The organism is Exiguobacterium artemiae, assembly GCF_033342815.1.
Taxonomy (GTDB): Bacteria; Bacillota; Bacilli; order Exiguobacteriales; family Exiguobacteriaceae; genus Exiguobacterium_A; species Exiguobacterium_A artemiae_A.
On sequence record NZ_JAWPEN010000011.1, the window covers coordinates 1 to 57,671 of the forward strand.

General features: G+C 46.7%; 59 protein-coding genes and 1 pseudogene (1 of these 60 running past the window's edge). 23 read left to right on the forward strand and 37 right to left on the reverse strand.

Annotation, left to right across the window (positions count from 1 at the left end):
* Positions 1-109: 109 nt before the first annotated feature.
* Positions 110-454, reverse strand: a complete 345-nt coding sequence (locus R7V76_RS10990; RefSeq protein ID WP_318092523.1) for a cysteine hydrolase family protein — start codon at positions 452-454, stop codon at positions 110-112.
* 95 nt (positions 455-549) lie between these two features.
* On the opposite strand from R7V76_RS10990, the gene R7V76_RS10995 reads away from it, so the two are divergent.
* Positions 550-1,041 (forward strand): GNAT family N-acetyltransferase, encoded by a 492-nt coding sequence (locus R7V76_RS10995; RefSeq protein WP_318092524.1) that lies wholly within the window; start codon positions 550-552, stop codon positions 1,039-1,041.
* Positions 1,042-1,062: 21 nt separating this feature from the next.
* Here R7V76_RS10995 and R7V76_RS11000 read toward each other — a convergent pair whose 3' ends face one another.
* Positions 1,063-2,253, reverse strand: a complete 1,191-nt coding sequence (locus R7V76_RS11000; protein ID WP_318092525.1) for an RtcB family protein — start codon at positions 2,251-2,253, stop codon at positions 1,063-1,065.
* Positions 2,254-2,316: 63 nt separating this feature from the next.
* Complete coding sequence (locus R7V76_RS11005; RefSeq protein ID WP_318092527.1) at positions 2,317-3,153, reverse strand: LysR family transcriptional regulator; 837 nt, start codon at positions 3,151-3,153, stop codon at positions 2,317-2,319.
* Between the two features lie 88 nt (positions 3,154-3,241).
* On the opposite strand from R7V76_RS11005, the gene R7V76_RS11010 reads away from it, so the two are divergent.
* Complete coding sequence (locus R7V76_RS11010) at positions 3,242-4,480, forward strand: purine/pyrimidine permease (RefSeq protein WP_290830530.1); 1,239 nt, start codon at positions 3,242-3,244, stop codon at positions 4,478-4,480.
* Between the two features lie 139 nt (positions 4,481-4,619).
* On the opposite strand, the gene R7V76_RS11015 is transcribed toward R7V76_RS11010, so the two are convergent.
* The 3 genes from R7V76_RS11015 to R7V76_RS11025 all read right to left on the reverse strand — a co-directional run bounded on the left by R7V76_RS11015 (position 4,620) and on the right by R7V76_RS11025 (position 8,017).
* Positions 4,620-5,705 carry an MBL fold metallo-hydrolase gene (locus R7V76_RS11015; protein WP_290830528.1) on the reverse strand — a complete coding sequence of 362 codons (1,086 nt, stop codon included), beginning with the start codon at positions 5,703-5,705 and terminating at the stop codon, positions 4,620-4,622.
* A 121-nt stretch (positions 5,706-5,826) separates the two neighbouring features.
* Positions 5,827-6,309 carry a general stress protein gene (locus tag R7V76_RS11020; RefSeq protein WP_290830526.1) on the reverse strand — a complete coding sequence of 161 codons (483 nt, stop codon included), beginning with the start codon at positions 6,307-6,309 and terminating at the stop codon, positions 5,827-5,829.
* Positions 6,310-6,430: 121 nt separating this feature from the next.
* Entirely contained in the window at positions 6,431-8,017 is a 1,587-nt protein-coding gene (locus tag R7V76_RS11025) for a peptide chain release factor 3 (RefSeq protein ID WP_012370017.1), read from the reverse strand.
* Between the two features lie 398 nt (positions 8,018-8,415).
* Between R7V76_RS11025 and R7V76_RS11030 the strand changes: the two genes are divergently transcribed.
* A complete protein-coding gene (locus R7V76_RS11030) occupies positions 8,416-9,663 on the forward strand; it encodes an MDR family MFS transporter (RefSeq protein WP_318092529.1) in 1,248 nt (415 codons plus the stop codon).
* Between the two features lie 332 nt (positions 9,664-9,995).
* The gene (locus tag R7V76_RS11035; RefSeq protein WP_147269817.1) at positions 9,996-10,289 is read left to right on the forward strand and encodes a hypothetical protein; all 294 of its coding nucleotides are present in this window, start codon (positions 9,996-9,998) and stop codon (positions 10,287-10,289) included.
* Positions 10,290-10,424: 135 nt separating this feature from the next.
* On the opposite strand, the gene R7V76_RS11040 is transcribed toward R7V76_RS11035, so the two are convergent.
* The gene (locus R7V76_RS11040) at positions 10,425-11,225 is read right to left on the reverse strand and encodes a hypothetical protein (RefSeq protein ID WP_318092530.1); all 801 of its coding nucleotides are present in this window, start codon (positions 11,223-11,225) and stop codon (positions 10,425-10,427) included.
* A gap of 141 nt (positions 11,226-11,366) precedes the next feature.
* On the opposite strand from R7V76_RS11040, the gene R7V76_RS11045 reads away from it, so the two are divergent.
* From R7V76_RS11045 to R7V76_RS11055, 3 genes are all read left to right on the forward strand, one after another.
* On the forward strand, positions 11,367-11,807 hold the full coding sequence (locus R7V76_RS11045; protein ID WP_012370012.1) for an RrF2 family transcriptional regulator: 441 nt from the start codon (positions 11,367-11,369) through the stop codon (positions 11,805-11,807).
* A 91-nt stretch (positions 11,808-11,898) separates the two neighbouring features.
* A complete protein-coding gene (locus tag R7V76_RS11050; protein ID WP_318092532.1) occupies positions 11,899-12,912 on the forward strand; it encodes a hypothetical protein in 1,014 nt (337 codons plus the stop codon).
* A gap of 23 nt (positions 12,913-12,935) precedes the next feature.
* On the forward strand, positions 12,936-14,237 hold the full coding sequence (locus R7V76_RS11055) for an LD-carboxypeptidase (RefSeq protein WP_290830516.1): 1,302 nt from the start codon (positions 12,936-12,938) through the stop codon (positions 14,235-14,237).
* A gap of 37 nt (positions 14,238-14,274) precedes the next feature.
* On the opposite strand, the gene R7V76_RS11060 is transcribed toward R7V76_RS11055, so the two are convergent.
* Complete coding sequence (locus R7V76_RS11060) at positions 14,275-14,598, reverse strand: hypothetical protein (protein WP_290830514.1); 324 nt, start codon at positions 14,596-14,598, stop codon at positions 14,275-14,277.
* A gap of 92 nt (positions 14,599-14,690) precedes the next feature.
* Here R7V76_RS11060 and R7V76_RS11065 point away from each other — a divergent pair, with 92 nt between their 5' ends.
* On the forward strand, positions 14,691-15,116 hold the full coding sequence (locus R7V76_RS11065) for a DUF2621 family protein (RefSeq protein WP_012370008.1): 426 nt from the start codon (positions 14,691-14,693) through the stop codon (positions 15,114-15,116).
* A 32-nt stretch (positions 15,117-15,148) separates the two neighbouring features.
* Here the strand turns inward: R7V76_RS11065 and R7V76_RS11070 are convergent, their stop codons facing one another.
* Both R7V76_RS11070 and R7V76_RS11075 read right to left on the reverse strand, forming a co-directional pair.
* Positions 15,149-15,631, reverse strand: a complete 483-nt coding sequence (locus R7V76_RS11070; RefSeq protein ID WP_012370007.1) for a CcdC family protein — start codon at positions 15,629-15,631, stop codon at positions 15,149-15,151.
* Between the two features lie 15 nt (positions 15,632-15,646).
* Entirely contained in the window at positions 15,647-16,345 is a 699-nt protein-coding gene (locus R7V76_RS11075; protein WP_026828727.1) for a cytochrome c biogenesis CcdA family protein, read from the reverse strand.
* Between the two features lie 213 nt (positions 16,346-16,558).
* On the opposite strand from R7V76_RS11075, the gene R7V76_RS11080 reads away from it, so the two are divergent.
* Positions 16,559-16,756 carry an aspartyl-phosphate phosphatase Spo0E family protein gene (locus R7V76_RS11080; RefSeq protein ID WP_290830510.1) on the forward strand — a complete coding sequence of 66 codons (198 nt, stop codon included), beginning with the start codon at positions 16,559-16,561 and terminating at the stop codon, positions 16,754-16,756.
* A 409-nt stretch (positions 16,757-17,165) separates the two neighbouring features.
* Positions 17,166-18,071, forward strand: a complete 906-nt coding sequence (locus R7V76_RS11085) for an SH3 domain-containing protein (protein ID WP_290830509.1) — start codon at positions 17,166-17,168, stop codon at positions 18,069-18,071.
* A gap of 54 nt (positions 18,072-18,125) precedes the next feature.
* Here R7V76_RS11085 and R7V76_RS11090 read toward each other — a convergent pair whose 3' ends face one another.
* The 7 genes from R7V76_RS11090 to yneA form a co-directional block, all read right to left on the reverse strand.
* On the reverse strand, positions 18,126-19,892 hold the full coding sequence (locus R7V76_RS11090; RefSeq protein ID WP_290830507.1) for an ABC transporter ATP-binding protein: 1,767 nt from the start codon (positions 19,890-19,892) through the stop codon (positions 18,126-18,128).
* Positions 19,882-21,639 (reverse strand): ABC transporter transmembrane domain-containing protein, encoded by a 1,758-nt coding sequence (locus R7V76_RS11095; protein ID WP_290830505.1) that lies wholly within the window; start codon positions 21,637-21,639, stop codon positions 19,882-19,884. Before R7V76_RS11095 ends, R7V76_RS11090 begins: the two co-directional genes overlap by 11 nt.
* Before the next feature lie 118 nt (positions 21,640-21,757).
* Positions 21,758-21,988: a YneF family protein gene (locus R7V76_RS11100; protein ID WP_012370001.1), complete on the reverse strand. Its 231-nt coding sequence runs from the start codon at positions 21,986-21,988 to the stop codon at positions 21,758-21,760.
* Between the two features lie 108 nt (positions 21,989-22,096).
* Positions 22,097-24,067 (reverse strand): transketolase, encoded by a 1,971-nt coding sequence (gene tkt / locus R7V76_RS11105; protein WP_290830503.1) that lies wholly within the window; start codon positions 24,065-24,067, stop codon positions 22,097-22,099.
* 213 nt (positions 24,068-24,280) lie between these two features.
* The gene (locus R7V76_RS11110; RefSeq protein WP_012369999.1) at positions 24,281-24,517 is read right to left on the reverse strand and encodes a DUF896 domain-containing protein; all 237 of its coding nucleotides are present in this window, start codon (positions 24,515-24,517) and stop codon (positions 24,281-24,283) included.
* A gap of 113 nt (positions 24,518-24,630) precedes the next feature.
* Complete coding sequence (locus R7V76_RS11115; protein ID WP_114596182.1) at positions 24,631-25,284, reverse strand: YneB family resolvase-like protein; 654 nt, start codon at positions 25,282-25,284, stop codon at positions 24,631-24,633.
* Between the two features lie 45 nt (positions 25,285-25,329).
* Positions 25,330-25,617 carry a cell division suppressor protein YneA gene (gene yneA, locus R7V76_RS11120; protein ID WP_026833384.1) on the reverse strand — a complete coding sequence of 96 codons (288 nt, stop codon included), beginning with the start codon at positions 25,615-25,617 and terminating at the stop codon, positions 25,330-25,332.
* Between the two features lie 209 nt (positions 25,618-25,826).
* On the opposite strand from yneA, the gene lexA reads away from it, so the two are divergent.
* The 4 genes from lexA (at position 25,827) to glpK (ending at position 29,388) form a co-directional block, all read left to right on the forward strand.
* Positions 25,827-26,441, forward strand: coding sequence for a transcriptional repressor LexA (lexA, locus tag R7V76_RS11125; RefSeq protein WP_114596183.1), 615 nt, complete (start codon positions 25,827-25,829; stop codon positions 26,439-26,441).
* A 30-nt stretch (positions 26,442-26,471) separates the two neighbouring features.
* Positions 26,472-26,942 (forward strand): metal-binding protein, encoded by a 471-nt coding sequence (locus R7V76_RS11130; protein ID WP_114596184.1) that lies wholly within the window; start codon positions 26,472-26,474, stop codon positions 26,940-26,942.
* A gap of 186 nt (positions 26,943-27,128) precedes the next feature.
* A complete protein-coding gene (locus R7V76_RS11135) occupies positions 27,129-27,833 on the forward strand; it encodes an MIP/aquaporin family protein (protein WP_012369994.1) in 705 nt (234 codons plus the stop codon).
* Positions 27,834-27,870: 37 nt separating this feature from the next.
* A complete protein-coding gene (gene glpK, locus R7V76_RS11140; protein WP_114596185.1) occupies positions 27,871-29,388 on the forward strand; it encodes a glycerol kinase GlpK in 1,518 nt (505 codons plus the stop codon).
* Between the two features lie 106 nt (positions 29,389-29,494).
* Here the strand turns inward: glpK and dhaM are convergent, their stop codons facing one another.
* The 3 genes from dhaM to dhaK are packed head-to-tail and all read right to left on the reverse strand — an operon-like array spanning position 29,495 to position 31,445.
* Positions 29,495-29,860 carry a dihydroxyacetone kinase phosphoryl donor subunit DhaM gene (gene dhaM / locus R7V76_RS11145; protein ID WP_318092538.1) on the reverse strand — a complete coding sequence of 122 codons (366 nt, stop codon included), beginning with the start codon at positions 29,858-29,860 and terminating at the stop codon, positions 29,495-29,497.
* A complete protein-coding gene (gene dhaL, locus R7V76_RS11150; protein WP_318092539.1) occupies positions 29,857-30,456 on the reverse strand; it encodes a dihydroxyacetone kinase subunit DhaL in 600 nt (199 codons plus the stop codon). Before dhaL ends, dhaM begins: the two co-directional genes overlap by 4 nt.
* A gap of 20 nt (positions 30,457-30,476) precedes the next feature.
* Entirely contained in the window at positions 30,477-31,445 is a 969-nt protein-coding gene (dhaK, locus tag R7V76_RS11155) for a dihydroxyacetone kinase subunit DhaK (protein ID WP_318092540.1), read from the reverse strand.
* Positions 31,446-31,611: 166 nt separating this feature from the next.
* On the opposite strand from dhaK, the gene R7V76_RS11160 reads away from it, so the two are divergent.
* From R7V76_RS11160 to R7V76_RS11170, 3 genes are all read left to right on the forward strand, one after another.
* Positions 31,612-32,307, forward strand: a complete 696-nt coding sequence (locus R7V76_RS11160; RefSeq protein ID WP_318092541.1) for an AzlC family ABC transporter permease — start codon at positions 31,612-31,614, stop codon at positions 32,305-32,307.
* Complete coding sequence (locus R7V76_RS11165) at positions 32,292-32,618, forward strand: AzlD domain-containing protein (RefSeq protein ID WP_318092542.1); 327 nt, start codon at positions 32,292-32,294, stop codon at positions 32,616-32,618. The genes R7V76_RS11160 and R7V76_RS11165 overlap by 16 nt, the downstream gene beginning before the upstream one ends.
* Before the next feature lie 86 nt (positions 32,619-32,704).
* Positions 32,705-32,881: a hypothetical protein gene (locus tag R7V76_RS11170; protein WP_318092544.1), complete on the forward strand. Its 177-nt coding sequence runs from the start codon at positions 32,705-32,707 to the stop codon at positions 32,879-32,881.
* Positions 32,882-32,932: 51 nt separating this feature from the next.
* On the opposite strand, the gene R7V76_RS11175 is transcribed toward R7V76_RS11170, so the two are convergent.
* The 8 genes and pseudogenes from R7V76_RS11175 to hflX all read right to left on the reverse strand — a co-directional run bounded on the left by R7V76_RS11175 (position 32,933) and on the right by hflX (position 41,800).
* Positions 32,933-33,208: a GNAT family N-acetyltransferase gene (locus R7V76_RS11175; RefSeq protein ID WP_318092545.1), complete on the reverse strand. Its 276-nt coding sequence runs from the start codon at positions 33,206-33,208 to the stop codon at positions 32,933-32,935.
* Positions 33,208-33,303 (reverse strand): annotated as a pseudogene (locus R7V76_RS16670) ((4Fe-4S)-binding protein); the annotation flags it as partial. The gene R7V76_RS11175 and the pseudogene R7V76_RS16670, both read right to left, overlap by 1 nt.
* 222 nt (positions 33,304-33,525) lie before the next feature.
* The gene (locus R7V76_RS11180) at positions 33,526-35,208 is read right to left on the reverse strand and encodes a nuclease domain-containing protein (protein WP_318092546.1); all 1,683 of its coding nucleotides are present in this window, start codon (positions 35,206-35,208) and stop codon (positions 33,526-33,528) included.
* Between the two features lie 100 nt (positions 35,209-35,308).
* Positions 35,309-37,219, reverse strand: a complete 1,911-nt coding sequence (locus tag R7V76_RS11185; RefSeq protein WP_318092547.1) for an McrB family protein — start codon at positions 37,217-37,219, stop codon at positions 35,309-35,311.
* Between the two features lie 128 nt (positions 37,220-37,347).
* Positions 37,348-38,694, reverse strand: coding sequence for a type I glutamate--ammonia ligase (glnA, locus tag R7V76_RS11190; protein WP_318092548.1), 1,347 nt, complete (start codon positions 38,692-38,694; stop codon positions 37,348-37,350).
* A 45-nt stretch (positions 38,695-38,739) separates the two neighbouring features.
* Entirely contained in the window at positions 38,740-39,138 is a 399-nt protein-coding gene (locus R7V76_RS11195; protein WP_012369985.1) for a MerR family transcriptional regulator, read from the reverse strand.
* A gap of 140 nt (positions 39,139-39,278) precedes the next feature.
* The gene (locus R7V76_RS11200) at positions 39,279-40,556 is read right to left on the reverse strand and encodes a methionine gamma-lyase family protein (protein WP_318092549.1); all 1,278 of its coding nucleotides are present in this window, start codon (positions 40,554-40,556) and stop codon (positions 39,279-39,281) included.
* A gap of 2 nt (positions 40,557-40,558) precedes the next feature.
* Positions 40,559-41,800 carry a GTPase HflX gene (hflX, locus tag R7V76_RS11205; protein ID WP_012369983.1) on the reverse strand — a complete coding sequence of 414 codons (1,242 nt, stop codon included), beginning with the start codon at positions 41,798-41,800 and terminating at the stop codon, positions 40,559-40,561.
* A gap of 136 nt (positions 41,801-41,936) precedes the next feature.
* Between hflX and R7V76_RS11210 the strand changes: the two genes are divergently transcribed.
* A complete protein-coding gene (locus R7V76_RS11210; RefSeq protein WP_012369982.1) occupies positions 41,937-42,911 on the forward strand; it encodes a tyrosine-type recombinase/integrase in 975 nt (324 codons plus the stop codon).
* A 62-nt stretch (positions 42,912-42,973) separates the two neighbouring features.
* Here the strand turns inward: R7V76_RS11210 and hfq are convergent, their stop codons facing one another.
* The 4 genes from hfq to R7V76_RS11230 all read right to left on the reverse strand — a co-directional run bounded on the left by hfq (position 42,974) and on the right by R7V76_RS11230 (position 46,571).
* On the reverse strand, positions 42,974-43,225 hold the full coding sequence (gene hfq, locus R7V76_RS11215) for an RNA chaperone Hfq (RefSeq protein ID WP_012369981.1): 252 nt from the start codon (positions 43,223-43,225) through the stop codon (positions 42,974-42,976).
* A gap of 43 nt (positions 43,226-43,268) precedes the next feature.
* Entirely contained in the window at positions 43,269-44,207 is a 939-nt protein-coding gene (miaA, locus tag R7V76_RS11220) for a tRNA (adenosine(37)-N6)-dimethylallyltransferase MiaA (protein WP_290831023.1), read from the reverse strand.
* Positions 44,208-44,659: 452 nt separating this feature from the next.
* Positions 44,660-45,658, reverse strand: coding sequence for an ABC transporter permease (locus tag R7V76_RS11225; RefSeq protein WP_290830475.1), 999 nt, complete (start codon positions 45,656-45,658; stop codon positions 44,660-44,662).
* Positions 45,651-46,571: an ABC transporter ATP-binding protein gene (locus tag R7V76_RS11230; protein WP_214848361.1), complete on the reverse strand. Its 921-nt coding sequence runs from the start codon at positions 46,569-46,571 to the stop codon at positions 45,651-45,653. Before R7V76_RS11230 ends, R7V76_RS11225 begins: the two co-directional genes overlap by 8 nt.
* A gap of 126 nt (positions 46,572-46,697) precedes the next feature.
* Between R7V76_RS11230 and R7V76_RS11235 the strand changes: the two genes are divergently transcribed.
* Entirely contained in the window at positions 46,698-47,462 is a 765-nt protein-coding gene (locus tag R7V76_RS11235) for an SGNH/GDSL hydrolase family protein (protein WP_290830471.1), read from the forward strand.
* An 85-nt stretch (positions 47,463-47,547) separates the two neighbouring features.
* On the opposite strand, the gene R7V76_RS11240 is transcribed toward R7V76_RS11235, so the two are convergent.
* Positions 47,548-47,904: a DoxX family protein gene (locus R7V76_RS11240; protein ID WP_318092550.1), complete on the reverse strand. Its 357-nt coding sequence runs from the start codon at positions 47,902-47,904 to the stop codon at positions 47,548-47,550.
* Positions 47,905-48,096: 192 nt separating this feature from the next.
* Here R7V76_RS11240 and R7V76_RS11245 point away from each other — a divergent pair, with 192 nt between their 5' ends.
* Together R7V76_RS11245 and R7V76_RS11250 are read left to right on the forward strand one after the other, a co-directional pair.
* A complete protein-coding gene (locus R7V76_RS11245; protein WP_261966400.1) occupies positions 48,097-49,245 on the forward strand; it encodes a S1C family serine protease in 1,149 nt (382 codons plus the stop codon).
* Positions 49,246-49,323: 78 nt separating this feature from the next.
* Complete coding sequence (locus R7V76_RS11250) at positions 49,324-50,571, forward strand: lysine N(6)-hydroxylase/L-ornithine N(5)-oxygenase family protein (RefSeq protein WP_318092551.1); 1,248 nt, start codon at positions 49,324-49,326, stop codon at positions 50,569-50,571.
* Positions 50,572-50,631: 60 nt separating this feature from the next.
* On the opposite strand, the gene R7V76_RS11255 is transcribed toward R7V76_RS11250, so the two are convergent.
* Both R7V76_RS11255 and R7V76_RS11260 read right to left on the reverse strand, forming a co-directional pair.
* Entirely contained in the window at positions 50,632-51,492 is an 861-nt protein-coding gene (locus R7V76_RS11255) for a DUF4003 family protein (RefSeq protein WP_318092553.1), read from the reverse strand.
* A 119-nt stretch (positions 51,493-51,611) separates the two neighbouring features.
* A complete protein-coding gene (locus R7V76_RS11260; protein ID WP_318092554.1) occupies positions 51,612-53,324 on the reverse strand; it encodes an ABC transporter ATP-binding protein in 1,713 nt (570 codons plus the stop codon).
* A gap of 216 nt (positions 53,325-53,540) precedes the next feature.
* On the opposite strand from R7V76_RS11260, the gene R7V76_RS11265 reads away from it, so the two are divergent.
* Positions 53,541-54,983: a C40 family peptidase gene (locus R7V76_RS11265; RefSeq protein ID WP_290830462.1), complete on the forward strand. Its 1,443-nt coding sequence runs from the start codon at positions 53,541-53,543 to the stop codon at positions 54,981-54,983.
* Positions 54,984-55,028: 45 nt separating this feature from the next.
* Here the strand turns inward: R7V76_RS11265 and R7V76_RS11270 are convergent, their stop codons facing one another.
* Complete coding sequence (locus tag R7V76_RS11270; protein ID WP_318092555.1) at positions 55,029-56,216, reverse strand: helix-turn-helix domain-containing protein; 1,188 nt, start codon at positions 56,214-56,216, stop codon at positions 55,029-55,031.
* A gap of 123 nt (positions 56,217-56,339) precedes the next feature.
* On the opposite strand from R7V76_RS11270, the gene R7V76_RS11275 reads away from it, so the two are divergent.
* Positions 56,340-57,611: an MFS transporter gene (locus tag R7V76_RS11275; protein ID WP_318092556.1), complete on the forward strand. Its 1,272-nt coding sequence runs from the start codon at positions 56,340-56,342 to the stop codon at positions 57,609-57,611.
* A 19-nt stretch (positions 57,612-57,630) separates the two neighbouring features.
* Here the strand turns inward: R7V76_RS11275 and R7V76_RS11280 are convergent, their stop codons facing one another.
* Positions 57,631-57,671, reverse strand: the final stretch of a protein-coding gene (locus R7V76_RS11280; protein ID WP_318092557.1) for an LLM class flavin-dependent oxidoreductase. 970 nt of this gene lie beyond the right edge of the window; only the last 41 of its 1,011 coding nucleotides appear in the window; its start codon lies beyond the right edge, outside the window; it ends in the stop codon at positions 57,631-57,633.

Below are 57,671 nucleotides of genomic sequence, written 5' to 3' on the forward strand. Positions count from 1 at the left end.
TTTCCACTCCTAGTTCATCTCCCTACATCTGTTCTAAATACAGTGTAGCGAAGAAGTATTTGATTCGAGAAGTGTTGGATTCAAATCGTCGCGGATTGTTGTCTTCATCTTAGCAGTCACAGCAAGCCGTCGCATCTCCGCCGGTCAGATAAAAGCCGGTGATGTCATGTTGCGCAATGAATGCTGCGAAAGCTTCGCTTGTTAAGGCATTCCCCTTATATTTCGTGAAAATGTGATCCGACACGATCTTTAAATCAGGTGCCAACTCGGCACCACGTGTTCCGGTCTTAAACGTTCTTGTTCCAGCCGATAAATTCTCATGCCGGATATAGACCACATGCATGTTTTGTTCGATTGCCCAGTCAATCGACTGATTGATCGTCCCAATGACTTCTTTGTAGTTTTTTGTCATGTCATTTTGAATATCGATGACGACTAAAGCTTTTTTTGGCATGTGAGTTCCTCCTGATCAATGAACGGATTTTTAGTTTCGATTCGTATCGGATAACGTACAATTAAAGTATAAAAAGACTAAAGGAGACATGCCGCGTGAAAGAAAAATACTATTTTGACGTCTTTCCTGAACTGACGAGCGAACGGCTCCTGTTAAGGGAAATCCGGTTAAGCGAAGCAAACCAAATGATTGAGATTACGGCCTATGACGGGCAACAGGCAGAAAATAATCGCGACGTCGTCCGGATCTTGAGTCAAATTGCTCTTGATTACTTCAACGGGGACGGCATCACGTGGGGACTCTATTTAAAGTCGACCGGCGAATTCATCGGCAACTGCTGTTTTTGCAGAGGCTACCAAAACAACATCGCCGAGATTGGTTATGTACTCAAAGCGGACTTCCGCGGTCAGGGCTACATGACGGAAGCTGTCAAAACGGTTACCCGGTTTGGACTGCAGGACATGAAGGTCAGACAGGTTTGTGCCTATACCGCACCTGATAACCGTGCCTCACAGTCCGTTCTCTTAACAGCCGGGTTCACGACAGGGATTTGCGACCAAGACAGTCATCAGTTCATCTGCCAGTAATATTATTCGTACTTCGTCCCATCATTTCGCTTTAAAATTATAAAGCGGCTTGATGACTTTTAATAACTCGACCGTGTCCTCTGTGTTCCGGATGATTTCCTCCATCGGCTTGTAGACGAACGGCGACTCATCGCGTGTCGATTCGACAACCGAACTCGACCAGACCTCCTGCATCGTCTCCTCAAAATCCTTCAAGTCCACTGATTTAAAGGCTTTCGAGCGGGACATGATCCGGCCTGCCCCGTGTGGCGCGGAATAGTTCCAGTCCGGATTGCCTTTTCCTCTCACAATCAATGAACCGTCCCGCATGTTCATCGGAATGATGGCAATCTCACCGGCCTGTGCCGAAATTGCCCCTTTCCGGAGAATCATCTGCTCGAGATCGATATAGTTGTGAATCGTATCGAATTGATCGGTCGCTGACCAGCCCATTGCTTCCAGGATGACCTCCGTCATCGCTTGACGGTTCAGTGCTGCGTACTTTTGAGCGATTTTTAAGTCATGTAAGTAATTGTCCATATCAGAACCGGAGACGTAGGCTAAATCTTTATTCGTTTCATTAAATTGACTCTTCAGCTCGACCAACGTGGTTTGAATGTCCTGCTCCCGTCCCTGTTCTTTCAGCGAGGAGACGATTGATTCCGTATCAACCGTGAATTGTGCGCTTTCCGCCAGCTTTTGATAATGCTCAGCAATCGTTTTCCCGAGGTTACGGCTGCCGGAATGAATGACGAGATACAGATTGTTTTCCTCATCCACATTCAGCTCAATAAAGTGATTTCCGCCGCCTAATGTGCCGATCGATAACCGGGCTCGTGTTTCGTTAAACGGTGCCAATACTTGATCAAACGGAATCTGTTCCGCCAAGCGGTGCGGCTGATTACGGACCGACATGCCACTCGGCACCAGCTCCTGGATCGTCGCATCCAATTTTTCATAGTCGATGCCGGCTGTGCCGTTTCGCATAATCTGTGTACATAACATCCCGCAACCGATATCAACACCGACGAGATTCGGCACGACTTTATCTTGAATCCGCATCGTCGTTCCGATGACCGACCCCTTGCCGGCATGACAATCGGGCATAATCCGGACATTCCCGTCGACGGCAATATTTTCATTCAGCATGCCTGTCACCTGCTCAATCGTCATATCATCGACGTTCTGTGTAAAAATCTTCGCTTCGCCGTATTTTCCGCGAATCGTCTTCATCTTGTTCTCCCCCTGCTCAGTTCACTTTGTTCAAGTATCCTACAAAATTCCTTTTTTAACAATTTATTCTCGTTCGTTAACAATCGTCAGAAATTGTTGTGTTAAGGCGGATTGCCCGTCTTCCGTCAACCAGACAAGAGCCGTCGTACTCGTCGCGTCCGTTAACCGTTCCTGAACAAGTCCCGTCATGTCGAGCTCACGGAGTGTACTTTCAGGTAACAGTGTCACGGCTTGTCCGCACCGGACAAGTCCGATCAAGATCAGGACGTCGGAACAGGTTTCCTGCGAGACGACGCCGAACTGCTGACTGAGCGTCTGAAAGACACCCAGTCCTTCCTGACTCGGAATGATGACGTCGGCGTCCGCATATTCCGGATGATGGACGCGATAAAACGGTTCTTCCTCCATCCATTCGATTGTGACGCCCTGGGCCTCGATCGGCAGTCGGACGAGTGCCACGTCAATCGCATGATCCTTCAGGCGGTCAATCAACACACCCGACTCGCCTTGATGAATTTGCAACGTGATCCGGGGATATCGGCGTTTCATCTCTTGAACCCAGCCTGTCAGGCGACCGGCGGATAATGTATTGACCCCGATCCGTAAGATGCCGGCTCGTCCCTCCTTGATGTCACTGACTTCAATCCGCGTTTCTGCTTCATACCGCAACAATGAGACGGCGCGTTCATACAGCCGCTCACCGCTTGCCGTAATCCGGATGCCACGTCCCGCCCGTTCAATCAACCGCACCCCAAGCAGTTCTTCCATTTTCCGAATCTGTTGTGTCAAAGCGGGTTGTGCCATCCGTAAGCGTTCAGCCGCCCGCGTCACCGATTGTTCTTCAACAACTGCGCAAAAATACCGATATTGACGTAAATCCATCTTCATCATCTCTTTCATATGTTTTCAGTCATAAATATGTATGAATCATAACATCATTCATATGATATGATGCTGAAATCAGCGATTTTTAAAGGAGACGATTTTTGTGAAACGTACGACGTCCACGATCCAGTGGATCATTTTCTTATTAGCCAATACGATTGCCTTGCCCATCGTCGTCGCCAGTCTGTTCGACCTCTCAAGTGTTGAAACAGCCGCACTTGTGCAACGATCTTTCTTCGTCGGCGGGATTGCCTGTTTTCTCCATGGTGTCTTCGGTCACCGCTTACCGATCGTGTCCGGTCCGGCCGGTTCATGGGTCAGCATTTTTGTTGTCATCGCCGCGTTACCGGTCGATTCAAAAACAGCCTTCACGATTGCGATGGCCGCTGTCGTCATCGCCGGCGTTGTCCTGATTTTCCTTGGATTGACGGGTTGGACGCGCTTTTTATTACCGGTCTTTACGCCGCTCGTCAGTGGAACGTTTTTGCTTTTATTATGTATTCAACTGACCGGCGTCATGCTCGGAGCAGTACTTGCTGTTGAGGCGACACGTCTCGCCGGCATTCTGACCTTCCTGCTTGTGCTCGGACTCAGTCAATTCGGTCCGACGCGTTTACGGCCGTTCGCTTTGATGATCGGTATTGTCGTCGGCTGGCTCGTTAGCCGTCCTTCGCTGCCGGAAGCGTCCGGTGTCTTTGCCGTTCCAACCGCTTTACCGTTCGGAATGCCGCAATTTGACGGCAGTGCGTTTCTCGTCGCGATTCCGTTTGCGATTCTTTTGATCGTCAATCTGATTGCTGCGCTCAGCGCTGTCGAGGCAACGATTCAGAAAAAAGGAGCCTTGAATCAAGGACTGACGATTGAAGGAATCATTCACCTGATTGCAGCGACGTTCTCGACGCTCGTCCCGGTTCCGTTGCCGATCACGAGTGGTTTCATCGCTCAGACCGGAAGTAAGGAACGCCGTCCGTTTTTGATTGCCTCACTCGTTATTGCCCTGGTCGGGTTTTTCCCGAGCATCATCGGCATCATCGCCACATTACCGCGCAGTGTCGCCAGTGCCGCATTGCTTGCAACGTTACCGCACATGTTCCTGATTGCCTGGCAGTCGGCTGAAAGCAGCATGACGACCAGTCGCCGGAAGCATGCTTTTGCGATTTGTGCCGTCATCGGCATCAGTATCTTATTGCAATCGACGGTCCTGGCGGAAATCCTCCCGTTGACGTTACGTCCATTCTTCAGTAACGGCTTATTGATCGGTACGATGCTTGTGCTCGGTTTTGAAGTCATCGAGCGTTTGCGTTCACGACGTGATGCTAAATCTGATCGACTTGCCAGTTGATTTATACGTCAAAGTAAAATCCCCACTTTCTCGCAAAATGCGACAGAGTGGGGATTTTGTGTTTGAAATCATATGAAAACAGTCTATTAAACTCGGCTTCTTCCCGTGACTCCTACAGGAAAAGAAGACGAGGATTACTTTATCGTACCTCGCGCCACCATTTACGCGTCTGGCTCGTAGCCGTAACACTTTCACCAATCATCGGGGTCACGACCGGTACGTCGTGTTTCGCTGCTTCCTTCAGGACGCGTTCAACCGGTTCGAACCACGGATGAAACGCCAGCGTAAACGCCGACCAGTGGACGGGAATCATCACGTCCCCTTTGACATCGAGATGCGCGGCGAGCGTCTGTTCCGGCAACATATGCGAACTCGACCAACGGGTGTCGTATTGTCCGCATTCCATGATCGTTAAATCAAACGGACCATATTGTTCCCCAATGGCTTTGAAGTGAGGACCATACCCGCTGTCGCCGCTGAAGAAGATTTTTTTCGAGCCCTCAATCACCCATGACGCCCAAAGCGTCGAAAATTGATCGAGCCCGTTGCGACCCGAGTAGTGCCGGGCCGGTGTTGCCGTCAGGCGGAGACCGTTCGTCTCAACCGATTCATGCCAATCGAGTTCCGTAATCCGGGCCGGATCGACACCCCAGCCTTTCAGACGACTCGCGACACCAAGCGGGACGATGAATTGACCGACACGATCTTTTAACGCCAGGACCGAATGATAATCCAAGTGATCATAATGGTCATGTGAATAGATGACGAGATCAATCGGCGGTAAGGCGTCAAGATCGACCTGTGACGTCGTCTGGAACCGTCCGCCCCCGAGTTTCGGGAACGGTGACGGGGCACGTCCGAGCATCGGATCAAAGAAAATCGTCTGCTGATCGAGTTCAAGCAGGAACGCTGAGTGACCGAACCAGGTTACGCGCGGTTCCGTTCCGTCCGTCCGTTGTTCAAACGGAACAACCGGCAACGGTTTGACCGGTTTTAACGACGGCAGCTCCCGTCCGTAATCTTTTAAGATACTTTTCATTGTGTCCCATTCCATCTTTAATTGGAATGGCAGTTCATTTTGAAACTTTCCGTTCGAAAACTGAGCCGAACGGGCATAACGCTGTTGATCTGTCTTCGATGGTCGGCGACCGAACAACGGATAACGGGTCATGAAGACCGCTCCGAGAACGCCGAGACCAGCAAGTGTTGCGACTGTTTTTTTCATTTCTCTTCACCTCTTTGATACGTTCAGTATAGCACCGGCGATTTTTAAAGCGGTAATGAACAAACTTCACTTCTCAAAAAAAGACACCAAACTGAAAAGCTCAGCTTGGCGTCCCGGTTTATTAATCTACATCATCGGCTTTCCATTTTGAACGGTCGCTCTTGTCGTGATCATCCGAATGCTCTGATTCATAATCATTGATGCCCGGATTTGCGACTTTTCCGCCGTGACGGTCATTCTCATCGTTAGAATGATCATGTAAATGGTCGTGATCATGGTCGTGATTGTGATCATGGGTATGGTCATGTTCATCGTGCCGGTCTTTTGCGAACAATGCGATTCCTCCCCGCTCGACTTCCTGGTAATGGCGTTCCGCTTCATCATCGGAATGACCGACCCGCTTTAGTGTTTCCCGAAGCGGCGGCTCATGACTGAACTTTGATTTGATTTGGTCGATCCACGACGCACCCGATGTTTCATCTGCTGCATCATCCCGTCCCACTACTGAAAAATCAGAATCTTTATGTCCTTGCTGTTTTAGTGCTTGCATTTTTTGATGTAAACTCGATTCATCATGAAAAATGCCGATAAATTTTTTCGCCATCGTCAACACCATTCCTCTCACAGAGATATGAATTTACAGACTCCAATTTTTACCCTTCTTTTCGGATCTCAAAACGAAAAAAACGTATCTTCCAGTGAACCGGAAGATACGTTTTAACAGATTAGTCTTTGAGTAATTGTGGTGAATCAACGAGTGTGATGACACCGTCGTTTTTCTGAACGAATCGTTCGTAGACGAAATCATTTGCAAACAAGAGAACCGGGTTTTCCCAGCGGTCGTAGACGAGGACAGTCCGTGAATCCGTCAATTTCTTGACTTCACTGATTTCTGTCACTTTGACCCACTTCGCGACCTGGAAGTTTGCCGCATCTTTTAAGATATCAACGCCGTATTCTCCTTTGAGACGGTGTTCGAAGACTTCGAATTGAAGTTGTCCGATTGCGCCGAGGATGATCTCGTTATATTCCGTCTTGTAGACCTGAATCGCTCCCTCTTGTGCAAGCTGTTCGACGCCTTTTTGGAACTGTTTTGATTTTAGGGCATTTTTCGTGAAGACTTTCAGGAACAATTCCGGTGCGAACGTCGGCAAGGCCTCGTACTGCAGGCTCGGATCACCGTTCGTGATTGTATCGCCGATTTGGTAGTTGCCGGAATCGTACAGACCGATGACATCGCCGGCAAATGCTTCGTTGACCGTTTCCCGCTCATCTGCCATGAACTGTGTCGATTGCGACAGCTTCATCTTTTTACCGGTCCGCGTCAGGACAACTTCCATCCCGCGGTCAAACTTACCGGTACAAATCCGGACGAACGCAATCCGGTCACGGTGATTCGGGTTCATGTTTGCTTGGATTTTGAAGACAAAACCGCTGAAGAAATCTTGTGCCGGCTCGATTTGTCCTTTGTTCGACTCACGCGGAGTCGGTGACGGTGACAAGTTTAGGTAATGCTCAAGCAACGGTGTGATCCCGAAGTCGACTAGGGCAGAACCGAAGAAGACAGGTGTTAATTCACCTTTCGCAATCAATTCTTCATTGTATTCATTGCCGGCTCCGTCGAGTAAATCAACTTCGTCGACTAACGTGTCATACATTTCATTGTTGATCGTTGAAGCCAACTGATCGTTTGCGAGTCCTTCTTCGCCGAGATCAATCGTCAGACGATCATTTTTAAAGCAGTGGAACTTCTCGTTGACACGGTCGTAGACACCTTCGAACTGTTGTCCTGATCCTGCAGGCCATGTAACCGCAACCGACGGAATCCCGAGGACTTCTTCGAGCTCTTCCATCAATTCGAGCGGGTCACGTGCTTGACGGTCCATCTTGTTAATAAACGTAAAGATTGGAATTCCGCGCATCCGGCAGACCTGGAACAGTTTCTTCGTTTGGGACTCGATCCCTTTCGCGGCATCGATGACCATGATCGCCGAGTCGACGGCTGTCAGGATCCGGTACGTATCTTCCCCGAAATCGGAGTGACCCGGTGTATCCATGATCGAGACGATTTTTTTGTCATATTCGAACTGCATGACGGAAGAAGTAACGGAGATTCCCCGTTGTTTTTCGATCTCCATCCAGTCGGATTTCGCAAATTTTGAGTTTTTCCGTGCTTTGACGGATCCGGCTTCGCGGATTGCTCCACCGTGGAGCAAGAATTTTTCAGTTAATGTCGTTTTCCCGGCATCCGGGTGGGAGATGATGCCGAAGATCCGGCGTTTCTCGACTTCCGTTTGAAGTAGTTTTGTCATGTATATTAATTCCTTTCACCTATATATTCAACCTCGATACAGATACTTTTTCGCAACTAGTCTATCATACCGAATTTTCGCAGTCTCGTCCATTTCACATTGTTGACTTAATTTTCAGATTTTGTATTGACAACCCAGCCTGATGTTCTATACGATGACGAGGAAGTTACTATTACAAGAAGGAGGAGACGTACAATGTCACAATCATTTAATCAGCAACAACCGATTTACGTATTGGCTACAACTGTACGTCACCCAATCGTTTAATTTTCAATTAAGCAGGGTGTACGTATGCGTATACGTACATGCTGCCCTCTTATATCAGGACGGGTATGCCCATATTTGTGCGTATCCGTCTTTTTCATGGTCTAAAAACGGAAATATAAGGGGTTTTGTTTATGTTTACTGCACTAAAACAGCTTGACCGTAACATCTGGATCCGGTTCGTCGGGGAAACGATTACCGGAGTCATGATGTTCATGATTGCACCATTTCTTGTTCTCTATTATTCGGAACAGCTCGATTCGTATTTTTTGGTCGGTCTGATCATGGCGACCGGTCCGATCATGTCACTGTTCGGCTCGTTTCTCGGCGGACACCTGGCCGATCTGTACGGTCGCAAACCGCTGATGGTCATCTCGATCGTCGGGGATGTTATTGCTTTAATCGGCTTTTCATTCGCTGATTCCTTCTGGCCGTTATTATTGATGAATGCCTTGCTCGGTCTGACGAATTCCTTGTTCCACCCGGCAGCAAGCGCGATGGTTGCCGATGTCACACCGCCGGAACGGCTTAATGAATCATTCGGATTGCTCCGGATGGGACATAATGTCGGAGCCGCGTTCGGACCGTTGATCGGAAGTGCCGTCCTGTTCATCGACCGGTCGCTGATTTTTTACGCTGCTGCCGCCGTCTTTTTCCTGTATGCCCTCGTCTTGTTAGTTTTCATCCAGGAAACCAAACCGGATCAGATCGAACACACGCACGACGAACCAAAGCTGTCGGCTTTCACCGTCCTGCGGAAAGATCATGTTTTCGTGATTTTCATTGCAGCTGGTGTCTTTATCTCGATGGGCTTCGCCCTCGTTGAAAGCATGTTGCCGGTTTTCCTGAAGGAAGCCTTGCCGGGACTGCCGAATGATAAAAATCCGTTCCCGTACCTGATGGGACTGAACGGCATCATGGTCGTCCTGTTCCAGTTCCCGGTCGCCGCCCGCTTGTCCGGTAAAGCCTTCGGCAAAGTCATGTTGCTTGGCGCCAGCATCTTCGGACTCGGGATGATATTACTTGCGTTCATCCCGTCGTATCTGTTTTCGCTTGGAACCGGCTATATCGTGCTCGTGACGATTTTACTGGTCATCTACGCCCTCTATACACTCGGTGAGATGATCATGTCACCGGTCCAGATGACATTCATCGCTTTGATCGCCCCGGAACACTTGCGCGGAACGTATAACGGTGCCGCCAGTATCCAGTGGCTGATTGGTGGAGTCACGGCGCCGTTACTTGGTTCCTTGTTCCTCGACTCTGGAAACGGACAATACGCGCTTGCCGGTGTCGGTGTCGCCTGTTGTTTGTCCGGACTTGTTTATCTCGCGCTCGACCGCTCGATCCAACGCGCGAAACGGTTGTCTCAATCCGCATAAATTAAAGTAGATTTTTTACTCATTTAATATAGAAACCCCAAACCAGACACTCGTCAAAAGTATCCGGTTTGGGGTTTTCGTATGTATATGATTTAATAAGGAATTTTGTCCTATATGATATTCGAGTAGGAGAAAGGGTAATGATGATTAAATAGTAGTATTTATTTTACAAGTTTTCCGTGGAGATATTTACTCTCCACAGCAGGAATTGAACTCCTTAACAGAATTTAAGGCCAGAAAGCCCACTGCTTCAGTGGTGGGAGTGTCAGGATCGTGACATTAACGTAGGAATCGCGATGCTTCAGTTCCGGTTTAAGGGAGAGACGATGCAGATGATTACCCATGAAAGAGCGCTATCCGTTCGCCAGTGCATCTTCGATTACTATCAACGCGTCGGGATCCGCTGTCAGGTGACGATTTTTACGGAGCAACCGCTCCAACTGTTATTGGACTTCGATTCCAATCGGGACGAATTGATTACACCACAACGACGAAGCCATTCTTGTCGCCATATCCGGGCTCATCTTGTCTCTGCCTTGATTACGTTTGATGACTCCTATACGCATGTTTATATGACAAAAGCCCCGTTCACCTCCCTGACACGTTATTGTCTCCTGATCGTTTGACAAAATAGGTGGTTTGTTCCTATCTGAGAGAAAACTGATTATACATTCAAAGCATTCCTGAACCCGAAACAGCTCATGTAGGAAATGGCTTCTGCTTCGAATATTCCCAAAGGCAGACTCGATTTCCGAACACCATCACGATGGCAACACACCGTCCGCAACAAATGGACCGAATATAACGGGCAGAGGTTCTAACGTTCGTTGTACTTCGGCAATGAATCGACTCGAGCCGCTGACGAAAACGATTGGATCGTCTATTGAAATGAGTTCCAGGAAACTTTCGATTTCTTCGTCCCATCCCTCATTCTGAATGCTGTGAAAAATTAAGCCCTGTTTCGTGAGTAAATTAAGATCTGACAACATTTTCTTTGAAGATGGTTTTGTTGACCGGGCATGTAAAATTGTCGTTGTCCGTCCACTCATCAGCGCATACTGCGCCTCATCGATGATGGCACCCAGATGATGCCCCTCCGCGACGAGCAGGACACCAAGACGAGACCAGTCACCCTGTTGCTTATATTTGCAAAAATGGCGACACGTCTCGACTAATTGATGATGGACAATCCGCCAGGCTTCGAGTACCGGATCCATCGGTGACAATCCAAGCTCCACTCTGACCGCATCGACAATCTCGGTACTGACGATATCCGGATAGGTCAGGATAAAAGATTTTGTTTGCTTGATTTCATTTAATAAGACCATTTTAAACAGTTCACTGGATTCGTGTTGATGCGTGACATGTTTCATTAGTTGAGCTAACCGGAGGATCCGGAGCTCAAAGCTTTGCGATGGAAGCTCGAGACTTCCTATTTCCTGCAGTTCTGCGCTATACTTATTTTCCAACTGTTTATAAAAACGGCTGGCAATCCGTAAGCCGTTTTGATCCACTTGGGGTCCGATCGATTGTAACAGGTGTAATGCCTGATCAAAATGCATGACATGACCTACCTTTCCTCGTATATTATGCCCGACCTTTTCTTTAAATTCAATCTCTAAAATGCATCTTTAGATATGCACATTCAAACTTGTACTTTCTATTTAACTTCTCTAACATGTGTAGTTAAGTAGGTGATGAAAATGCGCATGACACGTTATACGGATTATGCAATTAGATCCCTGTTATTTGCCGGGGCAAACGCTGATCGATTGGTCCGAATTCAGGAAGTAGCGGACTGTTACGACATTTCAAAAAATCATCTGATGAAAGTCGTCTATCGTTTAGGACAAAATGGATTAATTCATTCTGTTCGAGGTCGAGGTGGCGGATTCCGTTTGGCAAGCCCGCCGGATGAAATTTATATCGGTGACGTAGTGCAATTGTTTGAACCAACAACTCATTTTTTAGATCCACTCGAAGGGACATCCGAGCTCCCTTCTTTAGACCCTGCACGCGACGCTTTTGATGACGCGATTGCTGCGTTTCATCAAGTCTTGAACAGTTACACGATAAATGATTTACTTCATCCAACGAATTCTACACATCGACAAATCCTTGAAATGATTCCGAGCCGCGACTAATCGTGGGCGGAATCATTTTTTTGTCGACAGACATCCGTGACGTCATCTGAATCCGTGCGTGGTATACTTATATAAGAAAGGAGGGGTACAGATGAACCCTCACGAAGAACTCAACACTTTATATCTCCGCTTAAAAGAGGCAGATCCGTCACTCGAACGTGGTGAATCACTTTGGACCATTTTTGAAGACACGACTGATGCGACACTCCGTCCCCTTGCCTTGTGGACATTTTCTCAAAATCAATTTGATTTGGGTCACTTCCGCTCTTTTTTAGTTTCCTTTTCTTTATTAATGGATTGGGTCCGGAAAGATGAATTGACTTTAACGCCTAAACAGGAACTCGATCTGTACTGGAATTATAAATCCTATTTAATTTATGCAGCCGAACAGGAAGATATGCCTGTCGCTTTACTTGAAGAAGATTTCGACCGGTTCGTTGATTTTTGTGACGCCCACGGCTTTGCCCGGACACGCGACTACATCGGCTTCATGATTTACAGCAAGCTCGGTGACGAAGAACAGGCCGATCATTACCTTTCCGAATGGGTCGACGCTCCGTCCGACGAATTAAGTGACTGCCCGTCTTGCGAAGGTTTCAGCCGGATGACGTATGCCATCGAACGCGGTTACGAAGACCGGGCCTTGTTACTGTACGCTGCCATCCGTCACGAACGCGGTTGTTCGCGGATGCCCGATCAGGCCCATCCGTTCATTCTTCCGTTGTTCATCAGTCGTAAAAAAGACCGGTTCGACTGGACGGAACAGTTGATTCAAGAAGTCAAGCGCGTCAAACCGCTCTTCACAGGCGGCGATGAACCGTATCACCTCTATGCCGCGATGTATTACGACGACAAGTATGTCTGGTCGATGGAAGAGAAAAAACAGTTGATTCCGTTATTGACGGACCGTGGTTACCTGCAATTCTTACTGGCTCACTATGCAGCATCTTACCGGGCTGCCCGGCATGCCGAAGTGGCCTATCTCGGAGTCCTGCGCTCCAATATTTACGAAGTCGCCCAGGAACTGGATCGACGGATCGACGGACACTTTTACTTGAACTTCGTCGAACGCGAACTCAAACGGGTGACGGAATTCATCGTTTAATTTTCTTGAGAGGACGTGTCAGAATGTTAGATCACGTACAGTTAGCTGCCCCAAGAAACTCGGAAGAACAGGCTCGGGCTTTTTATGCCGGGCTTTTACATATGAAAGAAGTTGAAAAACCACCGGGTGTCAAAGCAAGCGGTGGTGTCTGGTTTGAATCGGATGGCGCCGCCCTCCATCTCGGAATCGAAGAGCCGTTTCAACCGGCGGCAAAAGCACATCCGGGTCTGACATTTGCGAACCTGGACGACTTGGCGAACCGGTTGCAAGCGGCCGGGTATACCACTCAGTTTGATGATCGTCTCGCACCACGCCGCCGGTTTTTCACAAATGATCCGTTCGGCAATCGGATTGAATGCATTGAACAGCAAATTCCCGTCATTGTGCCGAAGCGTCTGGCGAGCGGTTCACATGTTCGTCTGCTTGCACCGGCTTCAAGTCTTGCGACGGTCGAGTCAAGGATTGTTGATCCGGCAATCACGGTTTTGGAATCGTTTGGCTTACGGGTCTCGATCAGTCAGCATGCCCGGGCATTGAATCCGTTCGGTTCGAGTGATCCGGCATGCCGCTTGGACGATCTCCATACCGCATTCGCCGACCCGTCGATCGATGCGATTTTATGTGTCCGCGGCGGGTTCAGTTCCAATGAATTGCTCGACGGACTGGATTACGATTTAATCCGGAATAATCCGAAGATTCTCTGCGGTTTTTCCGATATCACAGCGCTCAGTCATGCCCTTTTGACGAAAAGCGGACTCGTCACCTACTCGGGACCGATGTTACGTGCCCTCGCCTCGCGCGATGCCTATACGTTACAGTCATTCGAACAGGTGTTGTTCGGAAGCGGAACGACGCAGGTTCAGCCGAGTGTCAATTGGCATGATCAGCATGAAGGAAAAGACATGACACTTCCGAACCCCGGACCCGTCATTCTCTCAAAAGGCTCCGGCAGCGGACGTCTACTCGGCGGGAATCTTTGTACGTTGAACCTTCTGCAAGGGACAACATACTTCCCAGATTTACGCGACAGCATTCTGTTCCTTGAAGATGATTACGAGGTCCATCCGGCAACCTTTGCCCGTGACTTCGCCTCCTTGATGGCGCAACCCGGAGCCGATCAAATCCGTGGAATCGTGTTCGGTCGTTTTCAGCTTGCGACACAGATGACAGATGAACATCTCCGTTATCTGGTCGGGCTGTACCCTGCCCTCTCGTCGATTCCGGTCATCTCCGGCACGGACTTCGGCCATACGATGCCGCTGTTCACTTTCCCGATTGGCGGGACAGCCTCAATCGAGGACGACAGAATTTCCATCCAACATTAAAAATAAGGAGTCGCGGCGATCCGCGTCTCCTTCTTTTTTAATAGTCGAGCAATCTCGAAGCATCAATTTGACGCTTCGATCCATCTGCGAACATCTCGAGTGTCGCGAGGATTTTATGATCGGTCAAATCGTATCGTATCAACGTGAAGTCTTCGAGCGTCGAAATCGTCTTAAACGTTTTTCCGACCGTGAACGCCCGCTTGCGGCTTGCGTCCTGAGCAGGAATCGTCACGAAGACAACCGTGATGTCCGCTCCGTTCGTATCATAATAAAATTCGACGACACGTCCGTCTTCCGTCTCCGGCAAGAGCCCTTTTTGAGGCCGTCCGGACTGGTCGAGTTGTACATAAGGTTGTAACATCGTTCCGCCTCACTTTCTCCGTCATTTATCATAGCACGACCAAAAAAATTATGCTAATGTATAAGTGATGTTGAAAGGGGGATGAGTCACGGATGGCATGGTTCATGAACGGAATTTTGCTCTGGGGCTTTATCATGATCACATTGATGGCGATTGGCGGTTTCTTCATGTTCCGGAAGTTCCTTAAGAAACTTCCGAAAGAAGACGGCAAATCGATGATGGACTGGGAAGATGAATACATCGACCAGACCCGCCATTTATGGACGGATGAAACACTTGATTTATTAAACGCACTCGTCATGCCGGTCCCGGCTGCTTTTCGGGACGTCGCCCGTCGGAAAATCGCGGGACGGATCGGGCAGTTTGCACTGGAAGAACGGGCAACCGAGATGACGTCCGAATTGGTCGTCAAAGGATATATTTCAGCGACACCGAAACGGGACCATAAATTCTTGAAAAAAGCTTTACGCGAACACGCCATCGATTGGCGGGAATACGAACTGTATTTCCAAAACTAAAAGGAAGGACTCTCAGATGAGAATCCTTCCTTTTAATTTTGCGGTAAATGTTTAACCGGGACGATGCCCGACTTAACCTGCTTATACTTCAGATACATCGCAATCCGCCAAGGCGCAATCATCCCGAACGCCACGAGATAAAATATCCCGCCGGTCTCAAAGATATCGATTTGACCGCCGATGACAAACTTTGCCACTGTCCGGACAATTAAAATTCCGAACAGGACGATGAAAAAGGCTTTTGAACGTTGCAGATAAATTTGTCCTTCGGCTTCGTAGAAATTGGACGTCTTGATTAAAAAAATACTGAAGATCGCACCAACCAGCAATGCTTCTGCCACTTCCGTCCATGTCAGGCGGGATGCCGGGTATAAAAACTGCAGCATTCCGGTCGACATGGCGAAGGGCGGGATTAAGATTTTTTTAGCGTTCGTCGGTTTAGCTGAAGCTTTGACACGAATGAAGCTGATCAGCAAACCCATGACGAGCGCAACCCCTGTTGATACCCAAATCATCCCATCACTTCCTTGTTAAAATCCAGTGAATCCTACGATATCACTCATCCATGCAGCAAAGGCACTGAGTCCGTCAAAATAAAGGACGATGCCGAACAACATCATCAATGCGCCGCCAAATTTCGTCATCTTCAAGCTGTACTGCACGAACAATCTCGAACGACCGACGAAAAAGGCCATCAGTAAAAACGGAATCGAGAATCCCAATACATAAAACAGCATATACAACATACCTTGGCTTGGATTCGTCGCCGCAAGCCCGATGACGCCTGCCAAAATCGGACCCGTACACGGTGTCCATCCGGCAGCAAAACCAATTCCGACAAGGATGGTACCGATGTACCCGCCCTTTCGTTCACCTAAGTTCAGTTTTTTCTCACGCATCAAGAATGTCGGTTGCCATAATCCAAGCAACACTACGCCGAAAACAAAAATGACGAGCGCGCCGACCATCCGTAACGTGTCACGGTAGGTGATGAAGACATCCGCCAACAGCGAAGTCGATAGACCAAGAACGGCAAACACCATCGCAAATCCAACCAAAAAGGCTACGGTATGCAACAACGACCGTTTTTCTCTGACCCCTTTTTCTTTCAAGTCCGTTACAGAAACACCGGTAATATAAGAGAGGAATACCGGATATAACGGAAGCGTACAAGGTGAGACAAATGACAGCAACCCTGCACCAAACGCTAACCAAAGCGAGAGCTCCATTTCAGCAGCTCCTTTCTAATAAGAAGAAGTTCCTTCTCTATTTTGCCAAACTAATCGACATTTAGCACCTATTATCTTCCGAAAGATAAAAAAGATTCGTGACAATTGAAATTACAAAAAAATTACATTTCCTCAAAACAGATGAAATGTCGTTGCACTGCCAGAAACCACTTGCTAGAATATGGATATGACACCAATGTAAGGGAGGATTCTATGACAAGCCAGCATCTATTGACTTTAGCGATCGAAGCAAAACGAAGTGAACTGTATCATCAAGCGGATCGGTCTAGTTTCACCTCCCCGCATGTTTTAAAGCTGAGTCATGAACTCGATTTATTATTACTGGAATATTCTCGTTTCGTTCAAAAGTATACGTACCATTCCTGCGCGAACGAATCCGTCTTAGGATAAAATACAATTTGTCGTTTGGGCAAGACGATAATCGACTCCTATATATGTTTATGAGAAAACCGCTGACGTGCGATGGCCGTCAGCGGTTTTTTCGTGTTTCCTCTATATAATGCGTTTTTTATTTTTAATTCTTTAAGAAAATCTTTACTTTGTCGTTTTACTTCTTTTTTTGAGCCTTTAGTTAGGCGAATAGTTAGAATATTTCTTCTAAAGTATGCCTAAAGTCCTACTTTCCCTTTATTTTACCAAGCATTATGACCTAGACGTGACAAAACATGCATTTTTGCAATCTGTTTGTCATACTAGCCCGGTTTGTAACTTGAATGACTCTGACCTGTAAACGCACAAACCGGAATTGCCGTGTAAAGTAGGAACAGTAAACACAGCACATGTCAGGAGGACATCAATAATGAAAAAAGCAGTTTTCGCTGCAGGTCTTGCAGCAACGGCTCTATCAGTAGGATTCGCCCAAGAGACAGAGGCTGCCTCAGAGACGGTAACAGTAAATACAGCGGTATTAAATGTACGCACAGCACCTACAACGGCATCAGCGGATGTAGGTAACGTATATAAAGGTCAAAAATTAAATGTCGAAGGACGTTCTGGCGCATGGATCCAAACAAACATCAATGGCCAAAAACGTTATGTACACGGCGCATACACTTCAGCCGGTTCTTCATTCGACTTTAAAAAAGCTACAGTCACTACGGCAGTATTAAACGTTCGTACGCAACCTACTACAAACTCTAAAGACGTTGGCAACTTGTATAAAGGCCAGTCCGTTAACGTAGAAAACAAAGTCGGTGCTTGGATCAAAACAACAATCGACGGAAAAACTCGTTACGTACACAGCGCTTATACAACTTTAGCGGGTTCAGCAGCAAAAGCACCAGCGGTCAAAGCTCCAGCAGCTAAACCGGCAGCTCCAGTTGCAAAACCAGCTCCAAAAGCAGCAGCTAAACCAGCTGCAGCAACAAAACAAACTACAGCAGCTAAATCAGGTACGAAAGTAACAATGAATGTTTCTGCGTACACGACTGATCCATCAAACAATGGTAGCCGCCTTTACAATGGCCGCGCATTGACTGCTAGCGGTTATGATGTCACAAATACGATCACGTACAATGGTATGCGTATCGTTGCAGCATCAGCTCAATACCCAATTGGTACACGCATGCACATCTCAGGTATCGGTGAAGCCATCGTACTCGACCGTGGCGGCGCAATCCAAGGTAACAAACTTGACCTTCTCGTTGGTTCACAACAAGAAGCACTTAACTGGGGACGTCAAAACGTCACAGTTACTGTCTACTAATTTTAAACACAAACAACCTGCCGGGCGAGATCGCCTGGCAGGCTTTTTTGTGTCTTATGATACCGACGAAACGTGACCAGATTGCAATTCATACATCTTTTTATATAATCCGTTCTTTTCAATCAGTGCCTGATGGTTCCCTTGTTCGACGACTTCCCCTTGATGCAGGACTAAAATCAGATCCGCATCCTGGATTGTCGACAACCGGTGGGCAATCGCAATCGTTGTTCGTCCCTGCCGCATCCGTTTTAAAGCGACCTGCACTTTTTCTTCCGTTTCCGTATCGATTGAACTTGTCGCTTCGTCGAGAATCAAGACTTTCGGATCACGTGCCATCGTCCGGGCAAACGAAACGAGTTGACGTTCTCCGGCAGAGAAGGTAGCTCCCCGCTCCGCAACCGGACTGTCATATTGTTCGTCGAGCTGATTGATGAACCCGTCTGCTTGAACAAAGCGGGCCGCTTCCTCCACTTTTTTAAATGGAATGGACGGATCAAACAACCGGATGTTATCGGCGACACTGCCTGTAAACAGGAATGAATCCTGTAAGACCAGACCGACATGACGCCGCAGCTCGTCTTCCGGCAATTGTTCGAGCGGCTGTCCGTCAATCAGGATCCGACCTGACTGATAGGAATAAAAACGCATCAGAATATTGATAATCGAACTTTTCCCGCTGCCGGTCTGACCGACCAGAGCGACAGTCTGTCCTTTTTTCGCTTCAAACGAAATCCCTTTCAAGACTTCCTTCTCCCCGTCATAACTAAAGCGGACATTGTCAAAGACAATATGTCCTTCTGTAATATCCGCGTCCCCCGCAATCGTCTTCGCAGGTTCCGGCTCATCCGTATCGAGCACTTTAAAGACCCGGTCCGCCGAGACGATTGCCTGTTGGAATTCAGACAGGCGTTGCATGATTTGCTGGACCGGTTGAAAAATCCGTTCCATATAGCTGATAAAAGCGTAGACGACCCCGACTTGAACCGTTTGTGAAAAGGACAGGACACCGAAGTACGTAATCAAGGACGCAATCGTCAGTGCAAGCATCAGTTCAATGATCGGACGTAACAGCCAGCTGTCGAGTTTCAGGTTCTTGTAACGGCCGTTTTGATGGGCGATGTTCGTTTCTTCGAACTCTGCCATCAGCCGTTTTTCCTGCCGAAACTGTTGGATGATGGCCATTCCGTTGATCGACTCATTTAATTGTCCGTTAATCTTCGATAATAAATCCCGGACTTCCGCATAATATTTCGTCGAGTAACGACGGTAAATCCAGATGATGAAATAAAACAGCGGCAATAAGACTAACGCAATCGTCGCCAGGCGCGGTTCAAGCAGATACAGGAAGATATACGTTCCAATCAGTTGAACCCCGCTTTGGACGAATGTCGACAAAACGCCGATGTACAGCTCTTTGATTGCTTCCGTATCATTCGTAATCCGTGAAACAAGCACGCCAGCCGGTGTTCGGTCGAAGTAACCGAGCCGAAGATGCATGACATGACGGAACACATCAATCCGGAGCCGTTGAATGACTTTTAAGGCAATTTTTTGGAACTCAAACGCCTGTAAATAATCAACGACGATACCGGTCGTATGCAACAGCAAGTAGACACCAAACAATAACGCGACTTCCTGGACCGGATAGTTCCCGACGGCCACATAATTATCGATGAAGATTTTGACAAGATAAGGTCCCCCGAGCTTTGCTCCGGTCGTCACGAGTAACAGTAAGAAGGCGACTAAAACCTGTTTTTTAAACGGTTTGACGAAGCCAAGCAATCGTCGCAAGACCGCTTTTTCATTAATATCATGATTCAAGCGTTCCACCTCCCTGTTCGACGAGTGATTCCAGTTGCTGCCGGTCATAGGTTTCTTTATACCAACCGTCCCGTGCAAGCAATTCGTCGTGTGTTCCCCGTTCAATGATTCGTCCCGCATCGAGAACGATGATTTCATCCGTATGCGAAACGGCTGACAGACGGTGGGCAACGATGATTTGCGACTGTTCATTATCCGCCGTCCGGAAATGTTCGATGATCGCTTCTTCCGTCTTCGCGTCAACCGCCGACAACGCATCATCGAGTACCAGAATCGGACAATCTGCAAGTAATGCCCGGGCAATCGAAATCCGTTGTTTTTGACCGCCGGATAACGTGACACCGCGCTCCCCGACCATCGTCGCGTACCCTTCCGTGAAGCCGAGGATATCCTCATGCACGGCAGCAATCCGTGCGGCTTCCATGATTTCTTCCATCGAAGCATCCGGTTTGGCAAAGGCAATGTTATCGGCAATCGAAGCAGAGAACAGGAAATGATCCTGCGGTACGATGGCGACCTGTTTGCGGACCGTTTCCCGCGTCAATTGTTTGACGTCTTGTCCACCAATGGCAATTGATCCATATTTGACATCGTATTCGCGTGATAACAGACGGACGAACGTCGACTTCCCGGCACCGGTCCGCCCAACGATTCCAAGTGTCCGTCCCGGTGTCAACGTCACGTGGATATTTTCGAGTACAGGTTGTGTATCATAAACAAAACGATCGACCGCGACCTGTAAATCAGCGGATGCGACGGTCGTCGCCGCTTCCTTGGCATCCTTAATCTCCGGTTCGATTGCAAGCATCCGTTCGATCCGGTCGTACGAGGCCCGTCCCCGTTCAACGATATTAAACAACCAGCCGAACGCGAGCATCGGCCATGTCAATAATCCTAAGTATGTAGTGAAGGACACGATGTCCCCGATCCGAATTTCGCCTTGCTGCAATAAATAGGCACCGTATCCGACGGCAATGATATAAGACAAGCCGACCAAACCGAAAATCGTCGGATCAAATAAGGCATCGATTTTTGCGACCCGGCGGTTTTTTTGTACGACATCGTCTGACAGCGATGTAAACGTACCGACATCCGACTCGACTTCCCCGGTTGCTTTTAAGACCCGGACCCCGCTGACGCTCTCGGCGACTTTATCATTTAAATCGGAAAAGGCTTCCTGTGCATCATGAAACCGCGAGTGCAGCATCTTGCCGTAACGTGATGTCAAATATACCATCAACGGCATCGGTAACAGGGAAACAAGTGTCAGTTTCCAACTGATTGTCGTAATCATCGTGATGATGACAAAACTCCCCATCGTCACGGAATCGACGAGTGTCAAAATACCGGCTCCGGCCGTCATCGAAACCGCTTGCACATCGTTTGTCGCATGAGCCATTAAATCCCCGCTGCGGTACTTTTTATAAAACGATTGATCCAAGTCTGAAAAATGACCGTATAACTGACTTCGTAACAACCGCCCGAGCCGGATTGATGCGCCGAAGATGAAGAACCGCCAAAAATAACGAATCACATAAGTCGATACCCCGATCAAGATCAATGTGCCGACCAATTTCCATAAATCATTTTTCGTCAAGCTGCCTTCACTCAGACCGTTGACCGTCGAACCGATCACTTTCGGCGGAATCAATTCCAGTCCGGCAACAAAAATTAAAGCAATGATCCCCAAGCTGTAAGCTTTCCATTCGAGTCGGAAAAACCAACTCAATTTCCTGAAGACTCCCATACAAGTCCCCCCTTTTTAAATCGATTGAGTATTTCTAATAGTCTCACATTTTAGATTAGCCATCTTCCTAAAAAATAGCAAACAAAAGGAGACCAAATTGGTCTCCTTTTACAAGTCATTATTTTTTCGGTGATTTCATTGAACCACTCATTGAACGCATCACTTGGTTGACTTTCTTTTGTGATGGCTTTTGACCCATTTGCATCATCAATGTCTTAATCATATCTTCGTTGATTGGTGGGTTTTGCTCCAAATAGTTCATCATGTATCGGCGAGCGATATAGAAACCAAGGGCGACACCAGCTACCAAGCAAAGAAGGGCAATTAAAATCCAAATCCATGTAGCCAAGTTGCTTCCTCCTCTAACTTCAAACGTCGCTTTTTACTATACTATAATTTAAAGCCTTTGCATAGATAATGCAAAAAAAAGGTGCGCGCGTTTGCGCACCTTTCTTCATTAACCGAGTTGCTTGACTGTATTTAGAACATTTTCGACAGACATGCCGTACTCTTTTAACAGAAGATCTCCAGGAGCAGAAGCACCGAAGCGATCGATTCCGATGACTTGACCTTCTGTTCCTACATATTTATACCAACCGAGCGAAGCTCCGGCTTCGATTGCAAGACGCTTCGTGATGCGTTTTGGCAAGACCGATTCTTTGTATTCAGCTGATTGCGCTTCAAACAATTCCCATGATGGAAGTGAGACGACAGCTGCCGTTTCGCCGAGTTCTTTTTGTGCTTCGACGAGCAAGTGCACTTCAGAACCTGTTCCCATTAAGATTGTATCCGCTTTGTCGATGTCACCCGCGATGACATATCCGCCTTTTTCAGCGCCTTCGACCGTCGTACCTTCGAGTTCAGGCAATCCTTGACGTGTCATGACGAGAAGTGTCGGTTTGTTTTTCGATTGAACCGCTGTTTTCCATGCGGCAATCGTTTCTTTTCCGTCTGCCGGACGGTAAACTGTCAGGTTCGGCATTGCACGGAAGCTCATCAAGTGTTCAACCGGCTCGTGTGTCGGACCATCTTCACCGACTGCAATCGAGTCATGTGTCAGGACGAAGATCGACTGGATGCCCATCAATGCTGCTAAACGGACTGCCGGACGGAGATAATCCGAGAAGACGAAGAATGTCGCACCGTAAGGAATGACACCACCGTGCAACGCCATACCGTTGACAGCTGCTGCCATCGCGAACTCACGAACACCAAACCAGATGTTACGGCCGCTCGGATCGATGTCGAAGTCAGCTTCGCCTTTGAGCATCGTGTTGTTTGATCCTGCCAAGTCAGCTGATCCACCGAAGATTGACGGGATGTTTTTCGCAAGAGCATTTAACACTTCACCACTTGTCTGACGTGTTGCTTTTTTCGATGTCAGATCGTAAGTCGGAAGGTCTGCTTCCCAGTTGCTTGGCAATTCGTTGTTGATGGCTTGAACAAGCTCAGCGTGCAATTCCGGATGCGCCGTTTTGTATTGTTCCATTTTTTCTGTCCATGCTGCTTCTGTATCAGCGCCACGTTTTTCGATACGCTCTTCGAACAAGTCTTTGACTTCTTCCGGCACATAGAATTCTTCGTGATCCCAAACGTAGCTTGCTTTCGTCAACTTGATTTCCGCGTCGCCGAGTGGTGCACCGTGTGAAGCCGATTTCCCTGATTTGTTCGGCGAACCGAATCCGATGACTGTTTTGACTTCGATCAATGTCGGTTTTGTTGTTTCAGCTTTCGCTGCTTCGATTGCTTTTGAAATCGAATCGAGATCCGTTCCGTCTTCGACACGGATGACTTGCCAGTTATACGCTTCAAAACGTTGCTGGACGTTTTCTGAGAACGATTTATCCAGGTCACCGTCAAGCGAGATATCGTTTGAATCATAAAGAACCACGAGTTTACCAAGACCTAAATGTCCTGCGAGTGAAGCCGCTTCTGCTGAAACACCTTCCATTAAGTCACCGTCTCCGCAAATTCCGTATGTGAAGTGATCCACGACATTTAAGTCGTCACGGTTGTATTTCGCTTCGAGGTGACGCTCTGCCATCGCCATACCGACAGCCATCGCGATGCCTTGTCCGAGTGGACCAGTCGTCGCATCGACACCTGCTGTGTGACGGTATTCCGGGTGACCCGGTGTTTTTGAGTTCCATTGACGGAATGACTTCAAGTCATCCATCGCGAGATCATATCCTGATAAATGGAGGAGTGAGTAGAGAAGCATTGAACCGTGTCCTGCTGAAAGTACAAAACGGTCACGGTTGAACCATTCTGGATTTTTAGGGTTGTGGTTCATATGATCCGCCCATAATGTAAATGCCATCGGTGCTGCACCCATCGGCATTCCCGGGTGACCCGAGTTCGCTTTTTGTACTGCATCAATTGATAAGGTACGAATCGTATTTACTGCTAATAATTCTACTGTTGTCATGTTCGTCAAAACAATCATCCTCTCTCTTTTTCACAAATTCCTCCTCATTTTAGCATACCCAGAAATGTGATACAACTTTTCTAAATAGTATGTCACATTGAAATGAATGCGCTCTCTATTGCCGTTTTCTTGGCACTTTCGTGATACATATTACGAACGTTTCATCAAAAAAAGCTACGCCACTCATCCCAATGAGTGACATAGCTTTTGTCATTATTGTTTGTTCCGTTCTTCTTCTTGTGCTTGCTTCAGTTTTTCAGGTGTTACGTCGGTTCCTTCTTCATCGACAATCTTGATGCCCATCATCTGATTTTTGAACGAACCACGGAATGCTTCTAGATAAGCCGTCCGTAATTCTTTTTGCTCCGCTGTTTCCGCATCCGTCAGCGGTTCGACTTTTGATTTATTGGCTAATTCGTTAATCCGGTCTAATTGTTCTTGTGATAACATGATATCCCTCTTTCTGTTGACTCAAAGCTGAGCTTTCAATAGTAATCTTACTGTAAAAGACACGAAAAAAAAAAGCAAGTTTGATGCGCCGCTGAGGCATCAAACTCGCTTCCTTATTCATACGTACTGACAACTTCTTTATATTCCAGATAACGCCGGTTGACGGTCGCTTTCGAAATGTCGTGTCCCATCCCTCTTAATGTCACCGCGATGTCCGCGAATGTTAGTCCTAACTCACGTAATCGGACGATTTCTTCAATCGGGACTTCCTTTCGGCTCCGGCCGGCATTTTCACCTTGACGGTTCAGGTTCTGTTCGGGACGAAAGCCATTTTCGACAGCCCGTCGCATACCGCGGGCAATCTTCGCATTATGCAGTTTCCGTTGATATTCTTCGACGAGCGATACGATCTCAAGAACCATCGCTTCGGCATCTGCCAGTTTATACTCGCCATCCGATTCCATCGTCATCAGTTGAACCTGATGTTTTTGGAACGTATGTAAAATGGCGATTTTGGCATTCCCGCGTCCGATCCGCGTATCATCCGTCACGAGAACGGCATCTACGGCTTGACGTGTGACGAAATCGAGAACGGATAACATCCCTTCCCGGTCAACGTCATAACCACTTTCTTTTTCCGTGATGATCTCCACGACTTCAAACCCTTTTGTTGCAGCGAGTCCCGACAGTTCTGATCTTTGCCGCTCAAGCGAGCTGTCCTGTGCTTCTTTTTCCGTCGAGACGCGACAGTAGATTACTACTTTCACTGTACTTCACACCCCTGTTCGTTCTTTGACAACTTTTACAGTTTGTCACTGTTGCGCGATTGGTACAACGATTTTGTTTTTCGAAATGACATGAGTCGTCTTCAGTTCATTATTCTCGATCAACCACTCGACATATTCCTGATCGGTCATCGATCCGTCATTGTAGACTTCGGCGACCTGTTCGACGGTCGCGTTTTGATCGACCGTGACAGAAGCCGTCAAGAGTTGTTCAACCTTCTCGTCCGGTCGAGGCGTTAAGAGAAAAAGAATGAAAGCAAGGCTGAGCGTATAAAAAACAATGGAAAAGGCATGGGTACGAATCGTATGCATCATGATAAATCCCTCCAATTAAAAATGTTTTAGAATAGATGTTCTCGGAACAATTGTTCGCATAACTCATCTTAAACCAAGAACCGGTGTTCGGTCAACACAAAATGTCGAACAATTGTTTGTACGCTCATTTGTTCTATGTTATAGTGATTTTAGAAACATGTATTCCTATAACCTTCAAAAAACCAATCCGGAAAGAGGTGGCAATTCATATGCGGAAAATGTCGAAACGACAACAAGAAATCCTTGACTACATCGTTGCTCAAGTGAAACTGAAAGGGTATCCACCTTCAGTTCGTGAAATCGGTGAGGCTGTTGGTCTTGCTTCAAGCTCAACGGTACACGGTCATTTGGATCGTCTAGAAAAACGCGGACTGATTCGCCGTGACCCAACTAAGCCACGTGCGATTGAGATATTGCTTGATAAAACTGATGAAGATCATGAAGCCATCGTGCACATTCCCGTCATCGGGAAAGTAACGGCTGGTTTTCCAATCACAGCCATCGAAAACATTGAAGAGCATTTCCCGCTTCCGGCCCATTACGTCGGGAACGAAAATGTCTTTATGTTGACGATTGATGGTGAGTCGATGATCAACGCAGGTATTCTAGACGGTGACCGGGTCATCGTTCGTCAGCAAAACACAGCAGAGAATGGTGAAATCGTCGTTGCTATGACCGAAGATAGCGAAGCGACCGTCAAACGGTTCTTCTTAGAAGATCAACAAGTACGTCTCCAACCAGAAAATGATTCGATGGACCCGATGTATTTCGATAACGTCTCGATTCTTGGCAAGGTCATCGGCGTATATCGGACGATCCACTAAGCGAGGGACCAGCTCAGCTGGTCTTTTTTCATGCCTTCTGGAAATGTACACGATACTGTCAATACCGTTGCTTTAACCGGCTATGTTGCGTATTCGGTCGCAACTCAGCAGACGGATTGGCTTCCAACCGCTGTCGGCATCGCCGTCGGCACCCTTTGGCTTTCACCAGACCTCGACTTGAAGTCCGAACCTTACTACCGGCACGGTCCTTTACGGGTCCTTTGGATGCCGTATGTCAAAATCATGCCCCACCGCTCCATCTGGTCGCATGGTTTGATCATCGGTGATCTCATTCGCCTGATGTACAGCGCCGCTTTTCTGATTCCGCTTTTATTTTTGGCGCTGTATCTGAAAATCATTGAATCGAGTACGGTCGATTCCTGGTTTGCGTCCATGCCTGCCTTCATCATCGGCGTCATGGTTGCCAGTACAATACATATTGTCCTCGATCACTCCAGCAGCTTCTTTCGAACAAAAAAGAAGCGAAAAAAGCGTCGTTAAAAATCCTTCGTTCATTGTAAAAATGAACAAAGGATTTTTTAGTATCCATTATTCATTTTTTTAAACATAAATTAAGGAAATTTTATTTCGAAGATTTGAATTAATTGTATTGAAAACGTTCTCAATTAGATGTAGGTTTAAATGGAAAGGCCATTATTTGCTTTAATCCAAAGGGAGGGTTTTTGCATGAGTAACTTTACAAGTGAGCTGATCGGAACAATGATTCTGATTTTGCTCGGGGACGGAGTCGTTGCAGGGGTTGTCTTGAGAAAGACGAAATCTGAGAACGGCGGTTGGATTGTCATTACATTCGCTTGGGGTCTCGCCGTCATGACGGGAGCATACATTGCTGCCTCGAGTGGTGCGCATCTCAATCCTGCATTGACATTGGCGCTTGCCATGAATTCCGATTTACCGTGGGCAGACGTACCTGTCTATATCGCCGGTCAATTAATCGGAGCATTCATCGGTGCAGTACTCGTTTGGCTTCATTATATGAAACACTTTGAAGCGACTGATGATCAAGCAGCAAAACTGGGTGTATTCGCAACAGGTCCAGCGATTCGTCATACACCGTCAAACCTGATTTCAGAAATCATCGGGACGTTTGTCCTGGTCTTCGGAATCCTGTCATTTGGTCTGACAACATTTGGTGACGGACTGAAACCATTCATCGTCGGTCTTCTTGTCGTCGTCATCGGTCTCTCGCTCGGTGGTACAACAGGGTATGCCATCAACCCGGCCCGTGACCTCGGTCCGCGGATTGCCCACGCTATCCTGCCGATCAAAGGAAAAGGTTCATCTGACTGGAGTTACTCGTGGATTCCAATCGTCGGTCCGATCATCGGTGGTGGAGTAGCCGTCTTGCTGTATCAACTGCTGCAAAACTGATTTTGTTTGACACCTACATCTCAAGGGGGATTTTAGAATGGAAAACAAGTACATCTTAGCACTTGACCAAGGAACAACAAGCTCGCGTGCCATCATTTTTGACCATGATGGTCAAATCGTGAACTCGGCACAACGCGAATTCAAACAATACTTCCCGCAACCGGGCTGGGTTGAACATGACGCCAATGAAATCTGGGGCTCTATCCTTGCCGTTATGGCGGATGCGCTCGGAACGGCTGATATCAAACCAAGCCAAATCGCAAGTATCGGAATTACAAACCAACGTGAGACGACAGTCGTTTGGAATAAAGAAACCGGCAAACCGGTTTATCATGCTCTCGTCTGGCAATCCCGTCAAACATCCGGTATCTGTGATGAACTGAATGCACAGGGACTTAATCAAACATTCCGCGATAAAACAGGTCTTCTAATCGATGCCTACTTCTCAGGCACGAAAGTGAAATGGATTCTGGATAACGTCGAAGGCGCACGGGAACAAGCGGAAAACGGTGAGCTTCTCTTCGGAACAATCGACACTTGGCTCGTCTGGAAGTTGTCTGGCGGTAAAACACATATCACAGACTATACAAACGCTTCCCGGACGTTGATGTACAACATTTATGAACAAAAATGGGATGACGAGTTGCTTGAAATCCTGACAGTTCCGAAATCAATGTTGCCGGAAGTCCGTCAATCAAGCGAAGTCTACGATAATACCGTCCCGTATCATTTCTTCGGTTTTGAAGTTCCGATTGCCGGAATTGCCGGTGACCAGCAAGCAGCTCTCTTCGGTCAAACATGTTTCGAACCGGGTGAAGGAAAGAACACGTACGGTACAGGTTGCTTCATGCTCATGAATACTGGTGAAAAAGCTGTTTCTTCAGACCACGGTCTGTTAACGACCATCGCTTGGGGTGTCGACGGAAAAGTCGAATATGCACTCGAAGGATCGATCTTCGTTGCCGGTTCTGCGATTCAGTGGTTACGTGACGGTTTACGGATGTTGAAAAATGCGAAAGACTCAGAAGGCTATGCCTTGAAAGTTGATTCGACAGAAGGCGTTTACGTCGTTCCTGCATTCGTCGGGCTCGGTGCTCCTTACTGGGATAGCGACGTTCGCGGCGCAATCTTCGGCTTGACACGCGGAACGGACAAAGAACATTTTGTTCGCGCGACACTTGAGTCACTCGCTTATCAGACACGCGACGTCTTGACAGCAATGGAAAAAGATTCAGGGATCGAACTCAAAACGTTGCGTGTTGACGGCGGTGCGGTTTCAAATGACTTCCTGATGCAGTTCCAGTCAGATATCTTAGGTGTACCGGTCGACCGTCCGGAAATCAACGAGACAACAGCTCTCGGAGCTGCGTATCTCGCAGGTCTCGCTGTCGGTTACTGGAAAGACAAAGCAGAAATCAAACAACAATGGAAACTGAACCATCAGTTTAAACCAGAGATGAAAGAAGACGATCGCGAACAACGTTATGCCGGATGGCAAAAAGCGGTGGAAGCAACAATGGCGTTTAAACCGAACAAAAAAGAAGTAAATGCTTAATTTCTTTTAACTGGTGTTCCCTCGCGGAACACCAGTTTTTTTTGTTCCATAAAAAACAGGTCCGCTTCCACTTTCGGAAACGAACCTGTCATCTTGATCCGTACTCTTACGAGAACTCTGCTTTGACGCCACTTACGATATCATCAAGCGATTTGGATTGACCACTTAGGACAGCCGCTAAAAACGCTCCCTCCACAAGTGGTGCTTCAACGAACTGAACATTTCGGTCCCCGCTGTATAATTCCAAAGCAAGCTCTGCGTTCATCGTCGCGGATCCGATGTCCGTCAAAATCAAACCGTCATCCGTCAAGTCGTTCATTGTCTCTTCAATCCGGGACGCGTCGGTACCGATACTGCCGTCCGCAAGACCTGCGGCAAGTAAGATTGGTGTATCCGGAGCCATCTCTGCCAATAACTCTTTCAGTCCAGTTGCTAACTTTTCACTGTGCGACACTAAGATCAAATTAATCATGACAGCACCCCCGCAATTGCCCGAAGCAACAGCGCACTCGATAAGGAGCCGGGATCTTGAACACCGACCGTCGCATCCCCGAAGTAGGAAGCCCGCCCTTTTGTCGCCTCACGTTCTTTTGTGTCTTCCAATGCTTGATCGAGTGCTGCGTTCAGATCACTTTCGTTTTCCAGCGCTTCGTAAAACGGTGTCCAAATATCGACCATCGTTTTTTGTCCGAACTCTGATTTGCCACGCATTTTGACGCCCTCTGCCGCTTCTTTGAAGGCCGCTGCGAGTTCCTGTCCTTCGACTTCTGTTTTCCCTTTGAACGCTCCGGCAAATTTAACGAATGCTGTTCCGTAAAGGGGACCGGACGCACCACCTACCGTTTTAATCAAGGTCATTCCGACTTGTTTTGATAAGACGCCCAAGTCTTCGTACTCCTCTTGCGCTTCAAGTTCTTTTTGAACGGCTTGGAAGCCGCGGGACATATTGATACCGTGATCCCCGTCTCCAATCTCCCGGTCAAGGTCCGTCAATTCATCCTTATGTTGTTCCAAATCGGTTGCCGCTTTCAGTAATGCTTCACGCAATTTTTCAGTTGTTAACTTCATCTGTCTGCACCCTCTTTTAGTTAGAATCCAATCGCGTTTGTTTTAGCATCCAGATAGCCGACGAGTTCATCGTCCACCGGAAGCAGGGTAATTGAAAACCCGTGCATTTCAAGCGATGTCATATAGTTGCCGACGAACGGACGAACGATCTCGTATCCTTTAGCCTGCAATTGTTCCGCCACATATTTATACGTGATGTAGAGTTCTGATTCCGGTGTTCCACCCATCCCGTTGACCATGACTGCGACTTTTTTATCCGTCACTTCAGCTGTCAGTCGGTCGAGTAATTCCGTTACAATCGCGTCAACGGATGCAATCGGTTTCCGCTCCAGACCCTTTTCCCCGTGAATTCCGATACCGATTTCCATCTCATCCTCATGCAGATCAAATCCGGGTTTTCCGCTTTCCGGCATATAACACGGTGACAATGCCATCCCGATGGAACGAACACCGGCAATGACCTTCTCAGCGACGGCTTTGACTTCAGCGAGTGATTTACCTTCCGCTGCCGCAGCCCCTGCAATTTTATGAACGAAAATCGTCCCCGCGACGCCGCGTCGGTCTTCTTCTTTTTTAATGGCGATATCATCCCGGACGATGACCGTCTCGACTTCGATATCTTCCAGTTCCGCCAGTTCTTTTGCCATATCGAAGTTCATGACATCACCGGAATAGTTTTTGACGACGAGCAATACCCCTTTTCCTCCATCAGCCGCTTTGATTCCTTCGAGCACCATGTCCGGTGTTGGAGAAGTGAAAACTTCGCCGCAGACAGCCGCCGCAAGCATACCATCCCCAATAAACCCGGCATGGGCCGGTTCGTGCCCGCTTCCCCCTCCGGATACGAGAGCGACTTTCCCGTTCAGTGGTTCTTTCCGTTTGATGACATTAACTCCGTCGACTTTTGCATAAAGATCGGGATGGGCTAAAACGAGACCTTCCACCATATCTGAGACAAACCGGTTTGCATCTTGCATTAATTTATCCATCTTGAACGCTCCCTTGTCTAACGAAATTTGCCGTACCACTTAGTCTTTACCACAAATCGGGACGACTTATGTCAAGGAAACATATGAAAATATTGACCAGTTCGTTTCCAATCTGTTTGGAGGATGCTATGCTGAAAACACATCATCATGAGAGGAGTCACCGTCTATGAACGCTTCGTTTCAAGCAGGAATCAAAGCCTGCCTTCCGACCGTCCTCGGTTATCTCGGCATCGGCTTTTCTGCCGGCATCGTCGGTCGGGCAGCGGGTCTCAGCCCGCTCGAGATCGGCTTGATGTCGCTTTTGATTTATGCCGGTGCGGCCCAGTTCATCATTACCAGTCTGTTGCTGTTAAACAGTCCGTTCTCAGCCATCATCTTGACGACGTTCATCGTCAATTCCCGCCATCTGCTGATGAGTATGACGCTTGCACCCCGTGTCGAGAGCCGGCATCAGTTGGACCGGTTCGGCATCGGCGCTCTCCTGACGGATGAATCATTCGCCGTCGCGATGAATACCTCGCTAAAACAGCAGATTGATGCGAACTTCATGCACGGTCTAAACCTGACCGCTTACTTGAGCTGGATTGGCTCGACTGTCCTCGGAGCACTCGTCGGCAGCTGGTTCCCAGATCCGGAACGGTTCGGTCTCGACTTTGCTTTAACGGCCATGTTCATCGGTTTGTTGTATCTGCAGTTTGAAAGCGAACGGTCCCGCATCGCTTTGAACGGTCTGTTACTCGTCTTTGTCTTTCTGTTGTTGTACATATCGATGCGCTATCTGTCCCCGGAACTCGCCGTTTTATTTGCGACGATGATAGCCGCCAGTATAGGAGTAGTGATCTCACGATGGAAATCCGCTTAGAGCTTTTAATCCTGTTCGCTGCCTGTGGTCTGGTCACGTTGATTCCGCGGATTTCACCTTTTCTCCTCATGCACGGATTGACCCTTCCGCGTGTATTGACTGATTGGTTATCCTTTATTCCGATTTGTTTGCTGAGCGCACTTTTCTTTCAAAATTTATTGGTCGCGCGCAGCGGGGAGTTTCCGACACTTTCCTTACTGCACCTCGCAGCATCCATTCCGACCGTCCTCGTCGCCGTCAGCAGTAAAAGTCTATCCTACACCGTCATCACCGGTGTCCTGTCGATGGCGTTTCTACGATTGTTTCTATAAGTACTTAATTCATCTTTAGCATGTTTCGATAAATCTCTTGTGTTATCCTTAAAATAGAAAAAGTGGATAGTAAAGGAGGCTCTGATATGCCGAATAAGCGCTTGATGCCCTATTTGATGTTACTATGTGCTATTTTTCTAATCGTAAGTCAAATGGATATACCTTATATGCTAAAACAAGGACTGGTCATGTTATACCTCATCGCCTATTTCGGCGCGATGGTTGTTTCTCGCAAAATGAAAGTCAGGGCGCACAAACAATGACTCAAAAAAAAATCTCCTCTAGTCTTTGAAGACTCGAGGAGATTTTAGTGTTCACGTATTCGCTTGTACATCCTGATAGGAAGATTGATGTTCAAACTCTTTTTTCGCAAACGGACAAAGCGGCAACAGTTTAACCTGTTCTTCCCGTGCCCACCCGACGACGGCTTTGACCAGTTGTTCGCCGATCTGCTGGTTCCGGTGATTCGGATCGACATACGTATGGTCAATGATCCACTTACCGCCCTTCGTATCACTGTATGTGATTTCTCCGACCACTTGATGATCCTCATACACTTCAATCTTTTGATCCCCTCGTTTAAAGTCCATCAGGCTTCCCTCCGTTCATAAGATAAGGCGCCGCTCAGACAGCCGTCGACAACCCGCATGACATCTTCGACCGGTGCTCCGTCTGCTTCAATCCAAGGACGTCGTTTATATCAAAAACAGTTGGTATAATTTGTATATAATGACCTGAGTGAATGCAGACTTCCGAGTCAAAATAAACCGTGATTTCTCTTCTTCATGTCCTTTTTTTTCAATCGAAATACCTCTTTGATTCAGAAATAATAAACTCTAAATCAATAGTACTCTTAAAAAGTTCTACTCATCTTTTAACATAACCTCTTTACCAAATGAATGTTCCATCAGTTTAACAAGTAGTTCAATCGATTTATAAATTCATTATTTTTAGTTCCTGGTTTCAATGTCGCTATAGTAACTAGATGGTTTTGATCAACTTCAATGTACTTATCTTTACTTATTTCTGTAGGACATAGTGCAATTACTTCATCTACAACATGTGTATTTTTTGTATCAACTTTAATTATCATATTCGCATACATTTTTAGTTGATTAACAACTTTGTTATCTTGATAAGAGTTTTTATTCCATATATTTTTTGAAGGACTATACTTTGAATCAAGAACAATTGTTTTTTTAAACTCACCTTGAGTATAAATGTCTATTCTAAAGTCCGGTTTATTTCTATTAGATCTAGTCCAGTACGGCGAATCTTCTTTTTTCGCTTTTTCAGGAGTAGTTCCTATTGAAGAATTAAAAATAAATACTAATTTAACTTCGTTTTTAATAAATTCTATTGATGTATTATCCGGAATAGCGGGAATATTAATAGAATTATTGTTGTTAGAGCTACTATAAATCCATCCATGTATTGGTTTAAAATTCAATTCTATTAAGCATTCTATAATCTTAATGAAGCACCAATACTCATATAGTTCTTCCGAAGACTTCCAACTATACTCAAACAAATCTTTAATGCTATCGTTCAAGTTATTACCAATAATATTATATAGTTTATGGAATGTATTATAGCCAGGACTTTTAATAAACTGTTGTGAAATCACCTTCTTATTACCTTTTTGAATTTTTCCTAAGAATGAATTATTTGAAAAACCGCTTAAGTTTTTTTCGAGTTGCTTTGAAGAGTGTTCTAATTCTTCTAATTTTATTAGTTGTTTTTCTTTATGCATAATTTTAGATATGTCACCTTGATTAGATGATTTGCTATATCTCTTTAAAATCACTATTTCTGACAGTAAATGACTTTTTAACATAATAATATCTTGATTTGATCTTTTTAAAATTTCAATTAGTTTAGAAATAACTTTTTTCAGGTACATATTAACGTTATTAAAGTAAGAGTCCTTATAAGAGTACGAATAGACTTTGGTATCAGAGTATGATCTTAAACTAAATAAAGAAGAATTATTTTTCATTTGATTCATTTTTATCGATGTAAGATCAATTTTTTCTCCTTTATTTATAGAACTTAATTTATAATTTTTTTCTAAAACAGAGTATGGATTTTTAGAAATTACGTTTATGGCATTCCTAATGACGGAATTATGATTTACTAATAAAAATGCATAATCAATGTACGTAGGATCTATCCCATCTATGCCTCGAAAAAAGTCAGGAGTATTTTTTTTTCTAATCCAATCTCGCGCAAGACCATTAGCATGTGTTTCAATTTCATGAATCATTTTTTGATGTTCTTCAACGTCTAAGTTTTTTGGTTTTACAAGAATTTGACTGTAATAATCAATTCCATCAACTACAGCCTTTATTTTGTACACACCAGGAATCAATGGCACTCCTACATCATTATGAAAATGTCTATGAATAACTGCTTCATTATTCGGAATAATATACTCAAATCCATTTTCATCAGTTTCCATACTTCGATTTTCATCATTCAAAAATTCAAAACAACTCATATATAGCTTTGCGTTCTCCGTTTTATTTGAAGAAAAGCGTACTACTAAATTATCGTATTCACTAATATTTAAATCTTCTATAAAATTCATTTTTGGGTCATTCGAATAATTTTTAACGAAATCTTCTTTTACTATTTTGTCAGGAGTACTAGAATGATAGGTAATGAATGATACCTTAAATGAAAGAGAGTCAGTATGTATAACCATACAAATTTATCTCCCTAATCTTATTTTTTATATTTGAAACCGTTACTTTAAAATTGTTATTTTCATCAAATACATTTAGTAATCCATTCTTATTGTCTAATAAAATCCCCTCTAATTCTTCAGCTGTACCTCTTATTTTCGGAATAATCTTTTGAGAAATTTGCAAATCAAATGCTTCTTCCCTACTTAAACTACTATTCGGCAAATTTAGCATATATGAATTAATATGATCTAAAACCCTAAAACCAATCCCTTTTGAAAAGTCAGTTTTAGTTAATGTGTTATTGATTTGATTTAAAGTTTCAATTTCAAATATATTAAGAGCTATTTCTTTATCGTTATTCGACCAATTGTCAAAATGATATAAATCCACAACCGTTTTTTCAAATCTATTATCCTTAATAGATTTTGTATCAATATTTTGTTTAATGCTATCAGCCCAATTATTTATATGATTAGTAGGAGTATTGAATTCAATAAAATTACTCCGATCTAGCACTTTATCAGATAATGTTTGTGTAGTCTCATCTACATTAATTGTACCTACAAACAGAACATTAGAATGAATTGTTATCTCATGAGGATACTGTTCTCCATTAATTACTCTACCCACTAATTTTTTACTATATAGAGACAACTTTCGCTCATTTCCATACAACTCTAATACGCTAAGGAATTGCGAGAAATAATGCTCTACTTTAGCTAAATTCATTTCATCAAAACAAACCATAAAAATTTTATCTTTATTATCCTTTGCCTCAATCAAAATATCTATTAATCCTGTTTCTGAAGGTCTATATATATTATTAATAGTATCTAAGTAACCTATTAAATCAGAATCATCTTTCCAATTAGGTTTTACTGGTACCATTTTAAATTGATTATTATCTTTATTAGTTAAACCTAGAGATTCTGCATAGTTAAGGACTAACTGAGACTTCCCGGTACCAGATGCTCCACCCAAAATTACTAATCTTCTTGTTTTTAATGCAGTATGAAAATTTATTACCTGTTTTTCTTCAAAAACAAGTTTTTTTTGCTTTAGATTTTCGAGTAATTGAAGTATAAATTCACTTTCTTCAAATTCTTCAAATTCTTCGTACGTTTCTTCACTAATTTCTTTTAATTTAATTGTTTTATTTAATCGAACAATTTCACCATTCTTCAAAAGACCTTCTTCTAAAATTATTTCTCGGAAAAATTCAAAGTCCATGTAAATAGCGTGATCTTCTATGATGCTGTAATCCTTGTAAAATTCAAAATCTATAGCAACTTTTTTTATCACACCGTTAGGTGAAACATGCCATCCATCATTTAGCTTTTCAAAATCATTGAATTCTCCGTAAAGATAATCACCTGATACTAAACATGAAGTAGTAATTTTCTCTAAATAGTCATAGTTTCCAATGGATTTTGACTCTAATAATCTCTTTTCAAACGAATATCGATTATAATCGCTATAAATTGGAATCGTAACAAGGCTCCCTACACTGTTATCAGATATACCTTCTGGTCTCTTTATAATTCTTAAATCACTTTTTTTAGAAATCTTTATTTGTTTATCGCCATATTTATTTTCTTCTATGTAAGGTTTAAAAATAAATAATTTATCAGCAGCGAATTCACGAAATGCAATTTCCTTATCATACAAAGGCGTATCCTTCAACAACGTTTCCCATTCTTCATTTTTTAATATGTCATCATAACCAGCAACAAATTTATTTTTAAATATTTTTTGATAATCACTAGGTATATCATCCTCGTTTAATATCTCAAGGAAAAATTGTAAATTAGTAAAATCGTTTACATTTCTTATTACAGAAAAATTTCGATTGTGTTCTTTGAACCTGGCTTCGTTTGCTAGTGAACCTATTAAAAAGACATCTAATTCCATACTGTTCTTCCCCTTAGAAAAAATAATGTATTACAATAAAAAAACTAAACTTTTACAATTTTATTCTATAAGAAAAAACAAAAAAAGTCACTTTATTGAAAAAGTGACTTTTTTTGTTTTTTCTTATATTAGAACAAGACCATGTACTGATCACGTTCCCATTCCGTGACTTGCGTCCGGAACATATCCCATTCGATTTCTTTCAGTTCAACGAAGTGCTCTGCGATGTGCTCGCCGAGTGCGTGCATGACGACGTCATCCGCTTTCAGGACTTCGAGTGCGTGGCTGAGTGTTGACGGAAGATCGTCAATGCCGTTTGCCACACGTTCCGGTTTGTCCATCACGTAGATGTTACGGTCGATTGGAGCCGGTGCTTGGAGATTGTTTTTAATACCGTCAAGACCTGAAGCGAGCAATGTCGCAAGTGCCAAGTACGGGTTGGCTGCCGGGTCGACTGAGCGGACTTCGATCCGTGTCGAAAGACCACGGGCTGCCGGTACACGAACGAGTGGTGAACGGTTACGAGCTGACCATGCAACGTAGCAAGGTGCTTCATAACCAGGTACAAGACGTTTGTACGAGTTGACTGTCGGGTTACAGACAGCTGTAAACGCACGCGCGTGTTTCAGAATACCTGCCGTGAAGGCGCGGGCATCGTCTGAAAGTTGCATGTTGCTGTTCTCTTCGTCGAAGAAGACGTTTTCGTTGCCTTTAAAGAGCGACATGTTAGCGTGCATTCCTGAACCGTTGACACCGTAAAGTGGTTTTGGCATGAATGTCGCGTGTAAGTTATGTTTTGCTGCGATCGTCTTAACAACGAGCTTAAACGTTTGGATGTTATCCGCTGTTGTGATGGCGTCCGCATATTTGAAGTCGATTTCATGTTGACCCGGTGCGACTTCGTGGTGAGATGCTTCGATTTCAAAGCCCATGTTTTCAAGCTCGATGACGATCTCTTTACGGCAGTTTTCACCGAGATCGACTGGTGCGAGGTCGAAGTAACCGCCTTGGTCATTGAGTTCGAGTGTCGGACGACCGTTTGCATCCTTCTTGAACAAGAAGAATTCCGGCTCTGGACCGACGTTGAACGATGTGAATCCAAGCTCTTCCATTTCGCTAAGTACACGTTTGAGTTGACCACGCGGATCTCCAGCAAACGGTGTGCCATCTGGATTGTAGATGTCACAGATGAGACGTGCGACTTTACCCGTTCCGTCTTCTGTCCATGGGAATACGACCCATGTGTTGAGGTCTGGGAAGAGATACATATCTGATTCTTCAATGCGGACGAATCCTTCGATTGACGAACCATCGAACATCATTTTGTTATCAAGTGCTTTTTCCAATTGGCTGACTGGAATTTCAACGTTCTTGATTGTACCGAGGATATCTGTGAACTGTAAACGAATAAAACGTACATCCTCAGCTTTAGCGATTTTCATAATGTCTTCTCGTGTAATGTTGCGACGTGTCATGTGACAAATCCCCTCTCCGGCTCTTTTTTATATGGTAACAAGTGCTTACTTGAAAAATCGTCCGAGCTCACCTTGAATGAGTGACGTTTTTCCATGTCGCCCTGCTTCCTGCAATTCGTTTTTCAGGAGTTTATACAATTCGCCATCCGATAATTCCGGACGGGCCGTAACGACCTTCTCCGCAACTCGTTCGCGTTTGACAAGATCATTGTCAAAAATCATTTTGATCCCTGCGATATTCAGTCCCTGGTCCAGATATTCCTTGATCGATAACAAGCGATCGACATCGTTGAACGAATAGAGGCGACGTTTCGTCTCTGTCCGCTCCGGCTTGATCAATCCTTGTTCTTCGTAATATCGGATTTGTCGGGCAGATAACGCGGTCAACTCTTGAACGACTCCGATGGGGAATAGTGGCTTGGACTGTCGTGATAAGTCTGCCATTTCGTTCCTCCTTTTTCCTTACCTCATGAGAATAAACCTCTGTGAGGCAAGTTGTCAAGAGATGTAAGGAAAGTTAACATGACTTTCTTACAAGTCAGACGTCCTGCGTAACAGAGGTCTTTTCACATCAAGCTATTTCTTTAAACCTGTTGTGGTTGAATCAATTGTTGTTCCATCAGTTGATTGACAGCCGAAACAATCGCGATTTTGACGTGACTGTAGGTCAATCCCCCTTGGACATATGCCGTATACGGCGCTCGGATCGGACCATCTGCCGATAACTCGATCGACGATCCTTGAATGAACGTCCCGGCAGCCATGATGACATCATCGGCGTATCCCGGCATATAGTCCGGAATCGGCAAAGCTTGCGCATTGACCGGAGAGGCCGCTTGGATCGCCTGACAAAAAGCAATCATCGGTTCCGGGGCATGGAAGGAGACCGATTGAATCAAGTCCGTCCGTTCCGCCGCATAATGCGGTGCCGTATCGAATCCGAACTGCTCCATCATGCTGGAGGTAAACATCGCCCCCATCAGCGCCTGACTGACCGTATGCGGAGCCATGAAGAACCCCTGGTACATGTCCTGCAACGAATAAAGTGACGGACCGGCTTCAGCCCCGATTCCAGGTGTCGTCATCCGGAACGATGCCCGTTCAATCAAATCGCGGCGTCCGACGAGATACCCGCCTGTTTTTGCAAGACCACCACCCGGATTTTTAATCAGTGATCCGGCCATCAGATCCGCTCCGACATGAGTCGGTTCGATCGTTTCGACGAATTCTCCGTAACAGTTGTCGACGAACACAATCACGTGCGGATGTTGTTCTTTGATTGCAGCAATCGCTTCGCCGATCTCAGTAACCGGTAAGCTCCGACGGGTCGCATAACCTTTCGAACGCTGAATACCGACGACTTTTGTCTTGTCCGTGATCCGGGCGAGGACTGCTTCAAGATCAATCGTTTCAGCCTGCTTCATCTCGACGACGTCATAAGTGACACCAAGCTCTTTCAGGGAGCCGCGTCCGTCACCGCGGATGCCGACGATTTCCTCTAACGTATCGTACGGTTTACCGGTGATATACAGCAATTCATCGCCCGGCAGCAATAAACCAAACAACGCAATCCCGATTGCATGCGTCCCGCTGATGATCTGTGCCCGGCACAGTCCGGCTTCCGCGCCGAAGACCGACGCGTAAATCCGCTCGAGATTGTCGCGCCCTTCGTCGTTGTAGCCGTAACCGGTCGACGGCATGAAGTGAAAGTCACTCACTTTATGTTCCCGGAAAGCGTTCAGGACACGAAACTGGTTCTGTTCCGCGACTTGTTGCGCCTTACGGATGCCGGCTGCGATTTTTTCTTCCGCCTGCTCGACGAACGGACGGATCGTTTCATAATGCGTTAACTCTGTAAACATGCTTACACCTCGTATTGTTTCAATGTCGAGTACAGCCGGGTATCCTTACGCAAGTAGCCTTTCAAGGTCACGGATCCGTCCTCTTCATATTGTTCTGTTAAATTCATCATGACTTCCTTCGCCGGATTGTAATGCGCAAACGCATGAACCGGAATCCGGATCTCGAGATACTCGAGAATGTCACTGATCGCTTTTTCGATTTCGACGGTCAAACGATCGATGTCTGCCGGATCAAGGGCCGAAATCAACAGTTTTCCGCCACTGAATAAATGCGTCAACTGGTCTTTTTTATTGAAGACCTCGAGTTGCGGAATGTCTCCGGCACCGAGTTCATCGAGGACATCATTCGTCGTCTGCATCTGATTCAGATAATGTTCGCTTGAGGCATCGATGACGTGAAGAATCAGATCCGCCTCGAGCACTTCTTCGAGTGTCGACCGGAACGCCGCAATCAATTTCGTCGGAAGATCCTGAATGAACCCGACGGTATCCGTCAACAGAATCTGTCCGCCTTCCGGCAGGTCGAGCTGACGCGTCAACGGATCGAGCGTCGCAAATAATTCGTTTTTTTCATACGTGTCGGCATTGGTCAACCGGTTGAAAATCGTTGATTTCCCGGCGTTTGTGTATCCGACGAGTGCGATTTGAAACGTCTGGTTTTCTTTCCGACGTTCCCGGTAACGGGCACGGTGGGCAACGGACGTTTCCAACTGTTTCTTGATTTCGTCGACACGGCGGCGGATATGCCGGCGGTCGGTCTCAAGTTTCGATTCCCCGGGACCACGTGTCCCGATTCCGCCTCCAAGACGTGACAATTGGGTTCCCTGCCCGCTCAAGCGCGGCAACAGGTAACTCATCTGAGCGAGTTCGACTTGCAGTTTCCCTTCCCGGGACTGGGCACGACCGGCAAAGATATCGAGAATCAATTGTGTCCGGTCAATCAGTTTGATCGATTCCGGATCTTCGAGAGCAATCCGGATATTTTTCATCTGACCCGGCGTGACTTCGGCATTAAAAATAATCAAATCCGGTTCGAGTTCCTGTGCTAATGCGACCAGTTCCTCGACCTTCCCTTTTCCGATAAACGTACGGCGGTCGATCGATTGACGCTTTTGATCGAGTCGTCCCACGACGACGGCGTGCGCGGTCGTAACGAGTGCTTCGAGCTCCGCGACCGATTCTTCATAAATATGATCCGGTACACCGGGGAGCTGACAACCGACGACGATGACGCGTTCTGACATATAATCATTCCTTTCAAAATAACAAACCTTCTGCGCCCCTAATCATACCACATGGACCTCTTGTCTGAACATTTTTGGACAGGAAACATCCGTTCGGTTTATGATAAAGAAAAGTATCTCAAACAGGAGGTCTGTTATGGCACGCGAACGGCTTGACTACACTTTGCCGGAATTCATCGAACGGTATCTGTTTTTCCTCAGCGCAAGCGGCAGACAGGACTCGACGATTCGGCGTTACCGGTACGATCTGATTGAAATTCACCGTTATATGACCGAAGTGGATCAGCCGCTCGAGACAATCGAGGATTTCAAGGCGATTCCGCTCGAGACCTGGAAAACGTTCATTAATGAGTATTTGATCGAAGAAAAATTGTATCAACAGGCAACGGTCGCCCGAATTGTCACTGTCCTCAATCAAATCAATTACCAGATCCGGCAGACGAAATCGAAGCTGATCGAATATGCCCAACCGACCCACGAACTGACGCCGCAGCATATCGCGTCACTGGCCGAATACGAGCAACTGATCCGGACGAACCGGTCCGACCGGGGCTTGACGGACCACCAGCTCGTTGCGCGGCCGTATCTGATCGACCGGAACGAACTGATTTTACGGCTCTTTTACCGCTACGGTCTCCGCGTCCACCACATCATCGGTCTGAAGATGCAGGATTTGAATTTTGCACAGCGCGAGATGACGGTTCACGACCGGCTCGGGAATGCCTACCTGCTCCACCTCGAACGGGACGACCAGGATTTGATGCTTGGTTATTTAAAGACGATCCCGGAACCGGTCCGTCCGCGGTACCACTCGACCGATCCGTTTTTTGTCGCCTTTGATTTCTCGCGGATGACGTTCCGCTGGGTGTACAGTAAAAATGCTCCGAAACAATTGTCGATCGTCATGATCACGAAGATGATGCGTCAGTTAAACGAACGGTCAGACAATAAACGGATCATTACGCCGTCGATGCTGCGGAACAGTTTCATTCTCGGTACGTATCTTGAAGAGTTAACGAAAGAGGAACGGCTGACGAAGACGTGTCTTTATAAAGAGGTTTCACTCCGGCGTTATGCGGAAGCGTTCGATGAACTGAAGGGTTTGTTGTAACAAAAAAGGAGCAACGCCATAGCGCTGCTCCAACAAGTAGGCGGCCCCCCGGCCGTCTTTTTTTAACGCGTGACTTCTTCCGTTTCCGTTTCCTGTTCATACAACGTCACATTACGTGCCGGTGCGAACGTCGAGATGGCGTGTTTGTAAATCAATTGCTGTTTGCCTTCCGATTCTAAAATGACGGTGAAGTTGTCAAACGACTTGATCAATCCCCGTAACTGATACCCGCTGATTAAAAACACTGTCGTCGGAACCGAATCTTTTCGTAATTGATTTAAGAAATAGTCTTGAATGTTGTACGTTGCCTTCATAAGCCCCCGTGCCCCCTCTATTTTTATCTGTTTTTCTTTCAGGCTACTCCGATTTAACCGCTTTCAGAAACCCTACTGTTCTATCATAGATAATTTTGAAGTTTTCTTCAAATGAAAGCCTTCCCATTTCAATCCAATTTCCGTCAAATTGATGGCGGAACCATGTCAGTTGCCGTTTGGCGAAGCGACGGGTGTTCCGTTTCAGCTGTGCAACGGCCGGTTCGAGCGGTGCCCCTTCGAGAACCGGAACGATTTCCTTGTAGCCGATTGCCTGCATCGCTTTCGTATCCTGATAGCCGGCTGCAACCAATCGATCGACTTCCGCAACCAATCCCTGATCAATCATTAAGTCGACCCGCTGATCAATCCGGTCGTACAGCTGTTCTCGGTCTTCCATATGTAAGACGAACAACAGACTGTCATACAAACTCGGTTCACTGCCGGAGACTTGCGTCTGTCCGCTCATCGCGACTTCGATCGCCCGGACGACCCGTTGAATATTGTTCGGGTGAATTTCGTCCGCCCGTTTGGCATCCATCTGGCGCAAGCGTTCATGCAGAGCCATTGCTCCTTCCGCTTGGGCGAACTGTTCCAGCTCCTCGCGCAACGCTTTATTTTCCGCCTGGACGGTAAATTGATAATCGTACAGAATCGCCCGGATGTAGAGTCCGGTTCCGCCGACGATGATCGGCAGCTTGCCTTTGGCGGCAATCTCATCGATTGCTGTCCGGGCCAGCGTTTGAAAACGCGCGACGCTCATCTCGTCATCCGGATCGACGAGATCGAGCAGATGGTGCGGGACTCCTTCCATCTCTTCATGTGTCACCTTGGCGGATCCGATGTCCATCTGTTTATAGACCTGAACGGAATCACCGGAAATGATTTCACCGTTTAATTTTTTTGCTAATTCAATTCCTGTCTTCGTTTTTCCGACAGCGGTCGGTCCAACGATGACAATGACGGGCTGTTTACTCAATGACATCACCATTCCTAGTTCATACATTTTTGTAGTCAGTGTATCATATCCGGACAAGTCGCAGACACGACAAAAAAAACCGCCTTCTCATAAAAGAAGACGGTTCAATGAGTTCTGTTACACACGGCGGATGAAGTCATCGTATACCGCACTAAATACACACCATCCACAAATGACCAAACCTGTCAGCATAATTCCCCAATCAGCCATTTCGGCACCTCCTCGTTGTCTTTAGATACCTTTTGACAAAACCAGGACTTCGTAAACCCTTTCAAGCAGGTTTGACACCAATTACTGGAATCGCTATGATAAAAGTACGATTGTTACGTAGCGCAGAAGCCGACCTGCATCGGCTTCTTTTCAGAGGGATTCCCCTCTTGATTCCATGCAGATGCCCGACATCTGCAAAAAGTCCCTTTTCCATTACGGAGAAGGGACTTTTTTTTGAACTGTACGTATCAGTACATATCTTTTTGTGTGAAATTCCAGAATGCGACAACCAACGCGCCGATCGTCCAGCAGAGCAGAACGGTGAGCGAGAACGGTAACGTCATCCCTTCGATCGGCGGAGCTTGTCCGTCGAGATAGTTAATCAAACCGAAGTTGACGTTGACGAGATATTTCGAACTCGTCCAGCTTGAACCAAGCGTCGTCAGCAAAGTTCCGGAAATCAGGACAGCCATCATGATGCCGATACCGGTTGCCGTGTTTTTGACAAGCACGGACACCATTAAGGCAATCGTCGCGACGACGGCCGTGACGATCCAGGCGAGACCAATCGCCATCAGCAGATATTCCCACATCGGTATCGTATGCACGAATTCGGTCGAGAACGTTCCACTCGGCGACGCCTGGAATCCGGTCAGGATCGGTGCGGTCCAACCGTCATATCCGAGAACGATACCGGAAATCGCATAACAGACGGCGGCAGTCAACGCCATCAGCATCGACGTATAGAGCAGGACCGTCAACCATTTCGCCATCAGGATCTTCCAGCGCCTTACAGGACGGGACAGCAACGTCTTAATTGTCCCGTCATTCTGCTCTCCGCTGACGATATCTGCCATGATAACGATGATGAAGAGCGGTAGAATTAACGTCAATCCTTGGGAGAAGAAGATCCGGATGAAGGTCGGCGCCCCCGGATAATTCGGATTGATGTCGTTATCGAGATAATATTGATTTTGCTTTAAATCAAATTCTAAAAACTGGCGGAATTCGTCCTGGATACTGCTCGAAGCCAGACGGTTTTGAGTATCGACGATATCCTGTTGCAACTCGACCCGCCAATCGAGCGTTCCCTGTTTCTTGATCTGTTCCTGAATGTCACGGTACTGCGCATACGTGAACATCGAGACGAGGACCACTAAGATGATGGCAACGACGGCAAAACGTTTTTTCGAAGCAATCTTCATGACTTCGTTTTGAATCAAACCGAGCATGTTCGGATTACGCAATATGATCTCCTCCTGTCAATGTAATGAAGAGATCTTCGAGCGTCTGGACTTTCCGTTCGATCGTCCACACTTCGACACCCGCTTCGAACAGCTGTTTATTCAAGGATGGTGTCTTGCTTGCATCCATCAGAGTATGGACCGTATTGGCATCCACAATTTCCGAGACCTGGACGTCAGGCGACGCGGACAGGATTTCGTTTGCTTTAAACGCATCATCGACACGCCAGTCGACTCCCGGTGCAAGCGACTCGACCAGTTCCTTGACCGTTCCGACCTGCACGATTTTTCCGTAACTCATGATGGCGACACGATCCGCCAGCATCTCGATTTCCGCCAGGATATGACTGGAAACGAGGACCGACAAACCGGTCTCATCGACCAATTTCCGGATGAATTGACGTAAATCGCGGATTCCCATCGGATCGAGTCCGTTCGTCGGTTCATCAAGAATCAGGACGTCGGGCCGTCCGAGCAACGCTTGGGCAATCCCGAGACGCTGACGCATCCCGAGCGAATAGGTCCGGACTTGATCGTCGACGCGTGCCGTCAAATCGACCAGGTCAATGACTTCTTGGATCCGGGCATCGTCGACATTCGGCAACATCCGTGAGAAGACTTGTAAATTTTCACGACCCGTCAGATATTTGTACAGTTCGGGATTTTCAACGATCGAGCCGATTCGTTGCATCGCTTGAACAAACTGTTTCCGGACATCAAAGTCGCAGACCGTGATTTTACCGGATGTCGGTTTGATTAATCCGACGAGCATACGGATCGTCGTCGTCTTTCCGGCACCATTGGGTCCGAGGAATCCGAACACTTCACCGGGGAAGATTTCAAATGAAATATTATCGATGATCGTTTTCTTTCCAATGACTTTTGTGACTGATTCTAATTTTACGGTTGGTTTCACGTCTCTCACCTCTTAGTATCCATTCTAGCGGAATAATGAATGATTTACCTTATTGGAACACTTCAAAACCGCACATTCCAAAAAGGTTTGCTACAATCATAGTAACAGCAAAAGGAGGAACGGTTCATGAAACGATATCTTTGGCCACTTTTTTTAATAGTTTCTCTTATTTTAACGGCAGTCTTCGGGTACGGCTTTGCCAGTGCCTATAACGATGTTGTCAATCCCCCGAAACGGGCCGTCTTGACGCCGACCAAGGAAGAACCGGTCAAAAAAGGCGGAACCTATGTCGCGCTCGGTGATTCCCTGACACGCGGCGTCGGTGCCTCGAACGGAAACAGTTACGCCGCTATCGTCGGCCGCGAGCTTGTCAAAAAGGACCGCGTCGAACGTTTCCAAAATCTCGCCGTCAGCGGTGCCCGGACGGAAGATCTCTTAAAACAATTGAAACAAAAGGAAGTCCGTCGCACGTTGTCCCAAGCGAAAGTCATCTCGGTGACGATTGGCGGAAACGATTTATTCAACCGCGGTGAAGGTGTCGCAAACTTCAATGCGAAAAAGACAGCCGCCACGATTGCAACGGCCCAAACCAACCTCGCCAAGACATTCAAGATCCTGCGTGAAGAAAATCCGGATGCCGTCATCTTTTATGTCGGACTCTACAATCCGTTCCGCGCCAGTGAAAATGGACAGGCGTTTGACGCCATCGTCCAGGAATGGAATGCGAAATCACGGACACTCGGTCTGAAATACGATATCGAAATCATCGATACGTTTAATCTCGTCCGTGACGTCAAACGTGATCTTTCAAGCGACCAGTTCCATCCGAACGATTCGACATACGAAGACATTGCCAACGCAGCCATCCTCGCCGTCGAAAAACGTTTTTAATTGAATGATGAAAAGGGTAACCGGAAAAGCAACTGATTGCTTTCCGGTCACCCTTTTGTTTTGTCCTGACAATTTAATGCAGTCCTTATTTCAAACGTTTAGCAAACGCAATCAAGACCCACTGCAACGGCAAACGGCCCCATAGTCCCCAAGCCGGCAATGTTTTTCCGTTAATCGGTTTCGGATTGACTGCCATATTGATGTTTGCCGGTAAGACGGCATATAAAAATGCCGGTAATGTCTTCCGGACGAGATCAACACCACGTCCGGACAGCAACATCAAACCGTACAGGATTTCGATGACACCCGTCACCTGGACGAAAAAACGTTTGAACGGGATGAAAGCGGGCATAATCTTAACGAACCCCTTTTCATTTCGAAAATGACCGATTCCGGCAAACAACAGACCGGCACCATACAAAACACGCAGTACATACTTCATCTGAATCTCTCCCTTTGTGACTAAGTCGGTTACTTAAGTACGAAACACACTCAGTGTACCGAACTGGCCGACGCGACTCAACTGTTTGAGATTGTTGTCGAATTATGGGGAATGATGAGGCATTTTGGAAAAACCACCGTAATTTCATTCCGGACGATTAAATTTGATACATTAATCTTAGAAAAACACTACATGAAGGGATGGATTTCGATGGCAGGAAAAACAAGACAACTCTTACCGGGACTTACCGGAGGCATCATCGGTGCTGTACTTACCGCAACGGTCGCCTTTCCGATTTTAATGGATCAAGAACAGCAAGTCGCCGATACACCACTCTCAAACGGCATGCCAAAACAAATTTCGACGACGACAAGCGATCCCGTGACAAACGCTGTCGCAACGGCTCAAAAATCTGTCGTCACGGTCACGAACTATCAATCGGGGAATTCGATGAGTCAGGAAGAGGCAGCAGCGGGTTCCGGCTCAGGTGTCATTTATAAAAAAACAGATGGTAAAGCCTACATCATTACGAACCACCACGTCGTCGACGGAGCCTCTAAACTCGAGGTTACGTTAAACAACGGCAAAACACTCAGCGCCAAATTACTGGGCAGTGACGAAACGTACGATTTAGCCGTATTGGAAGTCAACGCCAGTGATGTTCCGTCCGTCATCACGCTCGGAAAATCGGCTGACTTAAAAGCCGGTCAAACCGTGCTCGCCATCGGTAACCCGCTCGGTGAGTTCCAAAACTCGGTCACCCGAGGGATCGTCAGCTCAAACGATCGGACGGTTCCCGTTGATACGAACAAGGATGGACAGGACGACTTCAATACGACGGTGATCCAAACGGATGCCGCCATCAATCCGGGGAACTCCGGTGGTGCCTTGATCAATGAACAAGGACAACTGGTCGGCATCAACTCGATGAAGATTGCCGAAACTGGCGTCGAAGGCGTCGGTTTCAGCATCCCGATCGATGATGCACTGCCGATTTTAAAACAGCTCGAAACAAACGGTGAAGTTAAACATCCGACACTCGGTGTCGCACTGCAGGATGTCTCAGCCTTCCCAGCCGGTTACCTGCTGGATCAAGTCAAATTGCCGGAATCACAAAAAACAGGCGTCGTCGTCATGTCCGTCGAACCGAACAGTCCCGCCGCTTCTGCAAAATTGAAAACCGGTGATGTCATCACGAAAATCAATAATGAGGAAATCAAAAGTTTTGTCGACATTAAAACCGCGTTGATCAAATCGGACGGCAACGTCACGTTGAACATCATCCGTGACGGGAAACAAATGACGGTTTCGACCAAAACAACAACGACCGATCAACTGTAAAGAACTGACAAGATACGTTTCAACCCCCTCCTATATCGGGTATTGTTTTATAACAATATCGATTGGGAGGCTTTTTTTATGTATGATTTGATTGGCGTAGGGATCGGACCGATGAATCTGGGGTTAAGTGCTCTGGCCCATCCGACACCTTTACGGACACTATTTTTTGACGAAAGCGAACAATTCTCTTGGCATCCCGGGATGATGATCAAGGATTCGATGATGCAGACAAGCTTCATTTCCGATCTTGTCACACTTGCCGATCCGACAAGCCCGTTTACGTATTTGAACTATTTACGATCCCTCAACCGTTTGCATACGTTTTATTTTTACGAAAAACTACTTATTTCGCGACAAGAATATAATGCCTACTTGAAATGGGTCTCGACTCAGCTAGATGATTTACATTTTTCGACCCGCGTCATCGATATTCAAGATACGGGTGACAGTTATGAAGTCTTGGTCGAAGAAGTCGCGACCGGTAAACGGACGACATACGAAACACGCAACGTGGTGCTCGGAACCGGTTCGAAACCTTCGATTCCGGAGAGTTTTGATAAAAATGTCATCCATAACACCCAATACGTCATGGAAAAAGAAGCCATCCTGCAACAGGATAAAGTCAGCATTGTCGGTTCCGGTCAAAGTGCGGCTGAAATTTTCCTCGATTTACTGACGAGCGACCGTCCGGAAACCTTTGAACTCGAATGGATTTCCCGCTCGACTATTTTCGAGACGCTTGAGACCGGCAAACTGGGTGAAGAAATCTTTTCTCCAAGTTACGTCCGTTACTTCAACAGTCTGCCGCTTGCTATCAGACAGGAAGCAGTCGCCAAATTCACGCGGTCCCAAAACGGCATCAGTCCCGAAACACTGCAAGCCATTTATGAACACCTCTATGATTTATCACCGGAAGAACAACAACGGGTCAAAATCCGGGCCAACTTGGAAGTCGATCAGATTTCATACGATTCGGACTTTACGATCACGATGCGGCATACCGAACTGAATGAACAACGGACTTCCAAAACCGGTGCCGTCGTCGCTGCGACCGGTTTCGTTCCATCGCTTCCCCGCTTCACTAACCGGCTCGACATCGAGTTCGAAGGTGAACAAGCCTGGAAGGTCGACGCCAACTACCGGATCAGCCGTACCGTACCAACGAACCATCATTTATATGCGACAACGAATCTCGAACTGTCGCATGGTCCGGCAGCTGATAATCTTGGCATGTCCGTTTCACGCAATCAACTGATTTTAAATGATGTCGCCGGTAAAGAGTTGTATCCGGTCGAACAGCATGCCACTTTTACGACGTTTGACTAATCATCGGACTTATCAAAAGATCCTCGACGAATTCGCCGAGGATCTTTTTTGAATGTTTTCTCACGGCTTTTTTGTCAGTTCAAGCGTTGCTAAAATTAGCAGGGCCGACTGCAGGCGGCTTTTGCCGCTTTTCGCAAGCAACAGATGAAACGCAATCAACCAATTGACTTCATCCGAAAAGCGGTTCCGAGACCGTTCCCGGTCGACGACACGTGTCACGTAAATCATATCGACCCGTTCGGTTGTCTCCAGTAACGCCAGCAACGGGAAAATTCGATCCCAAATCCGCAATTCCCGCTCTTCCATCATTTCACACCAGGCTTGAATCCTGGATTTTTGATCATCCATCGCACCGGATGAAGCTAAAATCTGTGCTGTCATCAACCGTTCGCTCGACGGCTTCATCCATCGTTCGAGCCACTGTTCGGCCTCATCGACCGTCTCGGTGAAGCGTTCCGGAAGGTTGCCCCCTTCCATAAGCGTCGATGTCACGACATATTGTTTCGCTAGATTGAGGACAGGGCGTGTCTGTCGAAGTTGTTCCACAATCGGAAAGGCATCAATGCCCTGTTCACGGTTCAAGACTTCGCCGAGAGCAAAAAAAGGCCGGACCGCCTTTTCTTTAATGAAACGCCGTTTGATATGGCGTTCCGCCTCGATGACCCGTTCGAGCAACCGCTCCGGTTCGGAACTGTTGAGTTGGATATGCGAAATCAAGAGCGGTGTATATCGGCTGCGCAGAGCTGAAAACCGGGTTGTCTTCTGTTTGACGATTTGCATCATCCGGTCATACGCTGCTTTGTCGAAGACCGTATTGTGAATCGTATATGACAAGGCAAAAAAGCGGTGAAAATCATGTGAAGATTCCCCATGTAACGTCGAATAGGTTTCATTATAGTTCTCACAAAACAAACCGTACATGTCCCCGTCCTCCCTTCTCTTATATGTTCCCGCTTCCTGTAAAATCATTCCGCCTTTCTTCCATCGATCAAAAAACCGGAAGCCCTGCTCATCTTGAGGATGAGTTGACTTCCGGTTTATCAGACGCGTTGGCGGTCAAGGAGTCGTGCGAAGTACCCTCCATTTTCGACCAGTTCTTCGTGTGTCCCGTCTTCAACGATTCCGTCTTTCGTCACGACCAGAATCCGGTCTGCTTGACGAATCGTCGCCAGACGGTGTGCGATGATCAGCGTCGTCCGGTTTTTCGACAGTTCGGCCAAAGACTCTTGGATGATTGCTTCCGTTTCGGTATCAAGAGCCGACGTTGCTTCATCCAGAATCAGGATCGGCGGATTTTTCAAGAACATCCGCGCAATCGCCAACCGTTGTTTTTGTCCACCTGACAGCTTCAATCCCCGTTCCCCGATCTCGGTGTCGTATCCGTCCGGTAAATCGGCAATCATCTGTCCGAGATGCGCCCGTTCCGCCGCTTCCACGATGTCAGCACGATCGGCCGACAAATCGCCGTACGCAATATTTTCAGCAATCGTTCCCGAAAACAGAAAGACATCCTGTTGCACGATTCCGATTTGTTGCCGCAACGACGATTTCGTCATCTGCCGGATATCGATGCCGTCAATCGTAATGGCACCATCCGTCACGTCATAAAACCTCGGAATCAGGGAACAAATCGTTGTCTTCCCTGCTCCTGACGTTCCGACAAAGGCAATCGTCTGTCCCGGTTCTACAGACAGGCTGATGTCTTTTAAAATCAACCGCTCGGCTTCGTAACCGAAGCTGACGTCATCAAACCGGATCGCACCCGTTAACGTTGATACTTGAATGGCATCCGGAGCATCCTTGAGTTCTTCATCATGATCAATCATTTCCAGGAACCGTTTAAAACCGGCCATTCCTTTTGGATAGAGTTCGAGTAATGCTGTGATTTTATCAATCGGTTTCAATAAGATGTTCATATAGAGAATGAATCCGACCAACTCTCCGTAACTCAGTTTATCCTGGTAACTGAGGTATGCTCCGACGACGAGGACGGCAAGCGTCATCAACCGGGTCGTCAGATAGATACCGGACAGACTCGTACTCATGACTTTATAGGCATTGATCTTCGACTGCCGGAATGTCCGATTGTCTTTTTCGAACCGTGCCACTTCATGTGCTTCATTCGTAAACGATTGAACGACGCGAATGCCGGAGACACTGTCCTCCACCCGGGAGTTGACCTCGGCAATGTTACCGTACATCCGGTCCCACGACCGGTTCATCCGGACGTTCGCATAACTGATCAACCAGATCAGGAACGGAACGGCAATAATCGTCACCAGTGCAAGCGGCACATTGATCGTCAGCATGATCGAGAATGCACCGATCAATGTCATGACGGCAATAAAGGCATCTTCCGGACCATGGTGGGCCAGTTCACCGATGTCGAACAAGTCATTTGTAATCCGGCTCATGATATGACCGGTCTTCGTATTGTCAAAAAAACGGAACGACTGTTTTTGGACATGACCGAATAATTGCCGCCGCATATCCGTCTCGATGTTGATGCCGAGCTTATGACCAAAGTAGTTGACGACGAACTGCATCAACGTACTGATGACATACAGACCGAGTAATCCGACACTGACGAGAATGATCCAGTTTAACTCACCGTCCGGTAACAGTGAATCGATGAACCATTTGACAGCAAGCGGAAAAGCGAGCTCGAGCAGACCGACGAACAAGGCGGACGAAAAATCCAGCCAAAACAATCGTTTATGCGGTATGTAATAGTGATAAAATCGTTTTAACATGCGAGTCCTCCTTCCAAATTATCTTTAGTGTACAGGATTACTGAAAATAATTCTCGTTTACAATTCTTTCTTCTTTTTTTGAAAATAACTCGAATTTCTTTCTCAAAAAATATATTTTAAAATAAGGTGAATCCCTGTCTTCTTATGACAAAATGGTAACAATGATTCGATGCCTCATCGAACAAGACTCACTATTTTGGAAGGGAGCCACACTACGTGAAAAAGACTTTTCTCACTTTGACGACACTTGCGCTGATCAGCTCAGCCACCGGCGTCGAAGCCGCATCAACGACACTCATCTTGACAGACAACGTCAACATCCGGACTGCTGCCACTACTTCCGCTCCTGTCATCACCACACTTAAAAAAGGAACGACGGTCACTGCAGTCAAAAAGACCGGATCCTGGTACGAAATTCGTCACCAATCGAAAAAGGCTTTCATTACAGCCGCATACGTCAAAACCGTTCCAGCAAAAGCACCGACAACCACGACCTACATAACGAACACCTCGTCCGTCAACGTGCGTGAGAAAGCAACGACCGCTTCTAAATCGCTTGGTAAACTGGCGAAGAACGTCAGTCTTTCCGTTAAAAAGAAAACCGGTGAATGGTACGAAATCAATTACAAAAACAAATCTGCTTATGTCCATACGACACTGGTCACCGCTAAAAAATCGACCGTGACGACAGGATCAAAACCGCCGGTCACGACACCGGTCACACCTCCTGTTTCAACGGCCGTCAAAGCTGTCGATTCGTCCAAGCAGTACGAAGTCAATGCTAAAGAAGGGCTGAATGCCCGCCTTTCCGCTTCGACGACAGGAAAAATCTATAAAACACTGGCGCACAAAACCGTCCTGAAAGTAACAGGTGCGGTCGATACGTGGTATCAAATTCAATTGGACGGCAAAGCACTGTATGTCGCCTCGAGTTATGTCTCAGCGACGGCTAAGGATGCACCGCCGCCCGCTCCTTCAACACCGGGTGTCTCGGTCACACCGGTCGACCAGTCGAAAACGTATAAAGTCGATGCACCGACCGGCCTAAATGTCCGGACTGCTCCATCGACGGCATCGACCGTCTTCACACAACTTGCACACGGATCAACGGTTCAAGTCATGGGCGAAACGACCGGTACAAGTGCCGGCTGGTATCAGATTAAAATCGGTACCGCTTATTATTATGTGGCTAAAGCCTACATCACGACCGGCTCTGTCTCTACTCCGGTGACACCACCCGTCACCCCGCCAACGACGACGATTCCGGCGTCAGGCATCATGGAAAAAGCCATCTCAATCGGTCAACAGTACCTCGGTACACCGTACGTCTGGGGTTCAAGCAGTCCCGTCAACGGTGGATTCGATTGCTCCGGTTTCATCAATTATGCGCTCAATACGGCCGGCTACAAGGTGGCCCGGACGAACGTCAACGGCTACTGGAACAATGACGGCTACCTTGGTCAAAAATTATCGAAATTACGTCAACCGGTCCGCGGCGACATCATTTTCTTCGAAAATACGTATGCAGCCGGTCCGACTCACATTGGCATCATGTTGAACAACGATCAGTTCATTCATGCCAACACACCGTCACTCGGCATCAGTCGTCTGTCTGAACGCTACTGGACACAAAAGTTACTTGGTTTTAAAGCACTCTAATCCAACAGGACCAACCGGGTATTTTCCCGATTGGTCCTGTTTTTTTCATTCCAAATCTGCTAACATTTCCTCAATTTGCCGTTTGAAATGACCGGGTGACAGTTGTCTCGTGAGTTCTTCCACTTCTGCTTGACGATCCAATCCGACTCCGGCCCGCATTGCAAGTGTGAGCGCGTATAACATCATCGCGTGATCGTACTCACCACCGGCCCGCCATAAGTGCGCATTCCTCCAAATTTTCGAAATTGCGCTTGGCAGGTCAAACGGAAGTGTCTCTTTTACATCATTCCACAGACAAAGATAGACTTCGAAATACCCGATGTAATGAAGGCAGGCTTCAATTTCAACTTCGATCAGTCGTTCCCGTACCTCACGAATTGCGGCGTAATCCTTGCGATGGACGGCAATCGATCCTTTCGTCAAGTCGACAAGAATTTGATCCAGTGGCGTCGCTTCCGTGAATAAAAAGAAGTGCTGTAATTTTTCAAGTTCAAATTCTGCCGCTTCGTACTCCTCTTCCAAACTTAAAAACAGGGCGAGCAACCGGTGATAGTTACTGACATCACTGTAGACACCCTTTTCCCGCATGTAGCGGATCCCTTCCCGTAAGAACACGATTGACTGACTCCAGTTATCATCAATCACACTGACACGGATTGCCTGCAACATTTGATAATCAAGAAACGTCTCATGCGCGAGCGGGACATCCTGAAAAATCATCATCCCGTCAATCTTCCGGTACGCTTCTTCGTAACGGCGCAGGAAAAATAAAAAATAGACTTTTGAAATCTGTACTTTAATCTGTTCATCCCGTAAGCCAAGCTGTTTAAATACGTCTTCCGCCAAATCGAAGTAATGTAATCCTTTTTCAGTATCGGAAAAACGTAGAGCACTTCCATACTCGTAATAAACTTGTCCTTGCCAGTACGAATTGATGGCGGGCTCTAAATACGGCTCGAGCATCGTCGCAATCTGTCCTTCCGCATAATAACCGCTTGCGGCCGAATTGATTTTTTCAATCATCTGTTTCATTTCGACGGCACGCGGATCAATCAATAACTCGTCGATGGAGACATGCAGACGGCTTGCGATCGATTGTAACGCCGGCAAAGACGGCGTAGCTTTTTCGTTCTCGATCATACTGAGCATCGACTTCGTCATGATGCCGTCCGCGACATCAGATTGCGTCATTTTTTTCGCTTTCCGGAAACTTTTAATTCGTTGTCCAAGCATCGTTGGTCCCTCACTTTATCAAATAAGTTAAATTAAATTTAACTTTTATATTTACAATCATTCCCTATTCCTCTAGTATAAAGGAAAGTTCAATTAAATTGAACAAAAAAAGGAGGAATCATGATGTCAAAAAATCTGCAACGGCTACTGTTCGGTAAGTTTTGTTCGTTATTCGCCGCCAGTCTGTTTACGTTTGTCGCCGGTCTGACCGTGTTACGGGAAACGTCTTCCGGTCTTCAATTCGCACTTGTCTTACTTGCCGGCACGCTACCGAGGATTCTGTTATCCCCGGTTGCTGGTGTTCTATCTGATCGCTGGAACCGGAAAAAAATCATCGTCACGACCGAGGCGACAAGTGCCTTCATACTCGCCCTATTTGCAGGATACGCCGTCTTCTTTCCTGTCCACACCATTCATTACATGATCATCAGTGCCCTTTTGACTGTTCTGTCGACATTCCTTTCCGTCACCTTGATGAGTTCATTGACGCGTCTACTCGATGATGCCGAATTACAGCGCGGTAATTCCCTCATTTCAAGCATCAGCTCCCTTTCATCGATTGTTGCTCCGATGCTGGCCGGTTTCCTGTTAGCCTTTGCACCAATCCATCTTTTTGCCCTCTTGCCACTCACGTTATTCACCTTAGCCGCGATTTGGAACGCCAGTCTGACATTTAGAACCATTCCTTCTCCCCGTGAAGAAAGCTCGCCTTCATTTTGGACAGACTTTCAGTCAGGCTACAGCTATTTATTCAAGCAACGTGTCCTGACGACACTCATCTTGATGGCACTTGTCTTGAATTTCTTTTTCATTGCACTCGAAGTCATCTATCCGATTATCCTGCTCGACGGCCTTAGCTTCACCGCTTTCCAATTCGGAACGATTGAAGCCGCTTTAGGTGCCGGTCTGTTGCTCAGCTCCCTGATGCTTGCTCTTCCCCGCTTCACCATCAAGCGTCCGTTGATGACGTTGTTCCAGTCAGTTGCTTTAGTCGGGGTGTTATTTCTTTCACCGCTGTTACCGTTACTCGGGATCGTTCCGTCGAACTGGACATTTGGTTATTTTCTCCTCTTCTCCTTTACGGTCGGGTTCATCATCCTCCGGTCAAACATTCCGATCCAGTTGCTCGTCCAGCGGCAAACCGATCCTGCTTACTTAGGGCGGGTTATCGGTGTTCTGGAATCACTCGCAATGGGCATTACGCCAATCGGGATGTTGTTATTCGGCTTGTTAAGTGATTACATCTCACTCAATCTGATCCTCGGAATCAGTTCCATCGGTTTACTCGTAACGGTCGGAATCGGGTTTTTCCACTTGCGCCACGACGTCCGGACGGAACGCTTTACGAAGGAATCTCTTCCCGGGCATGAAAAAACGTCCACCTCAGCGAGCTGAGATGAACGTTCTTCATTCATTAAACCGTTGCTTTGACTGCATCCATGATGAGACGGAGTG

Excerpts from the sequence above, each read along its gene's own strand:
- R7V76_RS11040 (WP_318092530.1), bottom strand. The coding sequence starts at position 11,225 with ATGCATTTTGATCAGGCATTACACCTGTTACAATCGATCGGACCCCAA.
- glnA (WP_318092548.1), bottom strand. The coding sequence starts at position 38,694 with ATGACACGTCGCAACATTACACGAGAAGACATTATGAAAATCGCTAAA.
- R7V76_RS11165 (WP_318092542.1), top strand. The coding sequence starts at position 32,292 with ATGGAAATCCGCTTAGAGCTTTTAATCCTGTTCGCTGCCTGTGGTCTG.
- R7V76_RS11020 (WP_290830526.1), bottom strand. The coding sequence starts at position 6,309 with ATGGCGAAAAAATTTATCGGCATTTTTCATGATGAATCGAGTTTACAT.
- miaA (WP_290831023.1), bottom strand. The coding sequence starts at position 44,207 with ATGTCATTGAGTAAACAGCCCGTCATTGTCATCGTTGGACCGACCGCT.
- yneA (WP_026833384.1), bottom strand. The coding sequence starts at position 25,617 with ATGATGCATACGATTCGTACCCATGCCTTTTCCATTGTTTTTTATACG.
- glpK (WP_114596185.1), top strand. The coding sequence starts at position 27,871 with ATGGAAAACAAGTACATCTTAGCACTTGACCAAGGAACAACAAGCTCG.
- R7V76_RS11200 (WP_318092549.1), bottom strand. The coding sequence starts at position 40,556 with ATGTTTACAGAGTTAACGCATTATGAAACGATCCGTCCGTTCGTCGAG.
- R7V76_RS11095 (WP_290830505.1), bottom strand. The coding sequence starts at position 21,639 with ATGGGAGTCTTCAGGAAATTGAGTTGGTTTTTCCGACTCGAATGGAAA.
- R7V76_RS11070 (WP_012370007.1), bottom strand. The coding sequence starts at position 15,631 with ATGATTTGGGTATCAACAGGGGTTGCGCTCGTCATGGGTTTGCTGATC.
- R7V76_RS11135 (WP_012369994.1), top strand. The coding sequence starts at position 27,129 with ATGAGTAACTTTACAAGTGAGCTGATCGGAACAATGATTCTGATTTTG.
- R7V76_RS11180 (WP_318092546.1), bottom strand. The coding sequence starts at position 35,208 with ATGAATTTTATAGAAGATTTAAATATTAGTGAATACGATAATTTAGTA.
- dhaL (WP_318092539.1), bottom strand. The coding sequence starts at position 30,456 with ATGAAGTTAACAACTGAAAAATTGCGTGAAGCATTACTGAAAGCGGCA.
- tkt (WP_290830503.1), bottom strand. The coding sequence starts at position 24,067 with ATGACAACAGTAGAATTATTAGCAGTAAATACGATTCGTACCTTATCA.
- R7V76_RS11110 (WP_012369999.1), bottom strand. The coding sequence starts at position 24,517 with ATGTTATCACAAGAACAATTAGACCGGATTAACGAATTAGCCAATAAA.
- R7V76_RS11250 (WP_318092551.1), top strand. The coding sequence starts at position 49,324 with ATGTATGATTTGATTGGCGTAGGGATCGGACCGATGAATCTGGGGTTA.
- R7V76_RS11050 (WP_318092532.1), top strand. The coding sequence starts at position 11,899 with ATGAACCCTCACGAAGAACTCAACACTTTATATCTCCGCTTAAAAGAG.
- hfq (WP_012369981.1), bottom strand. The coding sequence starts at position 43,225 with ATGAAGGCAACGTACAACATTCAAGACTATTTCTTAAATCAATTACGA.
- R7V76_RS11075 (WP_026828727.1), bottom strand. The coding sequence starts at position 16,345 with ATGGAGCTCTCGCTTTGGTTAGCGTTTGGTGCAGGGTTGCTGTCATTT.
- dhaK (WP_318092540.1), bottom strand. The coding sequence starts at position 31,445 with ATGGATAAATTAATGCAAGATGCAAACCGGTTTGTCTCAGATATGGTG.
- R7V76_RS11175 (WP_318092545.1), bottom strand. The coding sequence starts at position 33,208 with ATGGACTTTAAACGAGGGGATCAAAAGATTGAAGTGTATGAGGATCAT.
- R7V76_RS11195 (WP_012369985.1), bottom strand. The coding sequence starts at position 39,138 with ATGGCAGACTTATCACGACAGTCCAAGCCACTATTCCCCATCGGAGTC.
- R7V76_RS11130 (WP_114596184.1), top strand. The coding sequence starts at position 26,472 with ATGCCTTCTGGAAATGTACACGATACTGTCAATACCGTTGCTTTAACC.
- R7V76_RS11085 (WP_290830509.1), top strand. The coding sequence starts at position 17,166 with ATGAAAAAAGCAGTTTTCGCTGCAGGTCTTGCAGCAACGGCTCTATCA.
- R7V76_RS11000 (WP_318092525.1), bottom strand. The coding sequence starts at position 2,253 with ATGAAGACGATTCGCGGAAAATACGGCGAAGCGAAGATTTTTACACAG.
- R7V76_RS11235 (WP_290830471.1), top strand. The coding sequence starts at position 46,698 with ATGAAACGATATCTTTGGCCACTTTTTTTAATAGTTTCTCTTATTTTA.
- R7V76_RS11060 (WP_290830514.1), bottom strand. The coding sequence starts at position 14,598 with ATGTTACAACCTTATGTACAACTCGACCAGTCCGGACGGCCTCAAAAA.
- R7V76_RS11080 (WP_290830510.1), top strand. The coding sequence starts at position 16,559 with ATGACAAGCCAGCATCTATTGACTTTAGCGATCGAAGCAAAACGAAGT.
- R7V76_RS11240 (WP_318092550.1), bottom strand. The coding sequence starts at position 47,904 with ATGAAGTATGTACTGCGTGTTTTGTATGGTGCCGGTCTGTTGTTTGCC.
- dhaM (WP_318092538.1), bottom strand. The coding sequence starts at position 29,860 with ATGATTAATTTGATCTTAGTGTCGCACAGTGAAAAGTTAGCAACTGGA.
- R7V76_RS11015 (WP_290830528.1), bottom strand. The coding sequence starts at position 5,705 with ATGAAAAAAACAGTCGCAACACTTGCTGGTCTCGGCGTTCTCGGAGCG.
- R7V76_RS11245 (WP_261966400.1), top strand. The coding sequence starts at position 48,097 with ATGAAGGGATGGATTTCGATGGCAGGAAAAACAAGACAACTCTTACCG.
- hflX (WP_012369983.1), bottom strand. The coding sequence starts at position 41,800 with ATGTCAGAACGCGTCATCGTCGTCGGTTGTCAGCTCCCCGGTGTACCG.
- R7V76_RS11210 (WP_012369982.1), top strand. The coding sequence starts at position 41,937 with ATGGCACGCGAACGGCTTGACTACACTTTGCCGGAATTCATCGAACGG.
- R7V76_RS11065 (WP_012370008.1), top strand. The coding sequence starts at position 14,691 with ATGGCATGGTTCATGAACGGAATTTTGCTCTGGGGCTTTATCATGATC.
- R7V76_RS11270 (WP_318092555.1), bottom strand. The coding sequence starts at position 56,216 with ATGCTTGGACAACGAATTAAAAGTTTCCGGAAAGCGAAAAAAATGACG.
- R7V76_RS11260 (WP_318092554.1), bottom strand. The coding sequence starts at position 53,324 with ATGTTAAAACGATTTTATCACTATTACATACCGCATAAACGATTGTTT.
- R7V76_RS11275 (WP_318092556.1), top strand. The coding sequence starts at position 56,340 with ATGTCAAAAAATCTGCAACGGCTACTGTTCGGTAAGTTTTGTTCGTTA.
- R7V76_RS11045 (WP_012370012.1), top strand. The coding sequence starts at position 11,367 with ATGCGCATGACACGTTATACGGATTATGCAATTAGATCCCTGTTATTT.
- lexA (WP_114596183.1), top strand. The coding sequence starts at position 25,827 with ATGCGGAAAATGTCGAAACGACAACAAGAAATCCTTGACTACATCGTT.
- R7V76_RS11170 (WP_318092544.1), top strand. The coding sequence starts at position 32,705 with ATGCCGAATAAGCGCTTGATGCCCTATTTGATGTTACTATGTGCTATT.
- R7V76_RS11005 (WP_318092527.1), bottom strand. The coding sequence starts at position 3,153 with ATGAAAGAGATGATGAAGATGGATTTACGTCAATATCGGTATTTTTGC.
- R7V76_RS11025 (WP_012370017.1), bottom strand. The coding sequence starts at position 8,017 with ATGACAAAACTACTTCAAACGGAAGTCGAGAAACGCCGGATCTTCGGC.
- R7V76_RS10990 (WP_318092523.1), bottom strand. The coding sequence starts at position 454 with ATGCCAAAAAAAGCTTTAGTCGTCATCGATATTCAAAATGACATGACA.
- R7V76_RS11160 (WP_318092541.1), top strand. The coding sequence starts at position 31,612 with ATGAACGCTTCGTTTCAAGCAGGAATCAAAGCCTGCCTTCCGACCGTC.
- R7V76_RS11030 (WP_318092529.1), top strand. The coding sequence starts at position 8,416 with ATGTTTACTGCACTAAAACAGCTTGACCGTAACATCTGGATCCGGTTC.
- R7V76_RS11185 (WP_318092547.1), bottom strand. The coding sequence starts at position 37,219 with ATGGAATTAGATGTCTTTTTAATAGGTTCACTAGCAAACGAAGCCAGG.
- R7V76_RS11055 (WP_290830516.1), top strand. The coding sequence starts at position 12,936 with ATGTTAGATCACGTACAGTTAGCTGCCCCAAGAAACTCGGAAGAACAG.
- R7V76_RS11035 (WP_147269817.1), top strand. The coding sequence starts at position 9,996 with ATGATTACCCATGAAAGAGCGCTATCCGTTCGCCAGTGCATCTTCGAT.
- R7V76_RS11255 (WP_318092553.1), bottom strand. The coding sequence starts at position 51,492 with ATGTACGGTTTGTTTTGTGAGAACTATAATGAAACCTATTCGACGTTA.